The sequence below is a fragment of the Dactylosporangium sp. NPDC048998 genome (assembly GCF_043197855.1).
Classification (GTDB): domain Bacteria; phylum Actinomycetota; class Actinomycetes; order Mycobacteriales; family Micromonosporaceae; genus Dactylosporangium.
Map to the genome: position 1 here is coordinate 39,679 of NZ_JBICTV010000007.1, position 56,820 is coordinate 96,498.

Annotated in this window: 51 protein-coding genes and 2 pseudogenes (1 of these 53 only partly in view); 35 read left to right on the top strand and 18 right to left on the bottom strand. The window is 72.6% G+C overall.

Going from position 1 to position 56,820, the window contains the following annotated elements; all coding sequences use genetic code 11:
* Nucleotides 1-58 precede the first annotated feature (58 nt).
* From ACGFI8_RS18985 to dinB, 12 genes are all read left to right on the top strand, one after another.
* Nucleotides 59-1,174, top strand: coding sequence for an epoxide hydrolase family protein (locus tag ACGFI8_RS18985; protein ID WP_392806897.1), 1,116 nt, complete (start codon nucleotides 59-61; stop codon nucleotides 1,172-1,174).
* A 196-nt stretch (nucleotides 1,175-1,370) separates the two neighbouring features.
* Nucleotides 1,371-1,631, top strand: a complete 261-nt coding sequence (locus ACGFI8_RS18990; RefSeq protein WP_392806485.1) for a Prokaryotic metallothionein — start codon at nucleotides 1,371-1,373, stop codon at nucleotides 1,629-1,631.
* Between the two features lie 89 nt (nucleotides 1,632-1,720).
* The gene (gene ppgK / locus ACGFI8_RS18995; RefSeq protein WP_392806486.1) at nucleotides 1,721-2,482 is read left to right on the top strand and encodes a polyphosphate--glucose phosphotransferase; all 762 of its coding nucleotides are present in this window, start codon (nucleotides 1,721-1,723) and stop codon (nucleotides 2,480-2,482) included.
* A gap of 65 nt (nucleotides 2,483-2,547) precedes the next feature.
* Nucleotides 2,548-4,122: a protein kinase gene (locus ACGFI8_RS19000; protein ID WP_392806488.1), complete on the top strand. Its 1,575-nt coding sequence runs from the start codon at nucleotides 2,548-2,550 to the stop codon at nucleotides 4,120-4,122.
* 377 nt (nucleotides 4,123-4,499) lie between these two features.
* Nucleotides 4,500-5,519, top strand: coding sequence for a LacI family DNA-binding transcriptional regulator (locus ACGFI8_RS19005; protein WP_392806490.1), 1,020 nt, complete (start codon nucleotides 4,500-4,502; stop codon nucleotides 5,517-5,519).
* 145 nt (nucleotides 5,520-5,664) lie between these two features.
* Complete coding sequence (locus ACGFI8_RS19010; protein ID WP_392806898.1) at nucleotides 5,665-7,320, top strand: ABC transporter substrate-binding protein; 1,656 nt, start codon at nucleotides 5,665-5,667, stop codon at nucleotides 7,318-7,320.
* A 97-nt stretch (nucleotides 7,321-7,417) separates the two neighbouring features.
* Nucleotides 7,418-8,557, top strand: a complete 1,140-nt coding sequence (locus ACGFI8_RS19015; protein WP_392806492.1) for an ABC transporter ATP-binding protein — start codon at nucleotides 7,418-7,420, stop codon at nucleotides 8,555-8,557.
* A complete protein-coding gene (locus ACGFI8_RS19020) occupies nucleotides 8,554-9,534 on the top strand; it encodes an ABC transporter permease (RefSeq protein ID WP_392806494.1) in 981 nt (326 codons plus the stop codon). Before ACGFI8_RS19015 ends, ACGFI8_RS19020 begins: the two co-directional genes overlap by 4 nt.
* A 1-nt stretch (nucleotide 9,535) precedes the next feature.
* The gene (locus ACGFI8_RS19025) at nucleotides 9,536-10,591 is read left to right on the top strand and encodes an ABC transporter permease (RefSeq protein WP_392806496.1); all 1,056 of its coding nucleotides are present in this window, start codon (nucleotides 9,536-9,538) and stop codon (nucleotides 10,589-10,591) included.
* Nucleotides 10,588-11,601: an ABC transporter ATP-binding protein gene (locus tag ACGFI8_RS19030; protein WP_392806497.1), complete on the top strand. Its 1,014-nt coding sequence runs from the start codon at nucleotides 10,588-10,590 to the stop codon at nucleotides 11,599-11,601. The genes ACGFI8_RS19025 and ACGFI8_RS19030 overlap by 4 nt, the downstream gene beginning before the upstream one ends.
* Nucleotides 11,602-11,644: 43 nt before the next feature.
* Entirely contained in the window at nucleotides 11,645-13,039 is a 1,395-nt protein-coding gene (locus ACGFI8_RS19035) for a GH1 family beta-glucosidase (RefSeq protein WP_392806499.1), read from the top strand.
* A gap of 20 nt (nucleotides 13,040-13,059) precedes the next feature.
* Nucleotides 13,060-14,250, top strand: a complete 1,191-nt coding sequence (dinB, locus tag ACGFI8_RS19040; protein ID WP_392806501.1) for a DNA polymerase IV — start codon at nucleotides 13,060-13,062, stop codon at nucleotides 14,248-14,250.
* Between the two features lie 121 nt (nucleotides 14,251-14,371).
* On the opposite strand, the gene ACGFI8_RS19045 is transcribed toward dinB, so the two are convergent.
* Both ACGFI8_RS19045 and ACGFI8_RS19050 read right to left on the bottom strand, forming a co-directional pair.
* Nucleotides 14,372-15,805: an ATP-binding protein gene (locus ACGFI8_RS19045; RefSeq protein ID WP_392806503.1), complete on the bottom strand. Its 1,434-nt coding sequence runs from the start codon at nucleotides 15,803-15,805 to the stop codon at nucleotides 14,372-14,374.
* A complete protein-coding gene (locus ACGFI8_RS19050) occupies nucleotides 15,802-17,463 on the bottom strand; it encodes an FAD-dependent oxidoreductase (protein ID WP_392806505.1) in 1,662 nt (553 codons plus the stop codon). The genes ACGFI8_RS19045 and ACGFI8_RS19050 overlap by 4 nt, the downstream gene beginning before the upstream one ends.
* 125 nt (nucleotides 17,464-17,588) lie before the next feature.
* On the opposite strand from ACGFI8_RS19050, the gene ACGFI8_RS19055 reads away from it, so the two are divergent.
* Nucleotides 17,589-17,852: a UBP-type zinc finger domain-containing protein gene (locus ACGFI8_RS19055; RefSeq protein WP_392806507.1), complete on the top strand. Its 264-nt coding sequence runs from the start codon at nucleotides 17,589-17,591 to the stop codon at nucleotides 17,850-17,852.
* 7 nt (nucleotides 17,853-17,859) lie between these two features.
* Here ACGFI8_RS19055 and ACGFI8_RS19060 read toward each other — a convergent pair whose 3' ends face one another.
* Entirely contained in the window at nucleotides 17,860-18,735 is an 876-nt protein-coding gene (locus ACGFI8_RS19060) for an NAD(+)/NADH kinase (protein ID WP_392806509.1), read from the bottom strand.
* 169 nt (nucleotides 18,736-18,904) lie between these two features.
* Here ACGFI8_RS19060 and ACGFI8_RS19065 point away from each other — a divergent pair, with 169 nt between their 5' ends.
* Entirely contained in the window at nucleotides 18,905-19,291 is a 387-nt protein-coding gene (locus tag ACGFI8_RS19065; RefSeq protein WP_392806511.1) for an ATP-binding protein, read from the top strand.
* Nucleotides 19,292-19,494: 203 nt separating this feature from the next.
* Nucleotides 19,495-19,656, top strand: coding sequence for a hypothetical protein (locus ACGFI8_RS19070; protein ID WP_392806513.1), 162 nt, complete (start codon nucleotides 19,495-19,497; stop codon nucleotides 19,654-19,656).
* A 60-nt stretch (nucleotides 19,657-19,716) separates the two neighbouring features.
* Here ACGFI8_RS19070 and ACGFI8_RS19075 read toward each other — a convergent pair whose 3' ends face one another.
* The 7 genes from ACGFI8_RS19075 to ACGFI8_RS19105 form a co-directional block, all read right to left on the bottom strand.
* Complete coding sequence (locus ACGFI8_RS19075) at nucleotides 19,717-20,292, bottom strand: hypothetical protein (RefSeq protein WP_392806515.1); 576 nt, start codon at nucleotides 20,290-20,292, stop codon at nucleotides 19,717-19,719.
* A gap of 377 nt (nucleotides 20,293-20,669) precedes the next feature.
* Nucleotides 20,670-21,104: an MFS transporter gene (locus ACGFI8_RS19080; RefSeq protein WP_392806516.1), complete on the bottom strand. Its 435-nt coding sequence runs from the start codon at nucleotides 21,102-21,104 to the stop codon at nucleotides 20,670-20,672.
* A gap of 135 nt (nucleotides 21,105-21,239) precedes the next feature.
* On the bottom strand, nucleotides 21,240-21,662 hold the full coding sequence (locus ACGFI8_RS19085) for a dihydrofolate reductase family protein (RefSeq protein ID WP_392806518.1): 423 nt from the start codon (nucleotides 21,660-21,662) through the stop codon (nucleotides 21,240-21,242).
* A gap of 205 nt (nucleotides 21,663-21,867) precedes the next feature.
* Nucleotides 21,868-23,397, bottom strand: a complete 1,530-nt coding sequence (gene ahcY / locus ACGFI8_RS19090; protein ID WP_392806519.1) for an adenosylhomocysteinase — start codon at nucleotides 23,395-23,397, stop codon at nucleotides 21,868-21,870.
* Between the two features lie 165 nt (nucleotides 23,398-23,562).
* The gene (locus tag ACGFI8_RS19095) at nucleotides 23,563-24,351 is read right to left on the bottom strand and encodes a hypothetical protein (protein WP_392806520.1); all 789 of its coding nucleotides are present in this window, start codon (nucleotides 24,349-24,351) and stop codon (nucleotides 23,563-23,565) included.
* Entirely contained in the window at nucleotides 24,344-28,006 is a 3,663-nt protein-coding gene (locus tag ACGFI8_RS19100; protein WP_392806522.1) for an SNF2-related protein, read from the bottom strand. The genes ACGFI8_RS19095 and ACGFI8_RS19100 overlap by 8 nt, the downstream gene beginning before the upstream one ends.
* A 94-nt stretch (nucleotides 28,007-28,100) precedes the next feature.
* Nucleotides 28,101-29,309 (bottom strand): hypothetical protein, encoded by a 1,209-nt coding sequence (locus ACGFI8_RS19105; protein WP_392806524.1) that lies wholly within the window; start codon nucleotides 29,307-29,309, stop codon nucleotides 28,101-28,103.
* 58 nt (nucleotides 29,310-29,367) lie between these two features.
* On the opposite strand from ACGFI8_RS19105, the gene ACGFI8_RS19110 reads away from it, so the two are divergent.
* Nucleotides 29,368-30,537: a type III PLP-dependent enzyme gene (locus ACGFI8_RS19110; RefSeq protein ID WP_392806526.1), complete on the top strand. Its 1,170-nt coding sequence runs from the start codon at nucleotides 29,368-29,370 to the stop codon at nucleotides 30,535-30,537.
* Here ACGFI8_RS19110 and def read toward each other — a convergent pair.
* Nucleotides 30,497-31,018, bottom strand: a complete 522-nt coding sequence (gene def / locus ACGFI8_RS19115; protein WP_392806528.1) for a peptide deformylase — start codon at nucleotides 31,016-31,018, stop codon at nucleotides 30,497-30,499. The genes ACGFI8_RS19110 and def overlap by 41 nt on opposite strands.
* A gap of 120 nt (nucleotides 31,019-31,138) precedes the next feature.
* On the opposite strand from def, the gene ACGFI8_RS19120 reads away from it, so the two are divergent.
* Complete coding sequence (locus ACGFI8_RS19120; protein ID WP_392806529.1) at nucleotides 31,139-32,932, top strand: substrate-binding and VWA domain-containing protein; 1,794 nt, start codon at nucleotides 31,139-31,141, stop codon at nucleotides 32,930-32,932.
* A gap of 21 nt (nucleotides 32,933-32,953) precedes the next feature.
* Here the strand turns inward: ACGFI8_RS19120 and ACGFI8_RS19125 are convergent, their stop codons facing one another.
* From ACGFI8_RS19125 to ACGFI8_RS19135, 3 genes are all read right to left on the bottom strand, one after another.
* Nucleotides 32,954-34,384 (bottom strand): IucA/IucC family protein, encoded by a 1,431-nt coding sequence (locus ACGFI8_RS19125; RefSeq protein ID WP_392806530.1) that lies wholly within the window; start codon nucleotides 34,382-34,384, stop codon nucleotides 32,954-32,956.
* A 351-nt stretch (nucleotides 34,385-34,735) separates the two neighbouring features.
* Nucleotides 34,736-34,927, bottom strand: a complete 192-nt coding sequence (locus ACGFI8_RS19130; RefSeq protein ID WP_392806531.1) for a hypothetical protein — start codon at nucleotides 34,925-34,927, stop codon at nucleotides 34,736-34,738.
* Nucleotides 34,928-35,036: 109 nt separating this feature from the next.
* Complete coding sequence (locus ACGFI8_RS19135) at nucleotides 35,037-35,513, bottom strand: GbsR/MarR family transcriptional regulator (RefSeq protein WP_392806532.1); 477 nt, start codon at nucleotides 35,511-35,513, stop codon at nucleotides 35,037-35,039.
* A gap of 63 nt (nucleotides 35,514-35,576) precedes the next feature.
* Here ACGFI8_RS19135 and ACGFI8_RS19140 point away from each other — a divergent pair, with 63 nt between their 5' ends.
* Together ACGFI8_RS19140 and ACGFI8_RS19145 are read left to right on the top strand one after the other, a co-directional pair.
* Nucleotides 35,577-36,452 (top strand): ATP-binding cassette domain-containing protein, encoded by an 876-nt coding sequence (locus ACGFI8_RS19140; protein ID WP_392806533.1) that lies wholly within the window; start codon nucleotides 35,577-35,579, stop codon nucleotides 36,450-36,452.
* Nucleotides 36,449-38,002 (top strand): ABC transporter permease, encoded by a 1,554-nt coding sequence (locus ACGFI8_RS19145; protein ID WP_392806535.1) that lies wholly within the window; start codon nucleotides 36,449-36,451, stop codon nucleotides 38,000-38,002. Before ACGFI8_RS19140 ends, ACGFI8_RS19145 begins: the two co-directional genes overlap by 4 nt.
* Before the next feature lie 6 nt (nucleotides 38,003-38,008).
* Here ACGFI8_RS19145 and ACGFI8_RS19150 read toward each other — a convergent pair whose 3' ends face one another.
* Nucleotides 38,009-38,860, bottom strand: coding sequence for an ADP-ribosylglycohydrolase family protein (locus tag ACGFI8_RS19150; RefSeq protein ID WP_392806536.1), 852 nt, complete (start codon nucleotides 38,858-38,860; stop codon nucleotides 38,009-38,011).
* A 602-nt stretch (nucleotides 38,861-39,462) separates the two neighbouring features.
* Between ACGFI8_RS19150 and ACGFI8_RS19155 the strand changes: the two genes are divergently transcribed.
* From ACGFI8_RS19155 to ACGFI8_RS19210, 12 genes and pseudogenes are all read left to right on the top strand, one after another.
* The gene (locus ACGFI8_RS19155; protein WP_392806538.1) at nucleotides 39,463-40,224 is read left to right on the top strand and encodes a hypothetical protein; all 762 of its coding nucleotides are present in this window, start codon (nucleotides 39,463-39,465) and stop codon (nucleotides 40,222-40,224) included.
* A gap of 89 nt (nucleotides 40,225-40,313) precedes the next feature.
* The gene (locus ACGFI8_RS19160; RefSeq protein WP_392806540.1) at nucleotides 40,314-40,652 is read left to right on the top strand and encodes a DUF2625 family protein; all 339 of its coding nucleotides are present in this window, start codon (nucleotides 40,314-40,316) and stop codon (nucleotides 40,650-40,652) included.
* Between the two features lie 110 nt (nucleotides 40,653-40,762).
* Nucleotides 40,763-41,002 (top strand): hypothetical protein, encoded by a 240-nt coding sequence (locus ACGFI8_RS19165; RefSeq protein WP_392806541.1) that lies wholly within the window; start codon nucleotides 40,763-40,765, stop codon nucleotides 41,000-41,002.
* An 11-nt stretch (nucleotides 41,003-41,013) separates the two neighbouring features.
* Nucleotides 41,014-41,487, top strand: a complete 474-nt coding sequence (locus ACGFI8_RS19170; protein ID WP_392806542.1) for a tyrosine protein phosphatase — start codon at nucleotides 41,014-41,016, stop codon at nucleotides 41,485-41,487.
* 113 nt (nucleotides 41,488-41,600) lie between these two features.
* The gene (locus ACGFI8_RS19175; RefSeq protein ID WP_392806543.1) at nucleotides 41,601-41,864 is read left to right on the top strand and encodes a ribbon-helix-helix domain-containing protein; all 264 of its coding nucleotides are present in this window, start codon (nucleotides 41,601-41,603) and stop codon (nucleotides 41,862-41,864) included.
* Complete coding sequence (locus ACGFI8_RS19180) at nucleotides 41,861-42,262, top strand: hypothetical protein (protein WP_392806545.1); 402 nt, start codon at nucleotides 41,861-41,863, stop codon at nucleotides 42,260-42,262. Before ACGFI8_RS19175 ends, ACGFI8_RS19180 begins: the two co-directional genes overlap by 4 nt.
* A 97-nt stretch (nucleotides 42,263-42,359) precedes the next feature.
* Nucleotides 42,360-42,664, top strand: a pseudogene (locus tag ACGFI8_RS19185) (transposase).
* Nucleotides 42,665-42,781: pseudogene (locus ACGFI8_RS19190) on the top strand (helix-turn-helix domain-containing protein); the annotation flags it as partial.
* 320 nt (nucleotides 42,782-43,101) lie between these two features.
* Nucleotides 43,102-43,914: an RNA-guided endonuclease InsQ/TnpB family protein gene (locus ACGFI8_RS19195; protein ID WP_392806900.1), complete on the top strand. Its 813-nt coding sequence runs from the start codon at nucleotides 43,102-43,104 to the stop codon at nucleotides 43,912-43,914.
* A gap of 107 nt (nucleotides 43,915-44,021) precedes the next feature.
* On the top strand, nucleotides 44,022-44,810 hold the full coding sequence (locus ACGFI8_RS19200; protein ID WP_392806547.1) for a hypothetical protein: 789 nt from the start codon (nucleotides 44,022-44,024) through the stop codon (nucleotides 44,808-44,810).
* A 1,110-nt stretch (nucleotides 44,811-45,920) separates the two neighbouring features.
* Nucleotides 45,921-46,616 carry a lysophospholipid acyltransferase family protein gene (locus ACGFI8_RS19205; protein WP_392806901.1) on the top strand — a complete coding sequence of 232 codons (696 nt, stop codon included), beginning with the start codon at nucleotides 45,921-45,923 and terminating at the stop codon, nucleotides 46,614-46,616.
* A 315-nt stretch (nucleotides 46,617-46,931) separates the two neighbouring features.
* Nucleotides 46,932-47,600 carry a hypothetical protein gene (locus ACGFI8_RS19210; RefSeq protein ID WP_392806548.1) on the top strand — a complete coding sequence of 223 codons (669 nt, stop codon included), beginning with the start codon at nucleotides 46,932-46,934 and terminating at the stop codon, nucleotides 47,598-47,600.
* Nucleotides 47,601-47,686: 86 nt separating this feature from the next.
* Here ACGFI8_RS19210 and ACGFI8_RS19215 read toward each other — a convergent pair whose 3' ends face one another.
* Entirely contained in the window at nucleotides 47,687-48,295 is a 609-nt protein-coding gene (locus ACGFI8_RS19215; protein ID WP_392806550.1) for a helix-turn-helix transcriptional regulator, read from the bottom strand.
* A gap of 16 nt (nucleotides 48,296-48,311) precedes the next feature.
* Nucleotides 48,312-50,906, bottom strand: coding sequence for a LuxR C-terminal-related transcriptional regulator (locus tag ACGFI8_RS19220; RefSeq protein WP_392806552.1), 2,595 nt, complete (start codon nucleotides 50,904-50,906; stop codon nucleotides 48,312-48,314).
* Nucleotides 50,907-51,133: 227 nt separating this feature from the next.
* Between ACGFI8_RS19220 and ACGFI8_RS19225 the strand changes: the two genes are divergently transcribed.
* The 4 genes from ACGFI8_RS19225 to ACGFI8_RS19240 are packed head-to-tail and all read left to right on the top strand — an operon-like array spanning nucleotide 51,134 to nucleotide 56,127.
* Nucleotides 51,134-52,651 (top strand): dynamin family protein, encoded by a 1,518-nt coding sequence (locus tag ACGFI8_RS19225; RefSeq protein WP_392806553.1) that lies wholly within the window; start codon nucleotides 51,134-51,136, stop codon nucleotides 52,649-52,651.
* A 55-nt stretch (nucleotides 52,652-52,706) separates the two neighbouring features.
* Nucleotides 52,707-53,456 (top strand): nucleotide exchange factor GrpE, encoded by a 750-nt coding sequence (gene grpE, locus ACGFI8_RS19230; RefSeq protein WP_392806555.1) that lies wholly within the window; start codon nucleotides 52,707-52,709, stop codon nucleotides 53,454-53,456.
* Entirely contained in the window at nucleotides 53,453-55,372 is a 1,920-nt protein-coding gene (locus ACGFI8_RS19235; protein WP_392806556.1) for a dynamin family protein, read from the top strand. The genes grpE and ACGFI8_RS19235 overlap by 4 nt, the downstream gene beginning before the upstream one ends.
* Nucleotides 55,373-55,386: 14 nt before the next feature.
* Complete coding sequence (locus tag ACGFI8_RS19240; RefSeq protein WP_392806558.1) at nucleotides 55,387-56,127, top strand: hypothetical protein; 741 nt, start codon at nucleotides 55,387-55,389, stop codon at nucleotides 56,125-56,127.
* A 64-nt stretch (nucleotides 56,128-56,191) separates the two neighbouring features.
* Here ACGFI8_RS19240 and ACGFI8_RS19245 read toward each other — a convergent pair whose 3' ends face one another.
* Nucleotides 56,192-56,820 carry the 3' end of an Hsp70 family protein gene (locus ACGFI8_RS19245; RefSeq protein ID WP_392806560.1) on the bottom strand. The gene runs 880 nt beyond the window's last position, so the window shows 629 of its 1,509 coding nt (coding positions 881-1,509); its start codon lies beyond the right edge, outside the window; its stop codon occupies nucleotides 56,192-56,194.

Genomic DNA, 56,820 nt, shown 5'->3' on the forward strand with positions numbered 1-56,820 from the left:
GAGCTGGACGATCTCAGGGCCCGGCTGCGCAACACCCGGTGGGCGGCCCAGCTGCCCGGTGGGGCGGAGCGCGGGGTGCCGGTGGCCCGCCTGCGGGTTCGACGTGTCGCCGGCCGAGCTGGACGATCTCAGGGCCCGGCTGCGCAACACCCGGTGGGCGGCCCAGCTGCCCGGTGGGGCGGAGCGCGGGGTGCCGGTGGCCCGCCTGCGGGAGCTGGCCGCGTACTGGGCCGACGGCTACGACTGGCGGGCGCAGGAGACGCGGCTGAACGAGCACCCGCAGTACACCACGCAGATCGACGGGCAGACCGTGCACTTCCTGCACCTGCCCTCGCCCGACCCGGACGCGCTGCCGCTGATGCTGATCCACGGCTGGCCGGGATCGGTGCTGGAGTTCCTCGACGTCGTGGACCTGCTGCGCGACGAGTTCCACCTGGTGATCCCGTCGATCCCGGGCTTCGGGCCGTCGGCGCCGCTGGCCGGGGCGGGGTGGGACGCGCGGCGCATCGCGGGGGCGTTCACCGGGCTGATGCGGCGGCTGGGCTACGAGCGCTACGGCGTGCAGGGCGGCGACTTCGGCGCGCTCATCGGGCCGGACGTGGCCCGGGTGGACCCGGGGCGGGTGGTGGGGGTGCACGTGAACGCCGCGACGTTTGGTTTCATCCCGTTTTCATTCGGTTCGAGGCCGGTCGACGAGGACGAGCTCACCGAGGCCGAGCGCCGGCGGTACGCCCGGATCCAGGCATTCATGAACGACGGCAACGGCTACTTCCAGCTGCAGGCCACCCGGCCGCAGACGATCGCGCACGCGTTGACCGACTCACCGGTGGGCCAGCTGGCGTGGATCGCGGAGAAGTTCGACGAGTGGAGCGACCGGCCGGTCGACCGGGACCGGCTGCTGACGAACGTGATGCTGTACTGGCTGACCGGCACGGCGGGCAGCGCCGCGAACCTGTACTACGAGCAGATGCACGCGGGCAACTGGCCGTCGCCGTCGGGGGTGCCGACCGGGGTGGCGGTGTTCGCCACGGACCTGCCGATCCGGCGGTACGCCGAGCAGGCCAACGCCATCGTGCACTGGTCGGAGTTCGACCGGGGCGGGCACTTCGCGGCGCTGGAGGTCCCGGACCTGTTCGCGGGTGACGTGCGGAAGTTCTTCGCACCCTTGCGGTGAACGCCGCGGCGAGGAACTGAACCGCTGGGCGGAGATCGCCGCGCGGACGCTGCGGGGCCAGCTCACCGATGCCGAGCCGGCCCGGCAGGTCCGTGGCGCTGCTGGTGATCCGGCGGGGGATTTCCCGCTGAACCGGTTGCGCCGCGCCCGCCGGTCCGGCGAGGCTGCTCGAAAGGCAACCACGGGGGGACTTGACATGGCGGTCTGCGAGACCTGCGGCAACGAGTACTACTTGGCCTTCGAGGTGCGTACCGTCGGCGGCGGCACGCACACGTTCGACTCGTTCGAGTGTGCCATCCAGAAGCTGGCGCCGGTGTGCGAGCACTGCGGCACCCGGATCGTGGGGCACGGCGCGGAGGTGTCGGGCCGGTTCTACTGCTGTGCGCACTGCGCCCGCTCCGCCGACTCGGCGGCCGGGATGGAGATCCGCGATGCGGTGGGCGCCTATCCGGGGTGACGCGCTTCCCCCGGTGATCATCGCGCGTTCACGCCATGATTGGGTTACCGCCAGCACGTTGGAGCCCTACACGGTGTGAAGGAGCAGCTGTGGTCGTCCTGGGAATCGACATCGGTGGTTCGGGCATCAAGGGGGCGCCGGTTGACCTGGCCACCGGCGTGTTCACGGCCGACCGGGTCCGGATCGAGACGCCGCAGCCGGCCGACGTGGCCAGCGTGGTCAGGACCGTCAAGTCGGTCGTGGGCGCGTTCGACCCGGCGGCCAGCATCGGCATCACGTTCCCGGCGGTGGTCCAGCACGGCGTGACGAAGACGGCCGCGAACGTGGACAAGTCGTGGGTCGACGCGCCCGCGGAGCAGGTGTTCACGGAGGCGCTGGGCCGGCCGGTGACGGTGCTCAACGACGCCGACGCGGCCGGGGTGGCGGAGCTGGAGTACGGCGCTGGCAAGGGCGTCGGCGGCCTGGTCGTCATGGTCACGTTCGGCACGGGCATCGGCAGCGCGCTGTTCATCGACGGGCGGCTGGTGCCCAACACCGAGTTCGGCCACCTGCAGATGAGCGGCCTGCACCTGCACGGCGGCGACGCGGAGGACTACGCGTCGGACCGCATCCGGGAGAGCCACGACCTGGGCTGGCCGGAGTGGGCGGAGCGGGTCCAGACGTACCTGCGCCACCTGCACGCCCTGCTGTGGCCGGACCTGATCATCATCGGTGGCGGGGTCAGCAAGAAGGCGGACCGGTTCCTGCACATGGTCGACGTGCCGACCCGGGTGGTGCCGGCCAAGCTGCTGAACAACGCCGGCATCGTCGGCGCCGCGCTACTGGCCGCGCGCAACGCCGGGGCCGCCTGAGGCGGTTGTGCCGCTTTCGTGCGGTTGTTTCACCCGATGTGCGCGGGTGAGGCACGATGGCTTGCATGGGGGACTCGCCCGCGCCGTTGCGCGCCGGTGACCCGGCGACGGTCGGGTCGTACCGGCTGCGCGGCGTGCTCGGGGTCGGTGGGATGGGCACGGTGTACCTCGCCGAGACCCCCGACGGCCGCCGGGTGGCGCTGAAGGTCATCAATCCGGCGCTGCACGGCGACCCGATGTTCCGGCACCGGTTCGCCGCCGAGGCCGCGGCCGCGTCGCGGGTCGCTGGGTTCTGCACCGCGCGGGTCCTCGACGTCGGCCTCGACGGGCCGGTGCCGCACCTGGTCACCGAGTACGTCGCCGGCCCGTCGCTGCACGACTACGCCACCGCGAACGGCCCGCTGGCCGGGCAGGTGGAGGCGGTCGCGGTCGGGGTGGCGGCCGCGCTGAGCGCCATCCACGCCGTCGGCCTGGTGCACGCCGACCTGAGCCCGCGCAACGTGCTGCTGTCGCCGTTCGGGCCGAAGGTCATCGACTTCGGGGTGGCCCGGCTGCTGGGACAGGCCGCCGTGCACGGCCCGACGTTCGGCACTCCCGGCTGGCTCGCCCCGGAGCAGGTCCGCGGCTGGCCGCCCAGCCAGGCCAGCGACGTGTACGCCTGGGGCGTGCTCGTGGCCTGGGCGGGCACCGGGCGCATGCCGGTCGGCGAGCACGGCGGCGGCGAGCCGGACCTGGCCGGCCTCGACGAGTCCCTGGCCGGGGTGGTGCGCCGGGCGCTGCACACCGACCCGCAGAGCCGGCCGACCGCGCGGCAGGTGCTGCTGGCCCTGGTCGGCCAGGACGACCCGGCGGCGGCGCTGGTGGCCGCGACCGTCAGGGGTACGGCGGCCGCCGCGAGGCCGTCGCCGACGGGGGCCGGCGGGCGGAGGTTCGCGCCCGGGTCGGCCGCGGTTCCGTCGCCGCCGACGCAGCGCTTCCCGGCGGCCGATCCCGTTGCCGGGACGCGGATCGACCCGACCGGCGGTGGCTGGTCGGCGCCGCTGCCCCCGCCGCCTCCGCCGCCGCGGCGCCGTCCGAGGCGGGTCGGGCGCGGGATCGCCGCCGCCGTCGGGCTGGTAGCGCTGGTGGCGTTCCTGCTGGTGGGGCTGAAGCTGGCCGAGAGTGCGGGCCGGGGCGGGGCGGGCGCGCAGCAGCAGCAGACGCCGCCGTCGTCGCGCTCACCGTCGCCGTCGCCGTCGCCTTCGCCGAAGCCGAGCCCGGTCGCCGCCGACGGCAAGCTGCGCTTCACGCTCGCGAGCTTCTCCTGCGGCGCGAAGCAGCTGGGGGACTTTCCGCTGGTCAGGAAGCCGAAGGGGCAGTTCTGCCTGGCCGAGCTGAAGGTGGAGAACACCGGCGACAAAGTGGGCCGGGTGTGGATCGGCAATCAGAAGCTGCGTGACTCCGGCGGCACCGAGTACGGGCCGGACGAGTGGTCGTTGCTGTACTACGACAAGACCCGGCCGCTGGCCAGCGACATCGCGCCGGGGGCGTCGGTGACGGGCACGCTCGTCTTCGACGTGCCGGCCGGGCTCACCTTCACGGAACTGCGGGTCAAGTCGGGCCTCGTGGGCGGCGACAGCCGCGCGATCAAGCTGCACTGAAGTTCTTGGCACCACGGACCCGGCAGGGAGACGCGCCAGCGTCGACCGGTGTCTGACGGGAGCAACGGTCGTGCGTTGCACGGACCGGAGTCAAAGAACGGCCCTGGTCGCAAGAGGGTTGTGAGAGCGCTCCATGGGAGCGCTTCCCTATGATCGTCGCCAGGACCGCCGGTGCGGCCGCAATCGCATCGACGGTGGTCCCGAGCAAACACCATGGGCAGCCGCTTGGCAAGGGTTGCGACACCGTTAAGTTTCGTTACATCCGTGTTATTGACACCACTGTCCGCGATCCGATTTAGTGTGCCGGAACCGGTTGCGGAACCGGTTCCAGAACACGCTCTCTTGCCAGAAAGCGCTCTCATCGGAAGGATCGCGGCGTGCCGATAACCATCGCCGATGTCGCGGCGCGAGCGGGGGTCAGCAAGACCACCGTCTCGCGGGTGCTCAACGGCAAAGGAGAGGTCGACGAGTCGACCGCGGCACGGGTTCGCAGGGTCATCGACGAGCTGGGTTACGTGCCCAGCGCGCGTGCGGTCAACCTGGCCCGGGGTCACACCCGGGTGATCGGGATGCTCGTGCCGTCGCTGACCTGGCCGTGGATGGGGGACATCGTGCAGGGCGCGGTGGACGTCGTGGAGTCGGAGGGATACGGGTTGCTGCTGTTCACGTGCAACCGCGGCGCCGAGTCCATGCGCCAGTTCTCCGCGCAGGTGTCCGGCAAGGCGTTCGACGGCCTGCTGGCCATCGAGCCCGAGGGGACGCTTGATTACCTGGCCGACCTCTACGCCGGCGGCCTGCCGGTGGTGCTCATCGACGACCGCGGCGACAAGCCGCTCATGCCGTCGGTGGCCACCACCAACCGGGCGGGCGGATCGCTCGCCGCCCGGCACCTCCTGGAGATCGGCCGGCGATGCCCCCTGGTCATCACCGGCTCCGAGAAGTTCGGCTGCACCCAGGACCGGCTCGGCGGCTTCGCGGACGTGTTCGCGGCGGCCGGCGCGCCGATCGACCCCCGGCTCGTGATCGAGGGGGACTTCACCTACGAATGCGGCATGCTCGCCGTCCGGCGCGCGCTGGACGAGGGCCTGCAGTTCGACGCCGTGTTCGCGCACAACGACCTGTCCGCCGCCGGCGCCCTGCAGGCGCTGCGGATCGCGGGCCGATCGGTCCCGCAGGACGTCGCTCTGGTGGGTTTCGACGACATCCTGCACGCGGGGCACACCGAGCCGCCCCTGACCACCGTCCGCCAGCCCATGCGCCAGATGGGCGAGATGGCGGCCCGCCGGCTCATCGCGCATTTCGACGGCACCCCGTTGACGGTCGAGCCGAACATCCTGTCCACCACGCTCGTCGTGCGCGGTTCCACCGTGCCGGCGCGGCCCGAGCGCACCACCTGAAAGTTTCGTCACGCCGCACCACTGGGCGGGACCGGCCGCAAGGGTCCCGTCGTCATACCCCGATTTGTTACTGTCCGCCCCACCTGTCGATCCAGGTCCAAAAGGAGACACCCCTGTGTTGACCAGACGCTCCGTACTGCTCGGCATGGCCGGGTTGCTGGCCACGACGACCACCTTGGCCGCGTGCGGCGACTCGCCGAACGACCCCAACAAGAACAACGGTGCCAAGACGACGGTCCTGACTGTCGGCATGCCGAACGGTCCGCTGACCGAGAATGAGAACCCGTTCCTCACCACGTCGGCCGGCGCCAAGGATGGCTACCGCTGGGTGCTGTACGAGCCGCTGATGATGTGGAACCCGGTCAAGCCGGCGGACGAGATGAAGCCGTGGCTGGCCACCCAGGCGAAGTGGAACACGGACTTCACCTCGGTCGTCGTGACGATCCGGGACAACGCGACCTGGTCCGACGGCGAGAAGGTCACCGCCGACGACGTCGCGTTCACGTACAAGCTGGTGCGTGACAACGAGGCGCTCAACTCCGGCGGCGTGCCGATTCAGGACGCCACCGTGAGCGGCGCGGACGTGACCATCACGTTCAAGACTTCGCAGTTCGTCAGCAAGCAGAAGGCCATCGCGCAGATCCCGATCGTGCCCAAGCACATCTGGGAGAAGATCTCCGACCCGAAGGCCGAGCCCAACAAGAACCCGATCGGCTCCGGGCCGTACACGCTGAAGTCCTTCACCCCGCAGACCACGACGCTGACGGTCCGTGACAAGGGCTACTGGCAGGCGCTGCCGCAGGTCAAGGAGCTGCGGTACACCTCCTACAACGACAACAACGCGCAGACCACGGCGCTGGCCAACGGCGAGTGCGAGTGGAGCTTCGTCTTCATCCCCAACGTGAAGACGGTCTTCATCGACAAGGACGCGGCCAACCACAAGATCTGGGCGCCGCCGGTGCTGGGCATCCACGGCCTGTACATCAACACCACCAAGGCCCCGTTCAACGACCCGAAGCTGCGCGTCGCGATGGGCATGGTCATCAACCGCGACGACATCTTCACCACCGCCGAGGCCGGCTACTTCCACCCGCTGGTCAAGAGCGTGACGGGCCTGCCCTCGCCGGCCGGTGACGCGTACATCTCCGACGAGTACAAGGGCAAGGACTACAAGGTCGACGTCGAGGGCGCCAAGACGCTGCTCACCGGCGCCGGGTACAAGCTCGACGGCGACACGCTGAAGGACCCGTCCGGCAAGCCGGTCACCCTGACGCTCACCGACCCGGCCGGCTGGTCGGACTACCAGACCTCGCTGGAGATCGTGAAGTCCAACCTGGCCCAGATCGGCATCCAGGCCACGATCGACAAGGCCAACCAGGACGCGTGGTTCAAGAACGTCGAGGCCGGCCAGTTCGACGCGGCGTTCCGCTGGACCGACGGCGGCTCGACCCCGTACGACATCTACCGCACGGTGATGGACGGCGACCAGCTCAAGCCGATCGGCACCCCGTCGCCGGCCGCGAACTTCGGCCGCTTCGACAGCAAGGAGGCCACGGCGGCGCTGCGTGCCTACGCCAGCGCGACCGACGACGCCGCCCGTAAGACCGCGCTCGCGACCCTGCAGAAGATCTTCGTCGAGCAGGCCCCGATGATCCCGGTCGGTGCCGACAACATCGGCGGCGCCTTCAGCAGCAAGAACTGGACCGGCTGGCCGGACGACGCCAACCCGTACGGCGCCGCTCAGCCGACCCAGGCCAACGCGCTGGACGTCATCCTGCACCTCAAGCCGTCCGGCTCCTGACACCCGGATCGCATCGACACCGCTCCCCGGGCGACGCTCGCGCCGCCCGGGGAGCGGTACCCCGTCACGAGGCCATCCCCAAGACAGGATCATCGGCATGACGTTGAGCGAAAGCCCGGCGGCGCCGGTCGGCGAGGTGGTGCTGGAGGCCGTCGGCCTGACCAAGCATTTTCCCGTCCGGCGGAAGCTGAGCGACATCTTCACCGGCAAACGGGCCGTTGTTCACGCCGTGGACGACGTGTCCTTCACCCTGCGGCGCGGCAGGGTCACCGCTCTGGTCGGCGAGTCCGGCTCCGGCAAGTCCACGGTCGCCCGCCTGCTGACACAGCTGTACCCGCGAACCGGCGGTGACATCCGGCTGCACGGCGAGACCACGCGGGTGAGTGGCGGGCGCCGGTTCCGCGAGTACGTCAGCCGGGTGCAGCTCATCTTCCAGGACCCGTTCGGCTCGCTCAACCCCGTGCACACGGTCCGCTACCACCTGACCCGCGCGCTGAAGATCCACGGCAACGGCGGCAAGACCGCCGAGGAGCTCGAGGCCGCCCTGGCCGGGCTGCTCACCCGGGTGGCGCTCACCCCGCCCGAGCGCTACATCGACAAGTTCCCCCACGAGCTCTCCGGCGGCCAGCGCCAGCGCGTGGCGATCGCGCGCGCCCTCGGCGCGGACCCGGAGGCGCTGCTGGCCGACGAGCCGGTGTCGATGCTCGACGTGTCGATCCGCCTCGGCATCCTCAACCTGCTGCGCGACCTCAAGGAGCGGCTCAACCTCGCCATCCTGTACATCACGCACGACATCGCCTCGGCGCGGTACTTCGCCGACGAGACGATGGTGATGTACGCCGGGCGCATGGTCGAGGGCGGCGACTCCGAGACGGTCACGCAGAACCCCGCGCACCCGTACACCCGCCTGCTCATCGAATCGGCCCCCGACCCGGACCGCATCGCGGGCATCGCCGAGGCGGTCGCGAAAGACCGCGGCAACGGCGAGCCGCCGAGCCTGATCCGGCCGCCGGCCGGCTGCCGGTTCCACCCCCGCTGCCCGCACGCCATGCCGCGCTGCAGCGTCGACCTGCCGCCCCGGCTCGACGTCGGCGGCGAGCCAGGGCACTGGGCGGCCTGCTGGCTCTACGATGCGCAGACCGTCGCCAAGGAGGGCGTCGGCACCCTGCATCCTGACAACGCCGATTCGTCGATCCCCACGCCGCCGGCCCTGCACGCGCCGGAGGAGGCACGATGAGATTCCTGCTGCAACGGCTCGCCTTCTACCTGTTCACGGCGTGGGCGGCGATCACCATCAACTTCTTCGTCCCGCGCATGATCCCCGGTGACCCGATCAGCTCGTTCCTCGCGCGCAACCAGGGCGCGGTGTCGTCGGACGCGATCCAGTCGCTGAGGGTGCTCTTCGGCATGGACAAGGAACAGGGCCTGTGGGACCAGTACCTGTCCTACTGGAAGATGCTGTTCCACGGCGACCTGGGCCTGTCCTTCACGTTCTTCCCGTCGACGGTCTCCGAGGTGATCGGGCAGAGCCTGCCGTGGACCATCGGTCTGGTCGGCATCACCACCGTGCTGAGCTTCATGATCGGCACGACGCTGGGCATCGGCGCCGGCTGGCGGCGCGGCACCTGGATCGACGGCCTGCTGCCGGCCACCACGTTCCTGTCGTCGGTGCCGTACTTCTGGCTGGGCCTCGTCGCCATCGCCGTGTGCACCGGCCCGGGCAGCTACTTCCCGTCCTCCGGCGGCTTCACGCCGGGCCTGGTGCCGGCCTGGGACCAGTACTTCATCGGCTCGGCGATCAACCACAGCGTGCTGCCCGCGGCGACGATCCTCATCTCGTCGATGAGCGGCTGGATTCTCGGCATGCGCAACATGATGGTCACCGTCTCGGCGGAGGACTACATCACCGTCGCCCACGCCAAGGGCCTGTCGGAGCGGCGGGTCGCGTTCAGCTACGCCGCCCGCAACGCGCTGCTGCCCAACGTCTCGGCGTTCGCGCTGTCGCTGGGCTTCATCGTCGGCGGCACCCTGCTGGTCGAGATCGTGTTCTCGTACCCCGGCGTCGGCTTCCAGCTCTTCCAGGCCGTCGGCGCGCACGACTACCCGCTGATGCAGGGCATCTTCCTGGTCATCACCATCTCGGTGCTGGTGGCCAACCTGCTGGCCGACGTCGCCTACCTGCTGCTCGACCCGCGCACCCGAAAGGCAGGTTGAGATGAGCGTCACGCCATCCAGCATCGACCAGGTGACCCCGGGCGGTGGTGCCACCGGCGCCACGGCCCAGCCGGGGACCACCCCGGCGGGCAAGAAGGCCAAGCGCCGGCGGTTCCGCTTCATCGCCAACGGCAAGGCGGCCACGGGCCTGGTGATCCTGGCGATCTACGTGCTGTTCGCGATCATCGGCCCGTGGGTCGCCCCCTTCGACCCGGACAAGATCACCACGGACGTGCTGCAGGCGCCGTCGGCCAAGCACTGGTTCGGCACCTCGCACCTGGGCCAGGACATCTTCAGCCAGATCCTGGCCGGGTGCCGCAGCGTGGTGATGGTCGGCGCGATCGCCGGCGTCGTCGCCACGATCCTGTCGGTGCTCGTCGGCGTCACCGCCGGCTACCTCGGCGGCATCGCCGACGAGATCCTGTCGGTGCTGTCCAACGTGTTCCTGGTCATCCCGGGCCTGCTGCTGATCATCATCATCTGCACCTCGCTGCCGCACGTGAACGACCTCACCGTGGCCCTGGTGATCGGCTTGACCAGCTGGTCGTGGGGGTCGCGGGTGCTGCGGGCGCAGACGCTGTCGCTGCGCCGCCGCGACTATGTCGAGGCCGCCCGGGCAACCGGCGAGAAGACCTGGCGGATCATCTTCTTCGAGGTCCTGCCCAACCTGACCGCGATCATCGCGTCCGGCTTCGTCGGCACCGTCATCTTCGCCGTGCTGTCGGAGATCACACTCGCGTTCATCGGCATCTCGTCGGTGTCGTCGTGGAACTGGGGCACGATCCTGTTCTGGGCGCAGGGCCAGCAGGCCCTCGCGCAGGGCGCCTGGTGGTGGTTCGTCCCGGCGGGCCTGGCCATCGCCATCCTCGGCACGGCCCTCAGCCTGGTGAACTTCGGCATCGACGAGTTCGTCAGCCCGCGGCTGCGCACCTCCGGCACCGGCCGGGCCCGCACCGCAAACGGTGACAAGGTCCGGATGAAGGTCGGCTTCACCCCCGTCGTGCGCCCCGCCGAGCCGCCGGCGAAGATCGAGATCAGGGACGGTGCCAACCAATGACCCAGGTCCTCACCAGGCCGCTGCTGGAGATCAAGAACCTCAACGTCGACTACGGGCTCGGCGACGAGGCGGTCCACGCCGTGCGTGACGTCAGCCTCACCATCCACCGCGGCGAGGTCGTCGGCCTCGCGGGGGAGAGCGGCAGCGGCAAGTCGACCCTGGCGTACGGGGTCACCCGGCTGCTGCCGCCGCCCGGCGTCGTGGCCGGCGGCACGGTCACCTACCACCCGCCGACCGGCGAGCCGTACGACGTGCTCAACCTCTCCGACGCCGACCTGCGCAAGTTCCGCTGGGCGGAGACGTCGATCGTGTTCCAGGGCGCGATGAACTCGCTCAACCCGGTGCACAAGGTCGACGTGCAGATGATGGACGCGATCAAGGCGCACGAGCCCCGCCTGAGCCGCGCCGCCCGCCTCGACCGGGCCAAGGAGATGCTGCGCCTCGTCGGCATCGCCGAGGACCGCCTCGACGCCTACCCGCACCAGCTCTCCGGCGGCATGCGCCAGCGCGTCATGATCGGCATGGCGCTGGCGCTGGAGCCGCAGCTGGTCATCATGGACGAGCCGACGACCGCGCTGGACGTGGTCATGCAGCGGCAGATCCTCGGCCAGCTCGTCGAGCTGCGTGAGCGGCTGGGCTTCTCGGTGCTGTTCATCACCCACGACCTGTCGCTGCTGGTGGAGTTCAGCGACCGGATCGCGATCATGTACGGCGGGCGCATCGTCGAGGAGGCGCCGTCCGCCGACATCTACCGCGACCCGCTGCACCCCTACAGCATCGGCCTGCTCCGCTCGTTCCCGGCGCTGCGCGGCGCCCGGCGGGAGCTGGCCGGCATCCCCGGCTCCCCGCCCGACCTGCGCGGCATGCCCAGCGGGTGCGCGTTCCACCCGCGTTGCCCGAAGCGGTTCGAGCCGTGCGACAAGGAGCTCCCAGTCCTGGGCAAGCCCGACGACCACGTCGGGCCGGCCCGCACGGTGGCCTGCTGGCTGCATCCGGTGACCGCCGGATAGCCCGCACCGCCGCACCATCCGATCCGCCCGACCCAGGAGAACCATGGACACGACCGTCACTCCCGTCGATCACGCGAACCCGATCGCCACGCTCCCGCCCTCGTTCCGCTGGGGTGTGGCGACCTCGGCCTACCAGATCGAGGGCGCGGTCGCCGAGGGCGGGCGGACCAGGTCCATCTGGGACACCTTCTGCGAGGTCCCCGACGCGATCGACAAGGGCGACACCGGCGAGATCGCGTGCGACCACTACCACCGCATGCCGCAGGACGTGGCCCTCATCCGCGACCTCGGCGTCGACCTCTACCGCTTCTCGGTGGCCTGGCCGCGCGTGCAGCCGCGCGGCCAGGGCCCGGTCAACCCGGAGGGCATCGGCTTCTACGACCGGCTCACCGACGAACTGCTTGCGGGCGGCGTGGAGCCGTGGGTGACGCTGTACCACTGGGACCTGCCGCAGGAGCTCGAGGACGCCGGCGGCTGGCCCAACCGTGACACCGCCTACCGCTTCGCGGACTACAGCATGATGGTCTTCGACGCGCTGCAGGACCGGATCAAGACGTGGACCACGCTCAACGAGCCGTGGTGCTCGGCGATGCTCGGCTACGCCTACGGCGCCCACGCCCCGGGCCGGCGCGACTTCGCCGCCAGCATGCGCGCCGTGCACCACCTGCTGCTCGGCCACGGCCTGGCCACCGAGCGCATGCGCGCGGCCAGCGACGGCCGGCACGAGTTCGGCATCACCCTGAACATGGGCGTGTCGACGCCGCAGACCGACTCCGCGGCCGACCGTGACGCGGCCCGCCGCTCCGACGCCCTCGGCACCCGCATCTACCTCGACCCGCTGGTGCGCGGCCGCTACCCGGCCGACCTCGTCGACGACCTGGCCCGGTGGGGCGTCACGCTGCCCGTCGAGGACGGCGACCTCGAGGTCATCCGCACCCCGCTGGACGTGCTCGGGGTGAACTACTACTTCTCCGAGACCGTCTCCGGCGTCGACGAGGACGGCAACGACACCGACCCCGACGGCCTGCCGGTCAGCCGGGTCATCCCGACCGGGCGGCCGCTCACCGCGATGGGCTGGGAGATCGTCCCCGAGGGCTTCACCCAGCTGCTGGTGCGCCTGCACAACGACTACGGCCTGCCGATCTACGTCACCGAGAACGGCTCGGCCTTCGACGACGTGCCCGACGAGACCGGGTACGTCGACGACGAGGACCGGGTGTCGTACTTCGACTCGCACATCGGCGCCGTCGCCCTCGCGCGCCAGCAGGGCGCCGACATCCGCGGCTACTTCGCGTGGTCGCTGATGGACAACTTCGAGTGGGCGTACGGCTACGACAAGCGCTTCGGCATCGTCCGGGTCGACTACGACACGCAGGAGCGCACCCCGAAGCGGTCGGCGTACTGGTACCGCGACACGATCCGTTCCCTGCGCGGGTAGCTTCATGCGAACATATGTTCGTGTCGGGTGGCGCGCACATCCTGCACGCTGACCTCGACGCGTTCTACGCGTCGGTCGAGCAGCGTGACGACCCCCGCCTGCGTGGCCGCCCGGTCATCGTGGGCGGGGGTGTCGTGCTGGCCTGCAGCTACGAGGCGAAGCGCCGCGGCGTGCGCACGGCGATGGGCGGCCGGCAGGCCCGCGTCCTGTGCCCGGACGCGGTCGTGGTGCCGCCGCGCATGTCGGCGTATTCGGCCGCCTCGAAGGCCGTGTTCGAGATCTTCCGCGACACCACCCCCGTGGTCGAGGGCCTGTCGATCGACGAGGCGTTCCTGGACGTCGGTGGCCTGCACCGCATCGCCGGCGCCCCGCTGGGCATCGCCGAGCGGCTGCGCGAACGGGTCCGTCGCGACGTCGGCCTGGCCATCACCGTGGGCGTGGCCCGCACCAAGTTCCTGGCCAAGGTGGCCAGCGGCGTCGCCAAGCCCGACGGCCTGCTGCTCGTGCCGCCCGCGGACGAGCTGGACTTCCTGCACCGCCTCCCGGTCGAGCGCCTGTGGGGCGTCGGCACCGTGACCGCGGCCAAGCTGCACGCCCACCGGGTGAACACGGTCGGGCAGGTCGCCCGCCTCGGCGAGGCGACGCTGATCTCGATGCTGGGCGAGGGCCAGGGCCGCCACCTGCACGCCCTGGCGCACAACCGTGACCCGCGCCCGGTCGTCGTGGGCCGCCGGCGGCGCTCGATCGGCGCCCAGCGTGCCCTGGGCCGGGGCCCGCATCCGCGGCCGTTCCAGGAGGCGGTCCTCGCCGAGCTCGTCGACCGGGTCTCGCGGCGGATGCGCGCGGCCGGCCGCACGGGCCGCACCGTCGTGCTGCGGCTGCGCTTCGCCGATTTCAGCCGGGCGACGCGCTCGCACACCCTGGCGCGGCCGACGTCGCACACGCAGACCCTGCTCGACGCGGTACGCCGCCTGCACGCCGCCTCGGCCCCGGACATCGCCGACCGGGGCCTGACGCTGGTCGGTGTCGCCGTGGCCAACCTGGACGACGACGGGTCGCTGCAGCTCGAGCTGCCGTTCGACGTGACGTCAGGCGCGGAGCTGGACACCGCGCTGGACCGGGTCCGGGACCGTTTCGGCTCGTCGGCCCTGACGCGGGCGTCCCTGCTGGGCCGCCGCCAGGGCCCGACCGTCCCGCTGCTGCCGGACTGACCGGGTCCTCTTCCTAGCATCCTAGGAAGCCTTACGGGGTGTGCCTGACGGCACACTTCCTGGACAGCGATCGGCGCTTCGCGCCGAACTGCACCTACAGGAGCGGCGCCGCCAGGGCGTTTCAGGGTGTTTCGTGCAGGGGGAGCAGCACGACGAAGCGGGTGTCGCCGGGCTCGGAGGTGACGCGGATGTCGCCGTGGTGCTTCTTCACGACGATGCGGTAGGTGATGTCCAGGCCGAGGCCGGTGCCTTCGCCGACGGGCTTGGTGGTGAAGAACGGCTCGAAGATCCGGGGACGGACGTCGGGCGGGATGCCGGTGCCGGTGTCGGCGATCTCCACGGCGACGCATTCGCCGTTCGGGTCGAGCGAGGTGGTGATGGTGAGGGTGCCGTTGCCATGCATGGCGGACACGGCGTTGTCGATGAGGTTGGTCCAGACCTGGTTGAGCTCGGCGGCGTACGCGGGGATGTTCGGCAGGTCGCGGTCGTACTTGGTGATGACGCGAATGCCGCCCGGGATCTTGGCGTTGAGCATGATGAGGGTGGCGTCGAGCAGTTCGTGGACGTCGACGACCTGGAACGGGCCGCGGTCGAGCTGTGAGTACTGTTTGGCGGCGTTGACGAGGCCGGAGATGCGGGAGACGGCGTCGTCGATCTCGCCCATGAGCAGTTCGGTCTCGATGGTGTAGGAGAGCCAGCGCACGGCGGGTTCGAGATCGAGGTCGCCGATGCAGTCGGCGATGTCCTGCAGCCATGGCACGTCGACGCCGCCGGCGACGAGGGTGGGTGCGAGGTCCCAGGCTCCGGTGACGGAGTGGTCGTCGAGCCAGTCGCCGATGGCGTCCTCGGCGTCGCTGGTTTCCAGGGCCGAGCGTTTGGGGGCGTTGGCGGCCTTCTTGACGGCGGCTTCCTGGAGTTCGACGAGGCCGTGAAGCTTTTCGCCGTCGAGGCGGCCGTCGGCGATCATGGCGAGCTTGTGGCGCATGCCGGCGACCTTGTCGCGCAGGACGGCGGTGGCGCGCACGGCCGCGGCGGCGGGGTTGTTGAGCTCGTGGGTGAGGCCGGCGGACAGGGAGCCGAGGGCGAGGAGGCGTTCGCGTTCGGCGATGGCGTTGTTGCTGCTGCGCATGCCGAAGAAGAGGCCTTCGAGCAGGTGCATGGCCATGGGGAACCATTGGCGGATGGTGGGGCCGAACTCGGCGGCGGGGAGTTCGTAGACCTCGACGTCGGTGATGGCGTGCATGGTGTTGTTGTAGAGCTGGGGTACCTGGTCGCCGAGGTAGGCCTGGGTGGCGCCGCCGTAGACGCCGACCTGGTCGGTGCGGGAGAACTCGATGTCGTCGCCGCGGATGTTGCGGCTGAGTGAGACGGTGCCGGAGAGCAGGACGACGAAGCAGGTGGCGGGTTCGCCTTCGACGCAGACGGGCTGGCCGGCGGGGTGGGTGACGGCCCAGCCGCGGGTGGCGAGCCAGTCGAGCTGGCCGTCGTCGAGTTTTTCGAAGAGGAAGAGGTGGCGGAGCTCGTCGGGGGCGAGGCGGCGTCCGGGGGTGGTCATTGTCCCTCCAGGAGGTACCGGTGGACGAGTGAGACGGCCATGGCGCCCTCGCCGACGGCGGAGGCGACGCGTTTGACGGAGTCGGCGCGCACGTCGCCGGCGGCGAAGACGCCGGGGACGCTGGATTCGAGGTGGTAGGGGTCGCGGCCGAGGAGCCAGCCGGGGGGTGGGCCGTCGCCGGTGAGGAGGTCCGGGCCGGTGAGGACGAAGCCTCGGGAGTCGCGCTGGACGATGCCGTCGAGCCAGTCGGTGCGGGGTTCGGCGCCGATGAAGATGAAGAGCCAGCAGGCGTCGACGGTGCGGGTGGGGCCGCCGTCGACGGGGCGGAGTTCGAGTTGTTCGAGGTGTTCGTCGCCGTGGGCGGCGGCGACTTCGGTGCAGGGGTGGATGTTGATGGTGGGGACGGTGGCGATCTGGTCGATGAGGTATTGGGACATGGAGGCGGTGAGGTCGGGGGCGCGGATGATGAGGTGGACGTTGCGGGCGTAGCGGGAGAAGAACATGGCGGCCTGGCCGGCGGAGTTGGCGCCGCCGACGATGTAGACGTCCTGGTCGGCGCAGCTGGGGGCTTCGGTGGCGGCGGAGCCGTAGTAGACGCCGCGGCCGTGGAGGTCGGCGAGGCCGGGTGCGGTGAGGCGGCGGTAGGAGACGCCGGTGGCGAGGATGACGGCGTGGGAGGCGATGGTGGTGCCGTCTTCGAAGTGCAGGATTCGGGTGTTGCCTTGGACGTCGAGGCGGGTGGCGCGGCAGGCGGTGAGGAGTTCGGCGCCGAATTTGACGGCTTGGCGGCGGGCGCGGTCGGTGAGTTGGGCGCCGGAGACGCCGTCGGGGAAGCCGAGGTAGTTTTCGATGCGGCTGGATTGGCCGGCTTGGCCGCCGGTGGCGCGTTGTTCGAGCAGGACGGTGCGGAGGCCTTCGGAGGCGCCGTAGACGGCGGCGCCGAGGCCGGCGGGGCCGCCGCCGACGACGACGAGGTCGTAGAAGTCGGTGGTGGGGGTGGTGGTGAGGCCGACGTGGGTGGCGAGTTCGGCTTCGGTGGGGTTGACGAGGGTTTTGCCTTCGGTGGTGATGACGAGGGGTAGCTCGTTGGGGGTGAGGCCGGCGGCGGTGAGGAGGCGTTGGCCTTCGGCGTCGTCGGTGGTGTACCAGCGGTAGGAGACCATGTTGCGGGCGAGGAAGTCGCGGACTTTGAAGGATGGTGCGGACCAGCGGTGGCCGACGATTTTGACGTCGGCGGTGGGGCGGTCGGGGGCGGCTTTCCAGGCGTCGAGCATGGCGTCGATGACGGGGTAGAGCTTCTCCTCTGGTGGGTGCCAGGGTTTGAGGAGGTAGTGGTCGAGGTCGACGATGTTGATGGCCTGGATGGCGGCGTCGGTGTCGGCGTATGCGGTGAGCAGGACGCGGCGGGCGCGGGGGAAGAGGTCCATGGCGGCCTCGAGGAACTGCAGGCCGTTCATGCCGGGCATGCGGTAGTCGGCGAGGAGGACGGTGACCTGTTCGCCGCGGAGTTTGAGTTCCTTGAGGGTGTCGAGGGCTTCGTGGCCGGAGTCGGCGCGGACGATGCGGTAGTCCTCGCCGTATTGTCTGCGCAGGTCGCGGGCGACGGCGCGGGAGACGGCGGGGTCGTCGTCGACGGTCAAGATCGCTGGCTTGGCCATGCGGTCAATCCAACCACGGGTTTTGGCGTGCGACGAATGGTTGTGCGGGTCTGGTGCGTGGGCCGCGGGCGGGGCCTGGTGGGGGCTACGGTGGTGGCGTGAGCAATGGTTGTGACCATCTGGAAATGATCAATGATGTCGAGCCGTCGGCGGATGGTTGTGAGGACTGTCTGGCGGTGGGTGGCCGGTGGGTGCATTTGCGGTTGTGTCTGACGTGTGGGCACGTGGGGTGTTGTGATTCGTCGCCGGCGAAGCATGCGACGGCGCATTTTCACGGTGCTGGGCATCCGTTGGTGCAGTCGTTCGAGCCGGGTGAGGACTGGGTGTGGTGTTACGCCGATGAGGCGTTGCTGCGGGTGTCCGGTCTGCCGGAGCGGGCCCACGGGTAGTGGTAGGTCAGGAGAGTGGCAGTTCGACTTCGAGGCTGCCGTTGACCTGGAGCTTTCTGCGGGCTCGTTCGTAGAAGGTGGTGTAGCCGAGGCGCACCACCTTCGCGGCGGCGGGGGCGGCGGAGACGGTGAGGGTGTCGCCGGGGTTGAGTTCGCCGAGGACTTCGCCGTCGACTTCGACGACGAGGCGGCCGCTGGAGGGTAGGAGTTCGAGGTCGAGGTCTTCGTTGGGGGATAGGACGAGGGCGCGGTTGAAGGCGGAGTGGGCGGCGGCGGGGACGACGAGGATGCCTTCGACGGTGGGGGAGACGATGGGGCCGCCGGCGGAGAAGCTGTAGGCGGTGGAGCCGGTGGATGTGGCGACGATGAGGGCGTCGGCGGAGTAGCGGACGAACGGGTAGCCCTGCATGGAGATGGCGATGGCGGCGAGGCCGTGGCCGGGGGTGCGGACGAGGGCGATGTCGTTGAAGGCGGTGACGTTGGTGCCGTCGGGCAGTTGGGTGCGTACGGCCATGCGGGGTTCGACGGTGAAGCGGTGGGCGTCGATGGCGCTGAGGGCTTCGGGGAGTTCGTCGACGCCGATTTCGGCGAGGAAGCCGAGGCGGCCGAGGTTGACGCCGAGGACGGGGGTGGGTTTGCCGGACAGCAGGCGCATGCTGCGCAGCATGGTGCCGTCGCCGCCGAGGCTGACGACGAGGGAGGCGCGGCCGACGAGGTCGTCGGCCTCGACGGCGACGGCGCTGCAGTCGATGCGGTCGACTTCGTCCGGTAGGCCGAGGACGGTGGCGTCGCGTGCCCGGGCCCAGTCGATGATGGCGTCGATGGCCGGTTTGGAGTCGCGGCGTGGATGCAGGACTAGCCCGACGGTGTGCACCATCCCCATTGGTGCAAGTCTACGGCGTGTATGTGGCTTGGCGTGGGGCGGCTTATCCTCGCCCGTCCCGGGTGGGGATGGCGGTGTGGGTCTGACGATGGGGCCGACGTTGAGGGGGTTGTGTGTCGATCGCGCTGCGGCTGGCGCTGCACCTGCCATGCGACGCCGCGAGGTGCCGATGGCGCGCCGGCTGCTGGATCAGGCCCTGCACACGCTGGGCGTGGACGGTTTGCGCCGCGACGACATAGGTCTGATCTTGACCGAGGCGTGCGCGAACGTGATCGCGCATGCGCTGCAGATCGACGATTACGAGATCACGATCGACGTGACCAGCGAGCGGTGCGTGATCCACGTTGTCAACGCGGGCGCGGTGGTCGACCCGGCATGGTTGCGACCGTCGTCGCCGCGCGCGGACTCCTCGCCGGGTGGCCGCTTCTGCGGTGCTCTGCCGGCAGCCTCGCCGTTGACGGCTTCGCCGCTGGCCGGCTCGGCGTTGGCCGAGTCACCGTTTGGTGCGTCCGAGCCCTTCTCCGGCGGTTTCACCCGGCCCGGTGTATTTAGGTAATTCAGACGATTTGCCCGGTTCTTCGCCCGTTGGCGGGTCGCTTTCGGGCGCGGCGCCGGGTTTCGCACCCGATTCCCCGCCGACCGGCACCACGACGGGCAGCGAACATCCCGGATCCGGCCCCGGCCCCCCTGTCGGCTCCGGCGGCCGGCTCCGCGACCCGCACGCCCGTCGACCAGACCGTGGACCCGGGGCCTGACCCGTTGTTCGATTCGGTACTCGACGAGCATGGCCGCGGCCTGCACATCATCCGCTCGCTGGCCGACGAGCTGTACCTGACCCCGGCCCTGTCCGGCGGCCTGGTCCTGCAGGCGGTGACGACGCTGTGCTGGACCGCCGACGCGGGCGTGTGGCAGCGCCGCTGACCGTCCCGCCCGTCCGCCCCGGTTGCCGGCCTCTCCTGCTTGGTCCCAGCCGGTCCAGGTTCAGGTGCCGCCCCCTGCTGGATTACCGGCATCACCAATCCGTCCGAGCGCGTCGACGGCGAGTGCGGCCACTGCACCCACCACTGCGACCAGCACCGCGGTGCGCGCCGAGCCGTGTTCGACGACGGCCCCGGCGACGGCGGTACCCAGCGCGGTGCCGGCCATCGTCGCCGTGCTCGTCCACATCCGGGCCTCGGTTGCGGTCCCGGCGGGCGCGGCGCGCTCCGTCATCTCGTACGCGATCGCGTTCAACGGCGCGAGCGGCGCCCCCGCCACCGCGAACAACACGGCCAGCCACCACAATCCGACCGGCAGTAGCAGCGGCGCCAGCGCGGCGCACGTGACCGCCGCGAGCACCGTGGGTCGCAGCCGCAGAGCGCCGCTGCCGATCAGGCTGCCGACGGCGAACCCGCCGAGCAGCACCCCGGCGAACCCGGCCCGCCCCTGCCCGGCGGCGAACCCGGCTGCCGTGACCTGCACCGCCCCGATCGTCACCCCGAGCGCGGTGCGCGACACGACCAGCGTCCGGATGACGCCGGAACGCAACGCCCCGAGCGGCGACCCGGTCGCCGCCATCCGCGCCCTTGCCTGCGTCTGCGACGGTGCCGTGCCTCGCGGCGCGGTCCCCGGCAACGTGGTTGGAGAGGACACCCTTGCGGACGCCCCGCTCCCGGACGCCGCACGGTCCGACCCGGCGTTGTCGCCCGTCGCGCTGTGGGACGGTCCGCTGACTGCCTGTGCATTCTCGGACGGCGTGCCTTGGGCCGGTGCGCTCTCGGTCGAGACCATCGCCGGCGCCGGGACGGCCCGCGACCTCGATCTCGACGGCGCTCTCGACGGCGCTGCTGCCGACCGTCTCGTCACGCCTGGTGACGGCGCGGCGGCCGGGTGGTGTTTCGCGGCGGTGCGTGCGGGCGGTAGCAGCGCGAACACGGTTGTGGCCGCGCCGGCGATCAGGGCGGTGAGCACCAGGCCAGGCGGCCGAGGGCCGCGACGAGACCGGCGATCAGGGGCCCGGCGATGAACCCGATTTCCAGTAATGCGCTTTCGAAGCGGTACGACGCGCGACGCTCCCGCTCGTCGTCCAGGATCGCGACCCAGATCCCGCGCATCCAGGCCGCGACGGGTGGGCGGGCGGCGCCGGCGAGCACCGCCGCGGTGGTGACCACGCCGAGCGGGGCGTGCGGGAGGCCGGCGATCGCCAGCAGCGCCCCGGCGTGGATCGCGGCCGTGCCGAGCAGTACCCGGGTGGCGCCGAGCCGGTCGACGAGCCGCCCGGTGAGCGGCGCGCCGCATGCGGTACCGACGGCGAAGCACCCCGCGACGAGGCCCGCCGCCGCGAACGAGCCCCGGGTCGTCTCGGCGAACAACACCAGCGCGAGGGCCACCGCCCACCGGCGAGGCGGACGAGCAGGTTCGTCGCCGCGAGCCCGGCCGCATACGGCTTGCGCAGGATCTTGAACACCCGGGAGTTGTACGCCCGGCGCCGCCCGCTCACCACCGCTTTTCGCCGCCCGCCCGCCCTACGTCGGCGCGCCGGCATGCCACGTTCTGCTGTCGGGCAGCGGCCTCACCTGACGGCGGGCGATGTCGGCGCCGAGGACGTTGACGTAGCGGTCGCCGGCCGCGGACCTCGCCTCGCGCAGGGCGGTCGGGACGTCGGGTACGAACGTGATGCCGTCCGCGTTCGGGCGGGGGCGGTGCGTGACGATGAACTGGGGGCCGTTCCAGCCGCCGCCGAAGGGCTTGCCGGCCTTGTCGGTGCCCTTGTGCGGGTCGTCGCCGCCGAACGTGCGGTTGCCGACGATCAGCGCGCCGATGCGGGGGATCAGGTCGTCGACGAGCTGGTTCGGGGCGAGGTGGGGCGTCAGCCAGCCCATGTCGCCGCCGGGGCCGGCGATGAACCCGTCCAGGGACATCGTCGCGGAGTACAGGATTGTCGCCATGGTGTGCACCTCCGTCTACAGGATCTTCCGTCCTTTGACGAGGTGGTCGCACCGGATTCATCGCTCGCCGCGGCGAAGCGCGGAAACTGCCGCGCGTCGCTGCGACACGCCGCGCGGGTGGGGAGAGGCCGGGGTGGCGGGCCCTCGGTCCACGACCGCCGTGCGGCGGTCGTGGACCGAGGGGTGTGCTGCCACAGGGTGGCGGTCAGTAGCGGTAGTGCTCCGGCTTGTACGGGCCGGCGACGTCGACGCCGATGTACTCGGCCTGCTCCTTCGTCAGCTCCGTCAGGCGCACGCCCAGCGCGTCGAGGTGCAGCGCGGCGACCTTCTCGTCGAGGTGCTTCGGCAGCCGGTAGACCTGCCTGGCGTACGACTCCGGCTTCGTGAACAGCTCGATCTGGGCGATCGTCTGGTTGGTGAAGGAGTTGGACATGACGAAGCTCGGGTGGCCGGTGGCGTTGCCGAGGTTGAGCAGGCGGCCCTCCGACAGGATGATGATCGACCGGCCGTCGGGGAACGTCCACTCGTGGACCTGCGGCTTGACCTCGGACTTCGTCACGCCGGGCAGCTTGGCCAGGCCGGCCATGTCGATCTCGTTGTCGAAGTGGCCGACGTTGCCGACGATCGCGTTGTGCTTCATCCGGGCCAGCTGGGCGGCGCTGATGATGTCCTTGTTGCCGGTCGTGGTGATGAAGACGTCACCGGTGGTGATGACGTCGTCGAGCCGTACGACCGGCAGGCCGTGCATCGAGGCCTGCAGCGCGCAGATCGGGTCGATCTCGGTGACGACGACGCGGGCGCCCATGCCGCGCAGCGCCTCCGCGGCGCCCTTGCCGACGTCGCCGTAGCCGCACACGACGGCGAGCTTCCCGGCGAGCATGACGTCGGTGGCCCGGTTCAGGCCGTCGAGCAGCGAGTGCCGGATGCCGTACGTGTTGTCGAACTTCGACTTCGTCACGGAGTCGTTGACGTTGATCGCCGGGAACAGCAGCTCGCCGGCGTCGGCGAGCTTGTAGAGCCGCTTCACGCCGTTGGTGGTCTCCTCGGTGACGCCCTGCACGCCGGCGGCGACGCGGGTGAAGCGCTGCGGGTCCCGGGCCAGGCTTGCGGCGAGGGTCTCCAGGATGATGCGGTACTCCGTGTCGTCGTCCTCGCCGGCCTGCGGCACCGCGCCGCGGGTCTCGAACTCGACGCCCTTGTGCACGAGGAGGGTCGCGTCGCCGCCGTCGTCGACGATCATGTTCGGGCCGAGGATCTCGCCGTTGTCGCCGGGGAACTGGAACAGCTGGTCGGTGCACCACCAGTACTCCTGCAGCGTCTCACCCTTCCAGGCGAACACCGGGGTGCCGGTGGGCTGCTCAGCGGTGCCGTGCGGGCCGACGACGACCGCGGCCGCGGCCTCGTCCTGGGTGGAGAAGATGTTGCACGACACCCACCGCACCTGGGCGCCGAGCGCGACGAGGGTTTCGATGAGCACGGCGGTCTGCACGGTCATGTGCAGGCTCCCGGCGATGCGGGCGCCGCGCAGCGGCTGGGTTGCGGCGTACTCGCGGCGCGTGGCCATCAGGCCCGGCATCTCGTGCTCGGCGAGGCGGATCTGGGTGCGGCCGGCCGCGGCGAGCGACAGGTCGGCGACGGCGAACTCGACGTCGTTGCGCCGCTGCAGGTACGGGTGGCCGCCCGCGATGTGCGCAGGGGCGGTCGCGGTGGAGTCGTTGGACCGGATTTCGGACATACCTGAGGTCACCTCCCGGTGACAGGAGGCGCCCTTGGGTCAAGGGAGTCAGTAGTGGCCGAGCGTGGCGGATCCGGCTGGTGATGGTGGTGCGTGGCGATTGCCGGGGTCCGTCGCAGCGCCTCTCGGCCCTGACCGCGGCCATGTTGCGCCGCAGTTCTCAAGTTACCGGCCGGCGCGGTGGTCTGGCAACCCGAGGTTGCTGTCCGTGAATGTGTGGTATGCGCCACGTAGCAGGTCGGTGACGTCGAACCGGCCGGCGGTGAGCGGGAGCGGGTCGAGCTGCTCGAGGATCGCGTCGCCGCGGTGGACGGACCCGGGGACGGCGGGATCGGGGGCGCTGAGCCGGGGGCCGGACTGCCAGAAGGTACCGAATCCGGTGCTTTTGTGCTCTTCTGAGAGCGATGCCGGGTGCGTCGATCCGGCGATGTGCCCCAGGGCGGACACGCGGTGGGCGCGCAGCGATTCCAGCAGCTCGTCGCGGCCGCGGCCGCGCCACGCGAGGATGCCGAACGGGTCGGCGTCGAACTCCTCGGCCAGGACGTAGCAGGCCGCGGTCAGGTGCCGGCACGGCTTCTGCCAGCCGGGACACGAGCAGTCCAGGACGATCTCGGACAGGCTCTGCGGGAACAGCGACAGGCCGAACCCGGCCAGGATCGTGTCGAGGTCGTCAGGCAGGTGCCCGGCCAGGAGCTTCGCCGCGTGGATCGCCTCGCCGGCCAGGGCGCGCTCGATGCGGGCCCAGTCGGCGGCGGTGAACGCCTTGACGCCGATTCTCGCACGGTACGTCTCGCCGTCGTCGTCCACGACAAGCGCCGTCACGATACTGGTCGAGATCGTCACGGAGCGTACCTGCCCGGAGCGGGCGTAGCGGCGGCCCTGAGAAAATGTCGTACCCATCCGCAACGATTCCAGCATGACGATGAACTGGTGGGACCAGCTGCGCTCAGGCATCCTCGACCGCCTCCGGGGACAGCGTCACAAGGTCGAGCAGGTCGTCGGTCGACAGGCCGGTGAGCCAGCCCTCCCCGCTGCCGACCGCGACCCCGGCGAGGTCGCGCTTGCCCGCCATGATGTGCTCGACCCGCTCCTCGATCGTGCCGATACACACGAACGTGTGGACCTGCACGTCACGGCGCTGACCGATGCGGAACGCCCGGTCGGTGGCCTGCGCCTCCGCGGCGGGGTTCCACCACCGGTCCACGTGCACGACATGGTTCGCGGCGGTGAGGTTCAGGCCGGTCCCGCCCGCCTTCAGCGACACCAGCAGCACACCCGGGCCGTCGCCGCCCTGGAACCGTTCGACCATCCGGTCGCGGGCCCCCTTGGCCGTAGCGCCGTGCAGGAACTCCACGCCCGTGCCGAGCCGGTCGGCCAGGTGCGGCACCAGCATGTGGCCGAACCGGGCGAACTGCGTGAACACCAGCGCCCGGTCGCCGGCCGCCAGCGCCGCGGCCAGGATCTCCTCCAGCCGGGCGAGCTTGCCGGAGCGGCCTGGCAGCGGGGTACCGTCGCCCATCAGGTGCGCCGGATGGTTGCACACCTGCTTGAGCTTCGTCATCGCCGACAGCACCAGACCCTTGCGCTGCGGCCCGGCCCGGCCCTCCCGCAGCTTCACGAACAGCTCGTCGACCACGGCCCGGTAGAGCGTCGCCTGCTCCAGCGTCAGGTTGCACCACTGCCGCCGCTCGAGCTTCTCCGGCAGGTCGGCGATCACCGCCCGGTCCGTCTTCACCCGCCGCAGCAGGAACGGGCGCGTCACCCGGCGCAGCCGCCGCGCCGCGTCGGCGTCGCCCCACCGCTCGACCGGCACCGAGAAGCGGGCCCGGAAGATGCTCGCCTCGCCCAGCAGGCCCGGGTTGAGGAAGTCCGCGATCGACCACAGCTCGGTGAGCCGGTTCTCCACCGGGGTGCCGGTCAGCGCGACCCGGTGCCGGGCCGGCAGCCGCCGCATCGCCCGCGCGGTGACCCCGGCCGCGTTCTTCACCTGCTGCGCCTCGTCGAGCACCACCCGGTCCCAGGCGATCGCGGCCAGGACGTCCACGTCGCGGGTCGCCACCTGATACGTGGTGAGGACCAGGTCCGCGCCGGCCAGATCGGCCGGGTCGGGCGTGCCGGCCCGGCCCGGGCGGGCGCTGCCGTGATGGACGCGGACCGTCAGGCCGGGCGTGAACCGCTCGATCTCCCGGCGCCAGTTGCCCAGCACCGACAGCGGGCACACGATCAGCGTCGGCGGCCGCGGACCCTGCCCGCGCAGATGCGCCTCCAGGGCCAGCACCTGCACCGTCTTGCCCAGCCCCATGTCGTCGGCGAGCAGCGCACCGACGCCCAGCGAGTCCAGGAACGCCAGCCACGACAGGCCCCGCCGCTGGTAGGGGCGCAGCCGCCCGGCCAGCGACGGCGGCTCGTCGAGCAGCTCCAGGCGCTCCACGGCGCGGCCGGTCAGCAGGTCGGCGAGCCAGCCCGAACCGTCCACCCCGGTCACCGGCAGCGGCAGGTCCCCGTCCGGGACGAGCCGGGTCAGGCGCATCGCCTCGCCCGCGGTCATCTCGCCGCGACCGCCGCGGCGCAGAAACGCCAGCCCAGCCCGCAGCCGCTCCCGGTCCAGGTGCACCCAGCGGCCCCGCAGCCGCACCAGCGGCACCTTCGCCCGGGACAGCTCGGCCAGGTCGGCCTCGCTGAGAAACTCGTCGCCGATCGCCAGCCCCCACCGGTAGGCGACGATCGCGTCCCGGTTCGCGGTCGTGTCGCGCAGCACCGGAGCCGCCGGCTGCCGGGTGCGGACCGTCAGCGTCAGCCCCAGCTCCTGGCGGCGCTGCCACTGCGCCGGCAGCAGCACCCCGAAGCCGGCGTCGTGCAGCAGGGTCGCGTAGGTCAGGAAACGGTACGCGCCGGCGGTGTCCAGGCGCAGCGACACCGGCCGCGGCACCCGCAACGCGTCGTCGAGGTCCGGCCACAGGCGGCTCGCCCGGCCGAGGTCCGCCAGCAGCACGTCCTGCGGGTAGTCCACCCATCGGAACAGCGGCGACGCCGCGTCGTGCCACACGTCCTCGGCCGGGACGAGCAGCCCCGGCTCGTCGGCGGGCTGCAGCAGAAACTCCACCAGCCACACCCCGTCGTCCCGCGCCGCCGCGGCCTGCGCCTCGTCGTCGGGGTCCTCGACGTAGGTGAGGCGGAAGCAGGTGCGCACGGGCGCGGGCCGCCCGCTGCCGGCCCACCGCTTGACGACCTCGCGCAGGCGCGCCACCTCGGGCCCTTCGGGGATCGCCACCGAGGACCCGCCGCCGGAGGCTTCCGCGACGGCCGAGGTTCCCGCCGCTGCGAAAGCCTCCGCAGCACCGAACGCTTCGGTGCGTTCGCCGGTCCGGCCCGGGTCAGCCCGGTCCAGGGCGGGGCGATCGCCGGCAGCAGTGGTCGTCACGGCCGTGCGGAGGCCGGCGTCGGGGGTGGTGAGGGCCGCGAGCCAGGCGCGTACGACCGTGTCGTGGCGGACCTGACCATCCGTGAGCAGGGGGCGGTTGCGCAGGCGGGCCCGGACCAGGGCGTCGACCGTCACGTCGAGGGCGGTCCGGGTCGCGGCATCGGCCGGCCACGGCGCCGCCGCCCGGGCCACGCCGGGCATCGCGCGGCACAGGGCATCGAACGTTGCGGCGTCGGCACCCCACAGCGCCGGGCGCCAACGTGCCGCCGGGCCGGCGACGGACCGCGAGCGTGCGGCGCCGGCCGCGGACCCGGCCGCCGGGTCGCGCGCTGCTGCCGCACCGCTGCTCGGAGCGTCGGCGGTCACCGCACCGGTGATCGCTGCGGCAGTGGCCGCCGCCTCGGTGGCCGGCGCTTGGCTGGTCCGGGCGCCAGCGGCTGCGGCGTTGGTGGCCGCAGTGGCGGAGGTCGGCGCTTCCACGGTCCATACGTCAGCGGCCCCGGCACTGGTTGGACCGGTGTTGGTAGCCGCGGCGGCGGTGGGCAGCGGCCCGCTGCGAGGGCCTGGTCTGGTCGCGGCCGGCGACTTGGCCTCGTCGGGCGGTGCGTCCGCTTCCGTCGTGGGCGTCGACTCGGTGGTGAGCGTGGGCAGGACACGGCCGCGGTCTACCAGGCTCGCGGCGAAGGAGGCCACGTCGGCCAGGTAGCCGATCGACGAGCCGGGGCGGAGGTCCGGGGCGGTCGCGAGGAGGGCCTCCGGGTCGGATCCGGGGGGCAGCACGACGATCGGGACCGTCCAGGTCGTCTGGCGGCGGGTGGCCGGCTGAGCGCGCGAGCGGGTCGTGGGCAGGTGCTCGGTGAGCTCCGGGGACGCGGCCGGGCGGGTGGGGGTTGACGGCAGGAGCAGGTCGGCGGTCGTGACGGTGCCGGGGAGGGGAGGAAGGACGGCGAACGGGTGCGGGACGGGGGCGTCCCGGTGAGAACGGCGTGGTGCGCCCCCGTCGGTGGGCGCGGCCGGCTCGTCGGCGATGGCTGGAGAGGGGGTCACGGGCGCGAGAAGAGCGGTCGAAGGTGCGGGTGTGGCACGAGCGACGGAGGTCGGGACGCGCTGGAGGATCGGTGCTTCGGTGGTCTCGGCCCAGCAGGCCAGCCTGCCGTCCGGGGTCACCAGGCCGTGCACGACGATCACCGGTCCGACCCTACTGTGCCGGCGGGGCCGATCGTGCGTGCCGCCCCGGCCGCCGGCACCGGGAAACACGGGACCGGCCGGGAGGGACCAGGGGTCAGCGCCACACGGGAGGGGCGCCGGTGTCGATCAGCTTCCAGTCGCCGTTTTCGTGCAGGACGTTGTCGTAGTAGAAGACCGTTGCCGGGAGGAGGTCGGGCGTTGTGAAGGCGGCCCGGGCGGCCTCGTGCAGGACGCGTTTCGGCACGGCCCAGGCGTCCTGGGCCAAGGTCGCGAGGTAGGACAGGGCGTGGTGGCCCATGAAGCTGTCGTACGTCAGGCTGAACACCTCGTCGGCGGCCAGGGGGACGTCGCGGGGGATGACGTTCGCCGGGGGGAGGCCGCCGGGCAGGGAGGCGGCCGCGCGGAGCGTGCTGTCGACGTAGATCGCGCAGTCCCGGTACAACACTTTTGTCCGGTTTGTCGCCGGGTCGAAGGCGAACAAAGTGTTCTGGCCGTGGGTCTCCAGGGGGCAGCCCGTCGCGCGGGCGGTCTCGCACCACAGACGGACCATCGGGACGATGATGCGGTTCGCCACGAACTCGGCCGGGTCCTCGCCGAACGCCGGGACCAGTTGCTCCAGCAGTGTCGGGTCGCCGGGGGCGTGCAGGTCCCGGCCGTAGAGGGCGAACAGCGGCACCGTCACCGGCGGGGCCTCCCGCAGCGGGCGCGCCGAGCGGACCAGGAACCCCCAGGCGTCCTCGCCCAGGCCGGGGTCGAACCAGCCGCCGCCGACCTCCGGCAGGACCGGCAGGCCGGCCCGGACCAGCTCGTCGGACACCCACAGCTGCAGCTCGATCACCGGGCGGCGCAGCCGGCGGGTGAAGCGCGACAGGCGCCGGGGGTAGTGCAGCTTCACGAAGTGCGGCTCGACGGGGCGGCCGGCCACGGCGGTGACGAAGACCGTGCGGGCGTTCGCCGACGGCACCACCGTCAGCGACGGGCCGGGGGCGCACCGCGACAGCTCGCCGGCGCCGAGGAGTGCGGGGCTGTCCAGGGTGTTCGGGTGTACCGGCAGCAGGATGCCGTCGTCGCCGGCGTACAGCTCGTGCAGGGCGGACGGGATCGCGGCGCGGCGGTAGGCGCCGAGCCCGGCCGGGACGCGGAACGTCGGGAGCTCGAACGTCGCCGTTCCCCGCTGCGGGTGGTACTCCTCGGCGATGTCCAGGTCCGCGGCGTAGGGGCTGTACGTGCGGGTCCCGACGCCGAGATACCGTTCCGCGTACTGCCACAACGCGATCGGGTCGCGGGCGTCGATGAGGCGCATCGCGGGGAAGCCTACTGTGCGTACCGGGCCCGATCTGACCCGACCTGAACGGAGTGCCGTGTCACCTGCTCCACGTGTCGTGCGTGCGGCGCTGCACGGGCCGCGGCCCGCCTACATCTACGACCTGCCGACGGTGCGGGCCCGCATCGCCGCCCTGCGCGGGGCACTGCCGGAGGGCACCCTGGTCGCGTACGCGATGAAGGCCAACGGCCACCCGGAGGTGGTCCGGGCCGCGCTGGAGGCCGGCGACGGTCTCGAGGTCGCCTCCGGCGGGGAGCTCGCCGCGGCGGTGGCGGCCGGGTCGGGATTCACGCTGTTCAGCGGGCCCGCCAAGACCGACGGCGACCTGCGCGCCGCCGTCGCGGCCGGGGCCGTGATCAACGTGGAGAGCGTGCACGAGCTGCGCCGGCTCGCCGCCGTGGCCGGGCCGGCCCGGATCTGCCTGCGGGTCAACCGGGCCCACGCGGCGCTGCCGGGCTCGCACCGCATGTCGGGGGCGCCGACCCAGTTCGGGATGGCCGAGGAGCACGTGCCGGCGGCCGCCGGGCTGGCCCGCCGCGACGGGCACGAGCTGCTCGGCTTCCACCTGCACGCGGTGTCGAACAACCTCGACGCCGCCGCGCACGCCGCGTTCATCCGCGACTGCGTCGCGTGGTCGCTGCGGGCGACCCGGGACCTCGGCGTCGACGCGCCGCTGATCAACGCCGGGGGAGGGTTCGGCGTCGACGTCACCGGCGCCGCCGCGTTCGACCTCGACGCGCTCGCCGGCGGGCTGCGCGACCTCGCGCTCGATCACGGGGCGCGGCTGGTCGTCGAGCCCGGGCGGTACGTCGCCGCGCCGGCCGGCTTTTACGCCGCCGAGGTCGTCGACGTAAAGCGCAGCCACGGGCGGTGGTTCGCCGTGATCCGGGGCGGCACCCACCACTTCCGGCTGCCGGCGTCGTGGGGCTACAGCCACCCGTTCACGGTGCTGCCGGTCGAGGACTGGCCGTACGGGTTCGAACGACCCGGCGTCACCGGCGCGCGGGTCACGGTCGCGGGGGAGCAGTGCAACCCCCGCGACGTGCTGGCCGCCGACGTGCCGGTCGAGCGGATCCGGGCTGGGGACGTGGTACTGCTGGGCGACACCGGGGCGTACGGCTGGGAGGTCGCCCACCACGACTTCCTGCGCCTGGCCCACCCCGCCTTCACGATCCTGGACGAGTCCCCGGGCCGGTCCCCGGCCTGAACGCCGAACGCACCGCCCGCAGCGCCTGGCGGCGGGCGTCGCCGGTGAGCGTGTCGATGTACAGCACGCCGTCGAGGTGGTCGGTCTCGTGCTGCAGCGCCCGCGCGAGCAGGCCCGTGCCGGTCACCGTGACCGGCTCGCCGTGCTCGTCGAAGCCCTCGGCGGTGACCTGCAGCGCCCGCGGCGTCGGGAACGCCAGGCCCGGGATCGACAGGCAGCCCTCGTCGCCGTCCTGCAGCCCGGACCGGGCGGTGATCCGCGGGTTGACCAGATAGCCGAGCACCTTGTTCGCGCCGTAGGAGAACACCCGGGCGCCGACGCCGATCTGCGGTGCGGCGACCCCGGCCCGGCCCGGCTCGCCGGTCAGCGTGTCGAGCAGGTCGCGGACCAGCGCCCGCAGCTCGGCATCGAATGAGGTCACCATCTCGGCGGGGGTCCGCAGCACCGGGTCGCCGAGCACGCGGATGGGTCGGATCGTCACGGTCCGAGATTACGCGGCCACCGTCGCATCGGTGCCGGTCACCGGCCGGGTCGGGGTCGCGTGAACCCCACTTGACGACGGCCTACACTATGCCGACTTCCCACCCCCGGAGGCACACCCATGGCCTACACGGCCGAAAAGGCGGACGTGCGGTCACACCGCCGCGGCCCAGCTCAGCGCCGTCGGTTCACCCTGTGGATCATCGGCGGACTCGTCGTCGTGCTCGTCGGCGCCGGCGGTGCCTACGCGGCGACCCGGATCACGAAGAGCTCGTGCACGGGCTCGGTCACCGCGACGATCGTTGCGTCGCCGGCCACGGCCACCCTGCTGGAGGGCCTGGCCACCAGGTGGGCCGGCACCCACCCGGCCGTCGCCGGGCAATGCGCCCACGTGTCCGTGTCCGGCCGCGACACCGCCGTCATGGCGCAGGCGCTGGGCACCGAATGGGACCCGAAGACCGGCACCGCGCCGGACGTGTGGGTGCCGGACTCCAGCGCCTGGGTGCGGCGCGCCTCCACCGCCGCGATCGCCGAGCGGATGATGCCCGACCTGCAGCCCAGCCTGGCCCGCACCCCGTCGGTGCTGGCGATGCCGAAGCCGATGGCCGAGGCGCTGGGCTGGCCCGACAGCGAGATCTCCTGGCAAGACATGATCAACAAGGTGGCGGCGGACCCGGACGGCTGGGCGAAGTACAGCAAGCCCGAATGGGGCAAGTTCAAGTTCGGGATGAGCGACCCGCTGCAGTCCACGGCCGGGCTGCTGGCGCTGATGGCGATCCTGGACGGCAACGACGACGGCGAGGTCACCCCCGACGAGCAGGCCACCCTGGCCAAGCTCAAGCAGGAGCGGGCCGTCTACACCGACACCACCGCCCAGCTGCTGGCCGGCCTCGCCGCCGCCGACAAGCAGGGCGAGGCGCAGGGCCTGCAGTACGTCTCGGCGTTCCCGGCCCTCGAGCAGGACGTGCTGACCTACAACAAGGCCAACCCGCACACGCCGCTGGTCGCGGTGTACCCGTCCAACGGCAGCGCCGACGCCGACAACCCGTACCTGATCCTCGAGGCGCCGTGGGCGAAGAAGGACCGGCAGGACGTGGCGAAGGCGTTCGTGACGTACGCCCGCAGCCCCGAGGGCCGCAAGGTGTTCCTCGACGCCGGGTACCGCGACCCCAACCGGGTCGGCGGCGCCGCGCTGTCAGGCAACTCCTCGTTCAGCGCCCGGATCAAGACCGTGCCCCGGGCGGTCCTGCTGCCCGAGTCGGTCAAGCAGTCGATGGACACGTGGACGGCGCTGACCCGCCCCACCAACGTGCTGCTCGTGCTGGACGTGTCCGGGTCGATGGGCGAGCAGGTCCCCGGCACCGGCAAGACCCGCATGCAGCTGGCCAAGGACGCCGCGCACGCCGCCGTGACCCTGTTCGACGGCGACGTCAACGCCGGCCTGTGGGTCTTCTCCACCAGGCAGGTCGGCAACCAGGACTACAAGCAGCTGGTGCCGATCGGCCGGGTCGGTGACCCGGTGGCGGGCAAGACGACCCGCCGGGACCAGATGCTCGCCGCGATCGACAAGCTCGCCCCGGGCGGCGACACCGGCCTGTACGACACCGCGGCCGCCGCGCAGCAGGCCGTCGCCGACGCGTACAAGCCGGACGCGACGAACCTCGTCGTGCTCATGACCGACGGCAAGAACGACGATACGACCGGCGGGCTGAGCCTGGACCAGCTGCGCGGCAAGCTGGAGGCGAACGCCACCTCCGACAAGAAGGTCCCGATCGTCACCGTCGGCTACGGCAACGACGCCGACTTCGCCGCGCTGCAGGACATCTCCCGGGCCAGCGGCGGCACCCTGTACACGTCCAAGACCGCGTTCGACATCAACGAGGTGCTGCTCACGGCGATCTTCGGCAAGGTCTGAGGTTCGGCGAGCTGGCCGCCGTCAGCGCTGGATCGGGTTCGGCACCCGGCACCAGCGGTCCGTGAGCGGATCGGCGGCCAGCCGCATCGCCGCCGTCGCCTTCAGCGGCCATTCGGGCCCGAACAGCGCCGCCGCGTCGGCCGGGCCGACCGAGGCGCGGGCGGCGGCGGCGACCAGGTCCCACAGCCGTTCGTTGCCCAGGGCGGCGACCAGGCTGTACAGCACGGTCGTGAACGCCGCCGCGACCAGCTTGGTGCGCAGCGCGTCCTCGTCGCCGGTCGGCAGGGCCCCGATCAGCGGCGGCATCTCGAACCCGGCCCGGCGCAGCCGGCCCTCGTGCACGTGGATGCCGCCCAGGTCGCGGTAGTGCAGCCGCACCGGGCGGCCGTCGGCGATCTCGACGAGGGTGTTCTGCCCGTGCGCCTCCAGCGCCACCCCGAGCTCGAGCAGCCGCAGCAGCGGCGGCACCATCAGGTCGACCAGCTGTCCGAAGAACCCGGGCGTGAGCAGGTCCGGCCGCTGCGGCAGCAGGGCGAGGGGCACCACGGTCGCGCCGGCCGGGGGCGCCTGCCGCCACATCGCGCCGAGCGCCCGCTGCGGCTCGCCGGCCGCGTCCAGCACCGTGCCGGCGGACAGTTCCCGCAGCACATGGATTCCCGGTGTACGCCGGGAAAGCTCCGCCACCAGCTGCGACGCCGGCGGCCCGTTGTGCACCGCCGGGGCGGACAGGGTCCGCACCGCGCTGGTCATCTGCACCTCGACCGCCGTCTTGAGGTGCAGCCCCGCCCAGTGCGTGCCGATCGGCTGCAGCGTGCGCAGCGACATCAGCGGCCGGGCCGGCACGTCCACGCCGGCGTCGCGGACCAGCCCCGTCGCGAGGGCCCGGGGCAGCTGCCACGGGTGTATCGGCAGCCGCGGCGGCACCGGCCGGCCCGAGGTGCGCCACCGGGCCGGGTCCACGTCGACGAGGCGCAGCGCCACGGTCGGGTGGTGCTCCGGCGCGTACGCCAGCACGTCCAGGGTGCTCATCCCGATCCTGGTACGGCAGCACGGATGCAGCGGATGACCGTCCACGATGGACTGTTCGGCGTCGGCGAGCGTGCCGCCGGGGCTGGGCGGGGCGGTCATCGCCAGGGCCAGGTTCGCCACCGAGTTGTCCAGCTCCCGGACCAGCTGCGGGGCCAGGCCGAGCGCGGCGGCGAGGGCGCCGGGGTCGTCGTGCGTGACGCTGTCGGCGACGACCCGGGCGACGGCCGGGCCGAACAGCGGCGGCGGCGCGCCGCCCAGCCGGCTCGTGGCGACGATGTCCTCGCGCCACAGGGCGCCCCACAGGCGGGTGAGGACGGCCGCTCTGGCCCGCGGTACCGCCGCGGAGAAATCGGCGACGAGGTCGTGACGGTGCGCCCGCAGCGCGCGCAGGGTCTCGTCCACGTCGGGTGCGGGTGCGTCCACCCGCCGAGTCTAGGTGCGCCGCGCGGTGGCGCTGAGGCGGGTGGGATCCGTGTCCGCCGTTCGGCCGATGTTGTCCGCCCCGACCATCGGGCTGCCGGTTCACCTGCGCAAATGCTGTCATGTAGGCGAGGATCAGCTTGGAGCACGGACGCTTCTGGAGGCTCGAAGATGGAGATTTCGACAAACTGGCGGCCGGCGCACCGGCCGCCCAGCCGGTGACCCCGCCGAAACCGGCCGACCCGCCTTCGGCGGAAGCGGTGGCGCCCCCGCCGATGGGCGGCCTGCCGCCTCGCAGCAGGTGCTGAGCAAGCTCACCCCCGGTGACCGGGCCGCGATCGCCGGGGCGACCGGCTACCACCTGTCGCCGACCGGCGCGGTGACGAACGCGTCCGGCGCGGTCCCGCCCTGGTCGTTCATCATGGCGTTCGCGGCGTCCCGCACGGCGCAGCCGGTCGAGGAGCCGCCGAGGACGGCCGCCGACGACGGCCACCACGTTGAGGTGGGGTGCGCCGGCACGCCGACGACCGGCGCACCCCACCTCACCAGTCTGCGCCCGGGCGGGGCCGGTCACGGTCCCGTTTCCGGGTGGAAACATCGTCCGGCAGGGCGTTGACCTGCCGCGGCCCGGGCCGTGTCATGGCCACGGCCGATATCAGGACCGGCGCTGCTCCCGGTAGGTTTTCCAGCGGCCCATCATGGCCGGCATCTCCGCCATGAAGAAGTCGAAGAACTCCGCGGTCTCCGCCACCCGCCGCCCGGCCGGGGTGTCCAGGTCGAGCGCCTGCGCCCCGGCCCAGAACAGCGCCGACCACCGCTGCAGCAGCGGCTCCCGGGAGAACATCGCCTCGTACCAGACGTCGTCGTGGACGACGTACACGTCGCGGCGGGTGCCGGGTTCGCGCTCCCGCACGACGAGGCCTACCTGCTGCAGGTAGCGCACCGCGCCGGAGATGGCGGCGGGGGAGGCCTGCGTCGCCTCGGCGAGCTCGGCGGCGGTGCAGCGGCCGCTGTCGGCGGCGAGCAGGGCCGCGAAGACCCGCGCCGCCATCCGGGGCACGCCGGCCTCGGTGAACGCCGAGGCGAACCGCTCGATGAAGGTGTTCACGCCGGCGGGGTCTCGCTGTGTCATACACATTACTTTATCAACTTTTGAACTTTCACAACTTACTGAAATAAGCGTATGTTGTGAACCATGACTCCTGCCATCGAGGTGTCCGGCCTAATCAAACGCTTCGGCCGCACCACCGCCCTCGACGGGCTCGACCTGAGCGTCGCCGCGGGCGAAGTACACGGCTTCCTCGGCCCGAACGGCGCCGGCAAATCCACCACCATCCGGACCCTCCTCGGGCTGCTGCGCCCCGACGGCGGCACCGCCCGCCTCCTCGGCGGCGACCCCTGGCGCGACGCCGCCACCCTCCACCGGCGCCTCGCCTACGTCCCCGGCGACGTCACCCTCTGGCCCGGCCTGTCCGGGGGAGAGGTCATCGACCTGCTCGCCCGCCTCCGCGGCGGCATCGACCCCAAACGCCGCGCGGACCTGCTCGAACGCTTCGACCTCGACCCGCGCAAGAAGGCCCGCACCTACTCCAAGGGCAACCGGCAGAAGGTCGCCCTCATCGCCGCCCTCGCCTCCGACGTCGAACTGCTCATCCTCGACGAACCCACCTCCGGCCTCGACCCCCTCATGGAAGAGGTCTTCCGCGACTGCATCGCGCAGGAGCGCCGCAACGGCCGCACCGTGCTGCTGTCCAGCCACATCCTGTCCGAGGTCGAAGCCCTCTGCGACCGCGTGTCCATCATCCGCAACGGCGTCACCGTCGAGACCGGCACCCTCGAGTCACTGCGCCACCTCACCCGCACGACCATCACCGCCGTCGTCCACCAGCCACCCACCCTCGACGGCCTGGCCGGCATCCACGACCTCGTCATCGACGGCGACCGCGTCACCGCCCAGGTCGACAACGCCGCCCTCGGCCAGATGATGTCCGCCCTGTCCGCCGCCGGCATCCGCGCCCTGCAGTCCCAGCCCCCGACCCTCGAAGAACTGTTCCTGAGGCACTACGCATGAACGGCACACTCGCCCTGCTCCGGCTCGCCCTGCGCCTCGACCGGGTCCGCCTTCCCATCTGGCTGGCCGCCCTCACCCTCTCCGCGGCCGGGTCCGCATCCTCCTTCGCCTCCGTCTACCCCACCGACGCCGACCGCGCCGGCCTCCTGGCCGCCGCCAACGCCAACCCCACCTTCGCCGCCCTCTACGGCCAGGCCCACGGCGCCGGCATCGGCGCCCTCACCTCCTGGCGGCTCATCACCTTCTACGGCGTCATCGCCGGACTCATGACCGTCCTCCTCGTCATCCGCCACACCCGCACCGACGAGGACGCCGGCCGCCTCGAACTGCTGCGCGCCACCGTCGTGGGCCGCCACGCCGCCCTCACCGCCGCCCTGCTCGAGGCCCTGCTCGCCAACACCGCCCTCGCCCTGCTCGTCGGCCTCACCATGCCCGCACCGCATCCCGGCGGCCTCGCCCTCGGCGCCGCCTTCGCCGGCACCGGCCTCACCGCCGGCGCGGTCGCCGCGGTCGCCGCCCAGCTCACCGAGTCCCCACGCGCCGCCACCGGCATCGCCGGGGCCTACCTCGGCGCCGCGTACGGCACCCGCGCCGTCGCCGACGCCGCCGGCATCGACTGGCTGCGCTGGGTCTCACCGATCGGCTGGGCCCAGCAGATCCGCCCGTACGCGGGGGACCGGTGGTGGATCCTCGCCCTCTTCGCCGCCCTCTTCGCGCTCCTGGCCGCGGCCGCGTGGACCCTCGCCGCCCGCCGCGACGTCGGCGCCGGCCTGCTCGCCGCCCGCCCCGGCCGCGCCGAGGGCCGCCTCACCGGCCCCTTCGCCCTGGCCTGGCGACTGCAGCGCGGCACCCTCATCGCCTGGCTCGCCGGCTTCGCCACCGCCGGCCTCGGCATCGGCGCCGCCGCCGGCAGCGTCGCCGACTTCGTCGACGGCCCCGACAGCACCGCCGGCCAGCTCGTGGCCCGCCTCGGCGGCACCGGCGGCATCGTCGACGCCTACCTCGCCACCAGCCTCGGCCTGTGCGCCATGGTCGCCGGCCTCTACACCGTCACCGCCGTCCTGCGGCTGCGCGGCGAGGAGACCGCCCTGCGCGCCGAGCCCGTCCTGGCCACCGGCGTCACCCGACGCGCCTGGATGGCCACCCACCTCACCATCGCGTTCGCCGGCACCGCCGCGCTGCTGCTCGTCCTCGGCACCGGCGCCGGCCTCGTACACGGCGGGCTGCCCCGCATCCTCGCCGCGAGCGCCGCGCTCATCCCGGCCGCCTGGGTCGTCGGCGGCATCGCCGCGGCGCTGTTCGGGCTGCTGCCACGCGCCGCCACGGCGGCGTGGGCGGCCGTCGGCGCGTTCCTGCTCATCGCGTTCCTCGGCCCGATCCTCAAGGCGCCCGGATGGGTGCAGGACCTGTCGCCGTACACCCACACACCCCACCTGCCGGGGCCCGCACCGACCGGCGGCCTCGCCACCCCGCTGACCTGGCTGACCGTGATCGCCGCGGCCCTCACCACCGCCGGCCTGATCGGCTTGCGCCGCCGCGACATCGGCTGATCCGCGCTAGGGGAGCGGTTCGCGGTTCTCCAGCCATTCCCGTGGTACGGCGGGATCGTGCGCAGCCACGATCCCGCCCACGATCGCCGCGGTCGTGTCGACGTCGCCCCCGGCGGCGCAGCACGCCTCGACCGCAGCCCGGAAGTCACCGAGGAACCGGTCGGCGACCCACACCGTGAACGGCACGGTGTCCTGGGCGGTGACCCGCTCGCCGGTGCCGAGCACCCGGGCCGCCTCGGCGGGACCGCGAAGGCGTTTGGCACGGCGTACCATCTTCCACACCGCCGTCGCGGGATCGACGTGCGCGAGGACGGCACCGAACAGATTGGGCCGCCCGCCGGTGAGCCGGGCGTGCGCCGCTACCGACGCGGCCACGGCCACCGCGACGGCCCCGGCGACCCCTTCCGGATGGGCGTGGGTGATCTCGGCCTGGCGGGCCGCCTCCCGGGCGGCGGTCGCCGGATCGCCGGCGTGGTAGGCGCCGAGCGGGGCGACCCGCATCGCCGCGCCGTTGCCGTAGGAGCCCTGCCCGCCGAACCCGGCGCGGGCCGCGTCCCGCCACGGCGCGCCGGCGGCGATCGCCTGCAGCGTCAGGTAGGCGCCGACACCGTAGCCGCGCAGCGGCTCACACCCGGCGGCCCACGCGCCGGCGAGCAGATCCTGATCGATCGGAGCATGCGCGTGCAGATGCCGGACCAGGATCGCGGCCATCTGCGTGTCGTCGGTCCACGGCCACGGCGGGGTGCGCAAATCGGCCCGCGTGAAGTGCTGCGCGCCGTACGCGTCGCCCACGGACAGCCCGTCCAGACTGTCCCGGGCCAGCCCGAGCCGCGCGGCCCGATAGAGCACGACCTTCACGACCCCGAACCTCCTCAGGTTGACATAATGTACATTATCGAACAACGACGAGCCGGTCAGAACAGCGGCTCCTGACAGCTGTTGTCCTATCCGCGCCGAGGTGGCGGCGTCCAGATCAAAGTGGCGGATGATCTGGCGACGTCCAGATTTAGTCGGCGGGTCATTCAAGGGCCCTGTCCGGTCCCAGTGAAGTTGGCGGGTTCTCAGCACCAGGTCGCAGCTTGATCGACTGACACGACCATTGAGACCGGACACGTGGCGTTGTCCGAACTCTATGAGGTTGGCGGGTTCTCGGGCAGTTGGAGGGCTTCCCGACGGACTCTCATGCACGGTGGCGGCCGGGGCTCTCGGATCCTCCAGGAACGCCCGGCCGCCGCCCGGCGCTGCGCCGAACGTATCCATGGCACGATCGAACAGCCGAACGTCGCACGCTGCCACTCGACGAATCACGCGTCATTCTGACCCGCCAAACGCCAAGATCGCGGGCTGTGAGCGTGCACGGGCCTTCGCCGTGCCAGCTTCGATCTCGGAACCATAACGGATGACCTCGATCGATTGGTCTCGGGTCTGGCCGCCGAGCTGTCTGCGACATAATCCGGCCCATGCGGGGGAGAACGAAGTGGACCGGGCTCGGCGCGATAGTGGTAGTGCTAGGCCTCGCGGCGGCGGGCGCGTGGCGGTACGAGGAGCACGTCCACCGTCAGCCGGACTGGCAGATCCACCACACGGCGGTGCCCGACGCGGCAAAGAAGGTCGACGATGTGCTCGCCCAGTTCGAACGCGACCACCTCTACAAGGCCGACGACTACCTGCACTCGGCCGGCCAGCACCCCGACGTCCAGGTCCTCTCGGTTACCGGGCAGACCCACTGGCAGACCGGCGTGACCCTGATACTGAAGGTGACGGGTCACGGTATGGCGCGCGGCTTCGATCACGTGGTGCTCCAGCAGGGCGACGTGCCGATCTGCTTCCGCCTGCAGATAGGCCCGAAGAAGGACAGCCGCGACGACGACATCGACTGCCCGGCGGGAGCGCCGCTGTCGGTTCCCAAAGACCCGTCCCTGCAGGGCGTCGACGAGCGCCTCCAGAGCGCGCTGAACCCCGTCGGCCCGAACGAGGCCGCCGTCCGCTCCGCGGTGGCCGGACTGAAACTCGACCCGGCCATCCATCAGGATTTCGCCGTTCAGGACGGCATTGTCGGGGTGGCGCTGCGCGCCAGTCAGTACGATTGCGTCGTCGCTCGCGTCGCTGCCCCAGGGGACGTGACACTCTGGCGGCCGTCGCACACCCAGCTGGCCCCGGGCGAGTTGGGCTGCTCCGCCGGGCTGGCATTGAGCAGCGAGTTCAACACCTCCCCGCACTGAGAACTCAGCCGGCGCACTTGATCTGCCGCGTCCGGTGCGCGGTGGCCGGTCCAGCCAGTCACGATGCGTATCGCTTGTAGGGCGCCAGTGTGCGCTCACTGTCCGAGCTGGTCGATACCGTCGATCCGGCGTGGCCTGAAGTCGAGGCGGCTGTGGCCGCCGCGCCTAACCCGGTCGTCGTCCTCGCCGCCGACTCGCGGCGGGCCGACGCGGAGCTCGGGTTGTTGCAGGTGACGACGCGGTCGTGGTTGGGGGCGGTGGTCCACCGCAGCGGCGGCCTGGTGCTCGATCATGGATGGCTGCGCGTCTTGGGGTCGGGCAATGACGAACGTCGCCTGGTCAGTCTGAGCCAAGTCCACGGCAGCGTTGCTGGCAAGCTACATGTCGAGTGCCAGTTCGGCGCCATGATCAGCCGACATGATTGTTGAGACCGGACGGGCCCGCTGGCCGTCACACCGATCTTCCTGCACGCCGCGTACGCGGTGACGGTGTCGTCACCGACGGTCCACAGCGTGCCGTGCCCGTCGAGGTGGATGTCATGTACGCCGGGCGCCGGGCGGTCGCGCCCGGCCACGGACAGGACGCCGTCGGCGACGAGCAGGCCGTCGCCGGTGGGGTGCTCGGCGACGGTCCGCAGGCGCGGGTCGAGGTGGCGGGCCGTCCCGGTCTCGACGTCGTAGGCGAGCCAGCCGCCGGGGACGGGCCACAGCGGGCCGTCGCCGGCGGCGCTGTGGGGCAGTTCGGCGAGCAGGCGGGGACGCACGGACGGACGCGATAGACGGAGGAACGATGCTGTACACGGTGCCGTCGCCCGGGCCGGGCAGGGTCAGCGTGATGGCCAAGCCGCGAGCCGGCGACTGGCTCGGCGACGACCTGGCGCGCCTGGCCGCGGCCGGCGTGGGCGTGCTGGTCAGCCTGCTGACCCCGGCGGAGGTCGCCGAGACCGGCCTCGACGGTGAACCCGCGGCGGCCCGGGCGGCCGGGCTGCGGTTTCTGCACGCGCCGGTCCCGGACCGGTCCGTGCCCGATGCGCGGTTTTCCGCGGCGGTACTGCCGGTGCTCGACGCCTGCTACGGGGCCGGACAACACCTGGTGGTGCACTGCCGGTTCGGGATCGGCCGCTCGGCGGCGGTCGCCGCGGCGGTGCTCGTGCGGGCCGGCGGCGATCCGGCCCGGGTGTGGGCGGACATCGCGGCGGTGCGCGGGGTGCCGGTCCCGGACGTCGACGCGCAGCGCCGCTGGGTGGAGAAATTCGTCACCTAGTGTCGCGAAACCCGGCGCGTTCGGGCCCGATCCGCGCAGGTCGGCACGAATATTCACCTGGCCGGGTGATGCGACGCTATGTGAGCGGCGTATGCGGCCGGTACCCTGTGCGTATGCGTGAGATGCGCAAGGAACGGGTCACGGTGACGATGCCCGCCGATGACGCCGCAGCGGTGCGGCGGTTCGTGGACGCGGGCGGCGCGGAATCGGTGTCGGCGTACGTCGCCGAGGCGGTGCGGGGCCGGCTGGCCCGGGACCGGGCGCTGCTGACGCTGAACGAGCTGTATGCGCAGCGCGGGGTACGGCTGGATCCGGAGCACCACGCGTGGGCGCGCGAGGTGCTGGGGGTGGCGCCCGCGAGCGGGCCGGTGTCGTGAGCGCGGTCGGGGGACGAATTCTGGACAGCTCGGCCATCCTCGGGTTCGTGGCCGGCAAGCCGTACAGCTCGGCGATCGTGTGGCATGCCGTGGACCAGGGGGTGGTTCTCGCCGTACCGGCGGCGGCCCTGGCCGAGGCGTGGGCGCAGACGTCGCCGAAGGACTACGACGTGTTGAAGGTGCTGCTGAGCCTGCCGGTGGTGGTCGTGGACGACCTGACCGCGGCGGACGCGGTGGACAGCGGGGCGCTGTTCGCCGGTGAGGGCGGTCCGTCCCTGGTCGCGGCGGCCCACGTGGTACGGCGGGCGCAGGCGCGACCGGGCTGGGCGATCGTCACGGACCGGGCGGAGATGCTGCGGACCCTCGACCCGCAGGCGGAGATCGACGAGCTGCCCTGATCAAAATGCGTAGCGCGCAGACCCTCGGCTTTAGCCGTGGGATTAGCGCGTCAACTCCGTACAGCCATCAGATAGCACAATGCGGTGTGCTGTCCGTGTGTCCGTTACGCTGCGGTCGAACGGCAACATCGTCTTCCAGTGCGCCTTCCACGTGGTGTGGTGCCCGGAACACCGGCGGCGGGTGCTGGGGGCCGGATCGAGGAACGGCTCAAGCAGCTCGTCCGCGAGGTGGTGGAGGAGAAGGGGGCGTGACTGGTGGCCTTGGAGGTCCTGCTGGCAGAGTTCCGGTCGCTGCGTTTGCGGCTGCCGACGCTGTGGACCGGCTCGTACTTCGTGGCGAGCACCGGCGGTGCCGCGCTGGCGGGGCTCGAGCGGTACGTCGAGCAGCAGCAGGGCCGCTGAGTGCTGACCGGCCGCCGCTACCTGCTCGCATTCACCGACGAACAGGTCGTCTACGCCGAGCGGGTTGGTGCGATCTGCCGGGCGGTGTGGAACACGGCGCTGGAGCAGCGACGCGAGTACCGGCGGCGTGGCGCGTTCATCTCCTACGTGGAGCAAGCCCGGCAGATGGCCGAGGCGAAGCAGGACCCGGCCTGCCAGTGGCTGGCCGATGCCCCGTCCCACTGCCCGCAGCAGACCCTGCGTGACCTGGATCGAGCATGCCGGAGACATGGGACGTGGAAGGTGCGGTGGAAGTCGAAGACGCGGACCGCGCCGTCGTTTCGGTTTCCTGACCCTGGCCAGATCACGGTGCGGCGCCTGAACCGCCGCTGGGGTGAGGTTCGACTGCCGAAGTTCGGGCGGGTCCGGTTCGCTGGACACGGCCGCTGGGCGGCGCGATCCGCAACGCCACCGTCTCCCGCGACGGCGGGCGCTGGTACATCTCGTTCTGCGTCGAGGACGCCGTGGCCGAGGCCGCCCCGAACGGCAAGCGGCCGGTCGGGGCGGACCGGGGTGTGGCGGTCGCGGTCGCCACCTCCGACGGCGGACTGTACGACAGGGTGTTCGCCAGCCCTGGCGAGACGGCGCGGCTGAAGCGGTTGCAGCAACGCCTGTCCCGGTCTCTATGTGTCCACGGCCGTAACCGTCGCTCCAAGCGCCGTGATGTGGTCCGCGCCCGGCTCGGCCGGTTGCATGCCCGTATCCGGTCGCGGCGGGCCGACTTCGCCGCGCAGACCGCCGTGCGACTCGTGCGTGACCACGGCCTGGTCGCGGTCGAGGACCTGCGGGTGAGGAACATGACGGTCAGCGCCAGCGGCACCGCCGACCGGCCCGGCCGTAACGTGCGGGCCAAGGCCGGCCTGAACCGGGCCATCCTGGACAAGGGCTGGGGCGGGCTCCTGCTCGCCCTCGAACACGCGGCCCGCTACCACGGGGCGACCGTGGTCAAGGTCAATCCCGCGTTCACGTCGCAGACCTGCAACGCCTGTGGGCATGTCGCCCGGGAGTCCCGCGAGAGCCAAGCGGTCTTCCGGTGCGTCGCCTGCGGGCATGAGGCACACGCCGACGTGAACGCGGCGAAGAACATTCTGGCCGCCGGGCTGGCGGTCACCGGGCGTGGAGACCTCGCCGCTGGGCGGTCCGTGAAGCGCCAACCACCCGAACGGCTCGCGGCGTGCACGCGCCTCAGCCACGGGAATCCCCACCTGTAGGCGTGGGGGAGGAAGTCAACACGTACGGTGTGTCGCACTCGGAAAATGTCATAGGTGGCTGGTATGACTGTTCCGACACATGTTCGAATGATGGGTTGGAGGGTGCGATGGTTGCCGCGCAGACCGCGGCCAAGGGCTTGTCGACGGTGGATCTGGAGCAGATCCGGGACACCCTCGCGGCCGGCCGGAAACCAAAGGTCGTGTTCACCGAGCAGGCCGGGCAGATCGCCGGGCAACTGGGGCAGGTCGTCGCGCTGACCGACCCGGAGCTGTCCGACGAGTGGGTCGTGGTCCGGTTCGGCCGCGACGAGCTGCCCTTCTCCCCCGACGACCTGGCGATCGCGCCGAAGGCCGCACCGGCCAAGCGCGCCCCCGCCGTTCCCGCACCTCGTGAGGAGAGCCCCGTGCCAGCCCCTTCCGTCACCGCCGACACCGCGACCAGCGACGTCCCCGTCAAGCCCGACTCCCCCACCGCCTCCGCGGCCCCCAGCGCACCGCCGGCGGCCCCCGAGCCGCCCGCGAAGCCCGCGGCCCCGGCGCCCAAGCCCGAAGCGCCCGGCGCCGACCCGGACGCGAGGACGCCCGGCAAGCCGGCGGCGAAGAAGGCCGCCCCGAAGCCGAAGGCCCCGGCGGGCCTGACGGTCACCCTGGCCTACGCCGACGGCGAGTGGACGGTGGCGGCCAACCAGGGCCCGAAGGCCCTCGCCAAGCCGTATGTCATCAAGGCCGGCGAGGCCCTGAAGATGGTCGCGATGCTCGACGTGCCGGGCGTGCACGAGGCGGTCGAGGAGATCGTCGCCGCGGCCCGCGCCGAGGCCGAGACCCAGGCGGAGCGCCTGCGCGCCGAACTGGCCGAGATCGAGGCGAGGCTGGCGGAGCTGCGCGAGACCGAGTAACGGGCCCGAGAAGCCGATCGTCCGGTCGCCGGCCGCCCAGGCCGCACACCGGGCGACCGGCGCGGCCGGGCCACACCCAGGGCTACCGGCGACGGACAGCAATCGATCGTCCGGTCGCCGGCCGCTCGGGCCGCACACCGGGTCCGGGCGACCGGCGACGGACAGCGGCGGCCATGCGACCGCAGGAACGCCGGGCCACGGCCGCCTCACGCACGGCGCGACGACCCCGGCCGGGCCGGGCGATCCGCTGCCGGGCTGGGCGATGCGCTGGCGATTGACGGCCTCGGCTCGGCCGGAGTGTCTCGTTGACGGACGAGTCCCACCGAGTCGCTTCGATCTGGTTGTGCCGGGGTCTGGCCGACGTGCTCGACTCGGCTGGGTCCGGCCGGGCGAGATCGCCGACCGCCAGCACCGGCCGTGGGGCGGCTGGCACAGACCAGCCGCCGGGGCGGTTGCGCGGTTTGGCGGCGGCGTTACCGTTCCAAGGTCGGCTTCCCCTGGGCCGTCCGGATCGGCGCACCCAGTGTGTCGGCCGATACGATGCGACGCTGCACGGCGGGCACCACGGATTCGTCCGCCCGGCGGCGCCACCCGAGGCTAGAAACGGATATGCAGCACGTGAGCGATGGGGAGCCAGACGGCGGGCAGCAGGCCGACGATGCAGCGATCACCGTGACCGGATCTCCTGTCGCGCCCCGGCTGCGGGCGCCGCTCGACGCCGCCGGCCCGGCTTCCATCGTGCCATCGGAGGTCGGCTCCTCCCCCGGCGCGACGCCGGGAAAGCCCTCCGGTGAGGCGCCGGGACGGCCATCCGGTTCAGCGCCAGCAGCGCCGCCATCCGGTGCGACGCCGGGAGAGCTGTTCAGTCCAGCGCCGGCAGAGCAATCCGGGGCGGTGCCAGGAGAGCCGTCCGGTGCGGGTCCGGGAGGGTCCCTCGGGGCGGGTCCGGCCGGAGACCCGGGGGCAGGACTGCGGCAGTCCCCCGCCGTGGATCCCGCGGCGTCGCCCGGGGCCGGGACGGCGGCGTCCACCGATGGGGACGCCGTGGTGGTGGGATGGCGGGTGCCGCGCACGTGGCGGGTGCTGCTCGCGCTCGCGCGGATCGTCGTCATGCCCGTCGCTCGGCTGCGGGTCACCGGGGGCGTGCCGGAGGCGCTTCGCGGCGGGCCGGTCATCTTTGCCGTCAACCATATCGGGCCGTTCGATCCTGTCGCGATGACGGCGGCGTGCCGGGCGGCCCGGCTCGCGCCGCGGTTGATGGCGACCGGTGGGTTGTTCCGGGCGCCGGTGGTCGGGGCGGTGATGCGGGCGGCGGGGCACATCCGGGTCAACCGGCGGCAGGCGGACGTGGCCGCGGCCGTCGACGACGTGACCGCGGCGCTGGCGGGTGGGGCGCACGTGCTCGGGTACCCGGAGGGGCGCATCACGCTCGACCCGGGGATGTGGCCGGAGCGGGGCAAGACGGGGCTGGCCCGGGTGGCGCTCGCGACCGGGGCGCCGGTCGTCGCGGTCGCGCAGTGGGGTGCACACGAGGTCGCGGCGTGGGGCGGGTTCGGGCCGACGGTGCGCACGCTGTGCCGGGCGCTGGTGCGCCGGCCCGTGGTGCGGGTGCATTTCGGGGCGCCGGTCGACCTGTCCGGGATCGACCCGGCGGTGGCCGGGGCGGCGCAGCGGGCCACGGACCGGATCATCGACGCGATCACGGCCGAGCTGCGGCCGTTGCGGGCCGACGAGCCGCGGCTGCCGCGGTACATCGATCCGGTCCGGCCGCTGAGCGTCCAGCGCCGCCATCGTCCCGCGGCCTGAGCCCGCCTCACCAAACCGTGAAGAGCGACCATCACGCGAGAAGCCAGGTCCGGGCGGCGATGGCCGGGCCTGCGAGCCGCGGCGACCGGCCAGCATGTTCGTCCTCGACATCCTCCAGCGCGGCGCGATGGCCTTGAGACGCCGATGCAGGCCGGCGACCCGGCGGGATGGCCTGCGTATCGTTGCCCACGCCCGCACCAAGCCCGACGTCGAGCCGGCTTGGCCGTGCCGTACCCTCCCCTGGATCTTGGATGAGCTCATGGGGAGGTCATGATGTCGGCTCGTGCGTCAGCCGGTGTGTTCCTGGTGCTTGCCATGCTTGGCACGGGCGGCTGCGGCAGCGACGCGGCCGGTGCCGAACCGTCCTCGCCGCCGGCGTCGGCGAGCGCCGCGGCCGATGCGCCTTCTCCGGACCCTTCGCCGTCGCCGACGGTGGACAAGGCGGCGTTGCAGGACAAGGCCAAGGCGGCGGCGATCGGCGAGACCCAGATGAAGCCGATCGGCGTCTCCGTCGCGCCGAGGACCCAGGAGGCCGGCGACTTCGGCCTCGCCCCCGTATGCGGCCAGCGGCTCGCCGTCGACGCCGAGGCACACGGCAGCTACCGGCGCGTATGGAGCGACCAGGGCTGGTGGATCCAGAACACCGTTGTCGCCTACACCGACTCCTCCGGACTCAGCGCCGTCTCCCAGGCCAAGGGCGCCATGGAAGCGTGCAAGACCTACCCCGCGGACGACGAGGAGAACACCGTCCTCGGTCCGGTGCAGCTGCCGTCGTACCCCGGGATCGACTCCAGCTACGCCTACTGCCTCAACACCAAGCGCCAGAGCACCACGTATATCAACTGCGTGGCGTTCCTGGCCAAGGGCAATATCGTCTCGACCGTCTGGGTCATCCACGGCGGCACCCAGAAGACCAACTCGGCGGGCGTCATCGGTGTCGGCTCGGTCGCCGCGGAGGCGCTGACCAAGTCGGCGGCCCAGTAGTCGTCAGCTCGCCCTTCGGCGCTGCGCGGGGCGCGCGACGCGGATCGCCCGGTTTCTCCGGTCGCTCCGCGAGAGCGGAGGGACGGTCAGGCGCCCTCGCGGCGCATGCGCAGGTAGGCCAGGACCGCCTCGCGGGTGGTGCGCACGCCCAGGACCTCGCGGGCCTCGGCGATGCGGCGGTTCGCGGTGCGCAGCGACAGGAACTCCGCCGCGGCGGCGGCCGCGATGGTCTCGCCGCCGGCGAGGCGTTCGAGCAGGGCGCGCTGCTCCGGGGCCAGGACCGGGCCGCTGGCGTCCTCGGCGGGGTCGGTGCCGAGGTCCGCGTCGGGGTCGGTGGCGACGGGGCCGATGCGGGCCAGGTCGGCGAGGAGGGCGCGGCCGATCTCGCCGGCGGCGTCGCTGATGGCGACGATGCCGGCGCCGCGGGCGGCGGCCAGCAGGGCCAGTTCGGCGGTGTCGGCGTCGGTGACCCGGCCGAACAGGGCGAGTCTGGCCTCGGAGACGTCCCAGGCCTGGTCGGTGAGGGCGAAGCCTTCCCGGGTCGTCCAGCCGGCCCGGGCGAGCCTGCGCAGCACGGCGGTGGCATCGGCGCCGGTCGCCACGACGTACCGCGGTGCGAGTGCCGGATCTCCCGCCATCAGCGGCCCATCGGTGAAGACATGCGCCCACCATGCGATGAAGGTGCCGTCCGGCACAAGAGCACGGTTTTGCTCACCCAAGTTCCTCGATGGCCAGGGCGGCGGCCTCGGTGCGGGTCCGGGCGCCGAGCTTGCGCATGCCGGAGCGGATGTGCGTCTCCACCGTCTCCCGGGAGATGCCCAGCTGGCCGGCGATGCGCCGGGTCGGCTCGCCGTTGGCGACCAGCCGCAGCACGTCGCGCTCGCGGTCGGTGAGCTCGTCGCCGGCGCGGCGGCCGCGGGTGTCGCGGCGGATCGAGTGCCGGCGCAGGGCCCGGCGGGCCCGGCCGAGCAGCACGACCAGGCCGGCCTCCTCGGCGAGGCGCTCGGCCTGCAGCAGCGGCGGCACCGCCAGCTGGGCGCCGTCCTCGAGCAGGCCCTGGGCGAGCAGGCAGCGGACCTCCTCGCGGCGGGCGAGCTGGTGCCAGGCGGCCGCGGCCTCGGCGAAGCGGTCGGGAGCCTTCCACGCTTCCAGGGTGGCCTGGACCGGCGCGAGGGGTCCACCGGCGAAACCCTCAGCACCGGCGGAACCGTCGGCATCGACAGTGCCGTCGGCGTCGGCGGAGCCGTCGAGCCCGGAGGCGGCGACCCCGGCGTCGTAGGCGGCCCAGCGGGCGGTGATGCGGCGCAGCCCGTCGACGAGCGGCGAGGAGGCCGCGGCGTCGAGGTCGCGGGCCGGGTCGTAAGCCTGGTCGGGGCGCCCGTCGAGCCAGGCCGCCTCGCGGGTCACCCAGTCGAGGACCGGGCCGGCGGACGCGGGCCGGTTCTGCAGCGCCTCCAGGCGGGCGCGGGCCGGGGCGAGCAGGCCGCCGTCGGCTTCGGCGAGGCTGGCGGCGGCCACGGCGTAGCCGCGGGCCAGGGCGGGCAGGGTCCGGTCGGCGAGGTCCCCGGCGCGGCGGACGACCTCGTCGATCTCGTCGCCGCGCAGCGCGTCGCACCACAGCTGGGCGGCCAGGAACCGGGTCTGCCAGCTGTAGGCGAGGTCGCCGGCGCAGGCGGCGGCGGCCGCGGCGGCGGCCTGGGCGGCCTCGGTGAGGCGGGCGTCGGCGGTGAGGGTCTCCACCAGCAGCCACGCCGACCAGCGGGCGGCGAGCGCGTCGCCGGCCTGGCCGGCGGCGGACGCGGCGGAGGCCAGGCCGTACTCCCAGCCGGGCCGGCGGGTGCCGGCCCGCACGGCGGCGATCGCGGCGCGTAGCCCCGGGTGGGCGGGCGCGTCGCCGTGGACCTTGAGCAGTTCCTCGGCGCGGGCCAGCGCCCCGCCGGGGTCGGTGGTGAGCATGGACAGCAGCCGGATGCGGTCCCGGCCGCCGACGATCTCGGCCGGGGCGTCGTCGGGCACGGCGGCGACCGCGGCCGCGGCGGCGACCGGGCTGCCCTGCTGCAGCAGGGCCTCGCCGCGCAGCACGGCGCCGACGGGGTCGGTGGTGGCCGGGTCGATGACGCGCAGGCAGGAGCCGGGCCGGCCGGCGGCGAGGGCGGCGCGGGCGGCGGCGACGCGGACCTCGGGCTCGGCGTCGACGCCGGGCAGGTCGCAGGCCAGCAGCAGCAGCTCGGCGCGGTCGCCGGAGGACTCGGCGGCCGCGGCGGCGGTCACCGCGACCCGGTAGGCCTCGGCGGCGGCGCCGGCCGCGGCGAGGTGCCGGGCGGCCTCGCGGGGCGGTACGAGGGTGGCGAGGCGGCGGTGCAGGGCGGCGCGCTCGGCGGTGTCGAGCAGGCCGGCGGCGACCTCGGCGGTGTACGGGGAGACGGGCGCGGCGACGCCGTCGGTGAGCTCGACGAGGCCGGTCTCGACCAGCTCGGTGAGGCCCTCGCCGAGCACGGTCGCGGTGACCGGCCGGCCGAGCAGGCCGAGTGCGGCCATGGCGGTGCGGGCCGGGCGGGTCAGGTCGGCCAGGGCGCCGGCGACGGTGTAGGCCAGGCCCTTGTCGAGGCCGTCTCCGCCGTCGCGGGGCGTGCCGCCCTGGGCGACGTGCTTGGCCAGGGCCGTCACCGCGAGGGGTACCCCGCCGGCGCGGCGGACCAGGTCGGCCACGACGGCGGTGGACGCCGACGGGGCCAGCTGCCGCACCAGCGCGGCGGCGGCGTCGGGGGGCATCGGCGGCATCGACAGCCACGCGCCGGCCTGGGCGGCCGCGGCGCGCAGGGCGCGTTCGGCGTCGCCCGGAAGGCGGTGCGGTGTCCGCAATGTGACGACTATCCGACAGTGTTCGGCGATGGCGGGGAGGGCGGCGATCGTCAGCGGATCCGCCCACTGGAGGTCATCGACAAGCAGCAGTCCGTGACGGACGCGGGAGCGGACGGCCTCGGCCAGCAGCGGTGCCTCGTGTGACGGCAGTCGCACCCGCACCGCGCGCGACAGCGGCAGGGCCGGCACGCCGCGCAGCATCGCCAGGGCGCCGCCGCTGAACACCGGGCCCCGGAAGGACTCCCCGAGGCGCTTGAGCACGCTCGTGCGGCCCGTCCCCGGCGCGCCGGCGATGACCACCAGACCGGGGTTACGCAGGGCGTCCACCGCCGCGGCGATCAGCTCGGCGGGCGGCCACGCCGCGGCAGGAACGCTCGCCCGGCCGACCACCGCCGACCCGGCCGCCGAGACGGCGGCGGGCTCATCAGTCGGTGCCTCAGGCACGGGTCGCCTCCATTCCTGGCACGAACATGGGATCCTGCGCGCGCAGGATATTCGTAATGTGTGTGCCGTACGTGCGGGACATGACGGTACTGATTGCACCCAGGAGCGAATAATGAGCGAGGTCCACCCCTTGGACACCCGAGGGTACGTCGGCATTGTGGCTGAACCCACCGGCCTCGCGCAGTCGGTGATCAGTCTGTGCGCGACGTCGAAGCGGAGCTGACCCCGTGGCTCCAGGACCGCTGAGCTCCCGTGTGGCCGACCTGTGCGCCGAGGTCGGCAACCGTCTCGGTGGCGCCGCCCAGGCCCAGGTCGTCGACGTGCGGCGGCGCCTCGGCGAGCCGCTGCGGGTCGCGATCGCCGGCCGGCTCAAGTCCGGCAAGTCGACCCTCGTCAACGCGCTCATCGGGCGGCGGGTCGCGCCGACCGAGGTCGGCGAGTGCACGCGCATCGTCACCCAGTTCCGCTACGGCACGTCCGACCGTGTCGACGTGGTCAAGCGCAACGGCGCCCGGGTCAGCCTCCCGCTGGACGAGGCCGGGATGATCCCGCAGCGGCTCGGCGTCGCCCGCCACGAGGTCGCCTACGTCGACGTCACGCTCACCAGCGACCACCTGCGCGACCTGACCGTTGTGGACACCCCCGGCCTGTCCAGCGCCAACACGTCCGTGTCCGACCAGGCGCGGCGGTTCCTGTTCTCCGAGGCGCCGATCGACGACGACCTGGACTCCGACTCCGCCGGGGCGCTGTCCGGCGCCGAGGCCATCATCTACGTGTTCACCCAGTCGGTGCGCGAGGACGACGTGCAGGCCCTCGAGGCGTTCCGGTCGATCTCGGCCCGGCTGTCGAGCAACCCGATCAACTCCCTCGGCCTGTTCAACAAGGTGGACAAGCTCGCCGGCGGCGGGCAGGACCCGTGGCCGATCGTCGCGCCGCTGGCCGCCGACCAGTCCAAGGTGCTGCGCCGGGTCGTCTCCGACGTCGTGCCGGTCGTCGGGCTGCTGGCCGAGACGACCGAGGCCGGGCGGCTCACCGCCGCCGACTGCGAGGCGCTGCGCCAGCTCGCCGCCCTGCCGCAGGGCGAGCGGACCGTGCTGCTGGCCTCCGTCGACCTGTTCACCACCCGCGAGTGCGCGGTGATCCGCGAGTCGCGGGAGCGGCTGCTGCGGCTGCTGGACCTCTACGGCATCAGCTTCGCCATCGCCCAGCTGGTCGCCAAGCCGACGCTGGCCACCGGCGAGCTGGTCCGGATGCTGTTCCAGGCCTCAGGGTTCCCGCGGCTGCGCCAGACCCTCGACCACGCGTTCCGGTGGCGCACCGACGCCATCAAGGCCGGGTGGGCGCTGTCGAGCCTGGAGAAGATCGCCAGCCACGCCGAGCGGCCCCACGACCGGGAGCTGCTGCGCGACGCCATCGAGCGGGTGCTGCAGCAGCCCGAGTCGCACCGGCTGCGGCTGCTGGAGGTCGCGCAGCTGGTCACCACCGGCGCGGTCGACCTGCCCGACCAGATGGAGGGCGAGCTGACCCGCCTGGCGCTGTCCAACGACCCCGGCTGGATCCTCAACCTGCCGGCCTCCGACCGCGACCAGATGGTCCGCGCCGCGCTGGACGCCGCGACCCGCTGGCGCGCCTACGCCGTGGCCGGCGCCAGCCCCTCGCAGTCGCGGGTTGCGCTCGTCGCGCACCGTGGTTTCTACCTGCTGTCCCAGCGCATCCGCGGCGGGGGGCAGGGACATGCCCGTTAACAGCCGAACCACCAGCCCAGCCAATAGCCGAGGCCCCCACCCCCAGGAGCCGAAGATGTCCTCCAACAGCCTGCGTCTCGTCGCGATCGCCGTCGCGCTGATCATCGCGGTGCTCACCGGCGCGGCGACCGGCCTGATCGGCGGCGAGCCGGACTGCCCGGCGGCGTCGGTCGCCGCGCCGCCCGCGACGCACGCGGCCACCGAGCCGGCCAGGAGCGGCACGCCCGACCAGCCGGACAGCGTCCAGACGCAGGCCCAGACGATCAAGACGGCGCCGTGCACGGCCCGGGAGACGTTCGGGGTCAAGCCGGCGCTCGTCGCGTTCGTCGGCACCCTGTTCGTCGGCGCGGCCCTGCTGCTGCTGTTGCTGCTGGCCTCCCGCGGCGCCACCGCCCCGGTTTCCGCGCCGCCCGGCCGCGGCGGGGGCCGCGATACTCAAGCCGACGCCGACCGGCGGGCGCTGGTCCAGGCCACGATCTACGTGCGGGACCGGGTCACCAGCAAGGCCCTCGGCGATCGGCTCGGCGCCGCGCTGCACGAGGCCGGCGTCACCACCCTCGAACCGACCGGGGTGCGCTTCGACCCGGCCCACCACGAGGCCGGCGGCACCACCCCGACCAACGACCCAAGCCTCAGCGGGCAGATCTCCGGCGTGGAGGTCCCCGGCTACCTCGACCGCGACGGGCGGGTCCTGCGGGCCCCGATCGTGACGGTGTTCCAGGCCGCCCGCAACGCCGGCGGCGCCACCGGCGCCCACCCGACCGTCCACACGACCCAGCAGCCGCGCAGAGAGCAGCCACGATGACCACGACCCCCAACGCACCCGCCGGGCAGCAGGCGCCGAAGAAGCCCGCCGACGCCACGGCCGCCCTGGGCAAGCTGCTCAAGGCCGGCGTCGAGGGCAGCCTCGCCTACCTGCGCAAGATCGACCCGGACGCAGCCGCCGACATCGACACCGAGCGGCGCCGCGACGTCCAGCGGCCGCGCATCGTCGTGGTCGGCGAGACCAAGCGCGGCAAGAGCTCGCTGACCAACATGCTCATCGGCGTGCCCAACCTGTCCCCGGTCGATGCGGCCGTGGCCACCGCCTCCTACCTGGAGTTCCAGCACAACCCGCAGCACGGCGCCCGCGCCTACATCCCCGGCCGCGAGGACCCCGTCCCGCTCGGCCTCGGCGACCTGCGCGACTGGGGCACCGTGCTGGGCCGCCTGCCCGACGGGATGCGCCCGCCGCGGCGCATCGAGGTGCAGCACTCCGCGCCACTGCTGCAGTACCTGACGCTCATCGACACGCCCGGCACCGGCGGCCTGGACTCGATGCACGCCGAGGTCGCCATGGACGCGGTCGAGAGGGCCACGGCGCTGCTGTTCGTCGTCGACTCATCGAGCCCGTTCTCCAAGCCGGAGATGAACTTCCTCATCGAGGCCAGCAAGAAGGTCAACTTCGTGCTGTTCGCGCTGACCAAGATCGACGCCTACCCCGGCTGGCGCAAGATCCTCGACGACAACAAGGGCCAGCTGCAGACCCACGCGCCCCGGTTCGCCTCCGCGCCCTGGTATCCGGTGTCGGCCCGGCTGGCCGAGCTGGCGATGCAGATGCCGAAGGACGCCGCCGGCGAGCTGATCCGCGAGTCGCGCATCGCCGAGCTCCAGCACGCCCTCATCGAGCTGGCTTCCAAGGGCCACCTGCTGCAGCAGGCCAACGTGCTGCGCAGTGTGCGCTCGGAGTACATCCGCTTCGACCAGGAGCTGGGCGACCGGATGAAGGCGACCGACCCCGACCCGGCCGACGCCGAACGGGCCAAGGAGGAGCGTGCGCAGGTCGCCACCCGCAAGCGCACCGAGTCCCGCCAGTGGTCCCTGGCGCTGTCCACGGAGACCCAGCGGGCCCGCGTCGAGGCCACCACGCGGCTGCGCAACTACGTGACGCAGCTGCAGGAACAGTTCATGGAGAAGATCGACAAGGGCGGCCGCAGCGACATGCAGGAGCTGCCCGCGGAGCTGGACAAGGCGCTGTACGCGCTGAGCGTCCGGCTGTCGCACGACCTCGAGTTCCGCTTCCGCAAGGTCGGCGAGCGGGTCCTGGCGCAGGTGTTCAGCCCCCACGAGCTGCAGCACGTGCTGCGCGGGCTCAACGCCCGGCTGCGCCACGCCCTGGGCACCAAGCCGCGCCGCGAACAGTCCGGTGACGGCGCGATGGTCGTCATGTCCTCGGCCGGTATGGCGATGATGGCCGCCCGCGTCCCCAGCATGATCGGCGGCGCCAGCGCACTCGGCGCGATCGGGCTGGCCGGTGGGATCGTCCTGCCCGTCGTCGGCGTCGGTCTCGGCCTCGCCGCCGGCGCCTACATGATCTTCAAGCGGAAGAGCATGGCCGACAAGGTCCAGGCCCGCACCTGGCTGCGGGAGGTCCTCGGCGAGGCCCGTGCCGCCCTGTCCGACGAGATCATGCACCGGTTCACCGACCTGCAGTACGCGCTGACGCTCGCCCTCGACGAGGCGATCGAGCGGCGCCTCAAGCAGCTCGACGCCCACATCGCGAACATCGACAAGTCGCTGGCGGAGGACAAGGCCGAACGCGCCAAGCGCAAGGCCGCGTTGAACACCGAACGAGAGGGCCTGCGCGCCCGCATCAAACAGGTCGACGAGGTGCTCGTGCGCATCCGCGCGCTCACCCCGGGCGCGCCTGCCGATGCGGCCGAAGCGCCGGCCGAGGCGTAGGGGGTTGACGTTCCATGGACGGGCACTGGGAATGGTCTGACGGCGGCGACGACGCCGACACCGCGGACCTGTCCGGCGACACCGGGCACGACCTGCACGGTGGCTTCGCCGAGGACTACGGCGCCGACTTCGCAGACGGGCACCTGCATGCCGAATTCGGCGCCGAGGACCACGACCTCGGCGGCGGGCACCTCGACGCCCAGCACGGCGGCGACGACCTCGACGAGCCGCTGGGCACCGAGCACGCCGCCGCGGAGTACGACCAGGCCCTGCACGACTCGACGGACCCGCACGACCCCGGCTACGACGAGGGCGACCACCCCGGCGACCAGCAGCACCACGAGGACCTGCAGGCCCACGACGACCACGGCCATGATCACGCGGACCCCGGGGACCACACGGACCACGCGGGCGACCCGCACGAGGCCGCGTTCGGCACCGACCCCGACGTGCACGCCGGCGTCGACGACCCGGCCTGGCACGAGGCGCAGTTCCCCGAGGAGCTGCACCTGCAGGACCCGCCGGAGCCCGTCGACGGGTTCCCGTGGACCGACGCCGACGTCCTCGGCGGCCCCGACCACAGCCTGTCGGCCGCGTTCGACCCCGCCGTAGCCGGCCACGAGCCCGCCGAACCGGGCGGCCTGGCCGACTACGCCGGCGTCGACGTCCCGCCCGGCGCCGACCCGTGGAGCCTGCTGCTGGGCTCCGACGACCCGGCCGCCAGCAGCCTCGCCACCTTCTGGGCGCCTCAGTAAGAACGGAAAACCACAGCGGCGGCGGTACCTCACGAGGTACCGCCGCCGCTGTGGTTTTCGCTGTTCAGCTCAGGGCCTGCCACAGCAGGATCCCGAACAGCACCGCCACCAGCACCAGCACGACGACGATCACGGCGATCCAGCTACGCTCCGCCGCCTCGCCCTGCTGCGCCGGGGACTGCCGGGCCGCCTGCGGCGGGAACGGGCCGGGCCGGGCCGGCTGCGGGGCCGCCTGCACGACCGGCTGCGGCGCCGGCTGGGGCCGGAACACCGGCTGCTGCACCGGCGGCGGGGAGACCGGCGGGCGCGGCACGGGTTGCTGCACCACCGGCTGCGGTACCACCGCGGGCCGCTGCGGCACCACCGGCGGGCGCTGCACCGCCGGGGACACCGGCACCCCCGACATCGGCGCCGCCGACACCGGCGCGTGCGTCGCCGCCGGCACCGGCCGCTGCTGCGGCGGCGGGGCCACCTGCCGCGGCGTGCCCGACGTGCGGACCGGGGCGACCGCCGCGCCGATGCACAGCGCCCCCTCGACCACGACCGTCTCCGGCTGCTCCAGGGTCGTGGGCGCCACGCCCAGCTCGGTGTGGATGAGGTGCGCGGCCAGGGGGATCCGCGACGAGCCGCCGACCAGGAAGATCCCGACGAGGTCCTTGGGCTGCAGCCGGGCCTGCTCGATCGCGCGGCGCA

Excerpts from the sequence above, each read along its gene's own strand:
- ACGFI8_RS18990 (WP_392806485.1), top strand. The coding sequence starts at position 1,371 with ATGGCGGTCTGCGAGACCTGCGGCAACGAGTACTACTTGGCCTTCGAG.
- ACGFI8_RS19000 (WP_392806488.1), top strand. The coding sequence starts at position 2,548 with ATGGGGGACTCGCCCGCGCCGTTGCGCGCCGGTGACCCGGCGACGGTC.
- ACGFI8_RS19010 (WP_392806898.1), top strand. The coding sequence starts at position 5,665 with ATGGCCGGGTTGCTGGCCACGACGACCACCTTGGCCGCGTGCGGCGAC.
- ACGFI8_RS19015 (WP_392806492.1), top strand. The coding sequence starts at position 7,418 with ATGACGTTGAGCGAAAGCCCGGCGGCGCCGGTCGGCGAGGTGGTGCTG.
- ACGFI8_RS19020 (WP_392806494.1), top strand. The coding sequence starts at position 8,554 with ATGAGATTCCTGCTGCAACGGCTCGCCTTCTACCTGTTCACGGCGTGG.
- ACGFI8_RS19025 (WP_392806496.1), top strand. The coding sequence starts at position 9,536 with ATGAGCGTCACGCCATCCAGCATCGACCAGGTGACCCCGGGCGGTGGT.
- ACGFI8_RS19030 (WP_392806497.1), top strand. The coding sequence starts at position 10,588 with ATGACCCAGGTCCTCACCAGGCCGCTGCTGGAGATCAAGAACCTCAAC.
- ACGFI8_RS19035 (WP_392806499.1), top strand. The coding sequence starts at position 11,645 with ATGGACACGACCGTCACTCCCGTCGATCACGCGAACCCGATCGCCACG.
- ACGFI8_RS19045 (WP_392806503.1), bottom strand. The coding sequence starts at position 15,805 with ATGACCACCCCCGGACGCCGCCTCGCCCCCGACGAGCTCCGCCACCTC.
- ACGFI8_RS19050 (WP_392806505.1), bottom strand. The coding sequence starts at position 17,463 with ATGGCCAAGCCAGCGATCTTGACCGTCGACGACGACCCCGCCGTCTCC.
- ACGFI8_RS19055 (WP_392806507.1), top strand. The coding sequence starts at position 17,589 with ATGATCAATGATGTCGAGCCGTCGGCGGATGGTTGTGAGGACTGTCTG.
- ACGFI8_RS19060 (WP_392806509.1), bottom strand. The coding sequence starts at position 18,735 with ATGGGGATGGTGCACACCGTCGGGCTAGTCCTGCATCCACGCCGCGAC.
- ACGFI8_RS19065 (WP_392806511.1), top strand. The coding sequence starts at position 18,905 with ATGGCGCGCCGGCTGCTGGATCAGGCCCTGCACACGCTGGGCGTGGAC.
- ACGFI8_RS19075 (WP_392806515.1), bottom strand. The coding sequence starts at position 20,292 with ATGGCGGCGACCGGGTCGCCGCTCGGGGCGTTGCGTTCCGGCGTCATC.
- ACGFI8_RS19085 (WP_392806518.1), bottom strand. The coding sequence starts at position 21,662 with ATGGCGACAATCCTGTACTCCGCGACGATGTCCCTGGACGGGTTCATC.
- ahcY (WP_392806519.1), bottom strand. The coding sequence starts at position 23,397 with ATGTCCGAAATCCGGTCCAACGACTCCACCGCGACCGCCCCTGCGCAC.
- ACGFI8_RS19095 (WP_392806520.1), bottom strand. The coding sequence starts at position 24,351 with ATGCCTGAGCGCAGCTGGTCCCACCAGTTCATCGTCATGCTGGAATCG.
- ACGFI8_RS19105 (WP_392806524.1), bottom strand. The coding sequence starts at position 29,309 with ATGCGCCTCATCGACGCCCGCGACCCGATCGCGTTGTGGCAGTACGCG.
- ACGFI8_RS19120 (WP_392806529.1), top strand. The coding sequence starts at position 31,139 with ATGGCCTACACGGCCGAAAAGGCGGACGTGCGGTCACACCGCCGCGGC.
- ACGFI8_RS19135 (WP_392806532.1), bottom strand. The coding sequence starts at position 35,513 with ATGACACAGCGAGACCCCGCCGGCGTGAACACCTTCATCGAGCGGTTC.
- ACGFI8_RS19140 (WP_392806533.1), top strand. The coding sequence starts at position 35,577 with ATGACTCCTGCCATCGAGGTGTCCGGCCTAATCAAACGCTTCGGCCGC.
- ACGFI8_RS19145 (WP_392806535.1), top strand. The coding sequence starts at position 36,449 with ATGAACGGCACACTCGCCCTGCTCCGGCTCGCCCTGCGCCTCGACCGG.
- ACGFI8_RS19155 (WP_392806538.1), top strand. The coding sequence starts at position 39,463 with ATGCGGGGGAGAACGAAGTGGACCGGGCTCGGCGCGATAGTGGTAGTG.
- ACGFI8_RS19165 (WP_392806541.1), top strand. The coding sequence starts at position 40,763 with ATGTACGCCGGGCGCCGGGCGGTCGCGCCCGGCCACGGACAGGACGCC.
- ACGFI8_RS19170 (WP_392806542.1), top strand. The coding sequence starts at position 41,014 with ATGCTGTACACGGTGCCGTCGCCCGGGCCGGGCAGGGTCAGCGTGATG.
- ACGFI8_RS19175 (WP_392806543.1), top strand. The coding sequence starts at position 41,601 with ATGCGTGAGATGCGCAAGGAACGGGTCACGGTGACGATGCCCGCCGAT.
- ACGFI8_RS19200 (WP_392806547.1), top strand. The coding sequence starts at position 44,022 with ATGGTTGCCGCGCAGACCGCGGCCAAGGGCTTGTCGACGGTGGATCTG.
- ACGFI8_RS19205 (WP_392806901.1), top strand. The coding sequence starts at position 45,921 with ATGCCCGTCGCTCGGCTGCGGGTCACCGGGGGCGTGCCGGAGGCGCTT.
- ACGFI8_RS19210 (WP_392806548.1), top strand. The coding sequence starts at position 46,932 with ATGCTTGGCACGGGCGGCTGCGGCAGCGACGCGGCCGGTGCCGAACCG.
- grpE (WP_392806555.1), top strand. The coding sequence starts at position 52,707 with ATGTCCTCCAACAGCCTGCGTCTCGTCGCGATCGCCGTCGCGCTGATC.
- ACGFI8_RS19235 (WP_392806556.1), top strand. The coding sequence starts at position 53,453 with ATGACCACGACCCCCAACGCACCCGCCGGGCAGCAGGCGCCGAAGAAG.
- ACGFI8_RS19240 (WP_392806558.1), top strand. The coding sequence starts at position 55,387 with ATGGACGGGCACTGGGAATGGTCTGACGGCGGCGACGACGCCGACACC.